We start from the raw sequence: 57,671 nt of genomic DNA on the forward strand, positions 1-57,671 counted from the left end.
GGGACCGGCGGGCGGGAACCCCGATCGGCCGCCGGCGCCTGCCGGCACACCACCCCACGAGGAGCCGCAGCGGGCATCGGATCAGTTGCCGCCGGAGCGGCCTGCCGACCGGGCGCGGGAGATGCTGGCCAGCGGCGCGGACCTCGACGGCGTTCTCCGCGGCGGTCTGACTCCTGCGGAGATCTGCGCACACGTCGACGCCTCGACGATCCGACGGCTCGTCCCGCAGTTGGACGCCTCCGGTGCGGCGGACGTCGCGAGGCTGCTCGGCGACCCGAGAGTCGTGCGGATGCTCGACGAGACCTGGCGTGACCCGCCCGATGGGCACCGGGCCCTTGCCGGCACTCTCTTAGGACAGTTGACGCAGCGCCCGGACCTCGCCCGGATGATCCTGGCGACGCCCGAACTGGCCGACTCGCTGACGGCCCGACCCCTGACGCTGCACCACCTCGCCGCCCATCCGCAGGCTCTAGAGGTGTTGGCGGCGGCGGCCGAGGACGCTGCTGCTCAAGACGTCGAGTTGCTGGCCTCCGACGGACCAAGACCGGCACCCACCAGGTTGACCAAAGCTCAGATCGCGTTGTCGCATCGGATGTCAGCCTCTCGGCAGCCCGCCTACCAGCCGGGATTTGAGCTGTCGCGGCGGGACGACGAGGGGTATCGCGCCAGCTTCCTGTCGCATCTGTACGCCGATGCTGAGGAAGCTCAACAGGAACTCAACAGGCTTGCCTGCGATCTGGCGGGAGGCCGTGGCCGAGCCGACTGGCGAAAGGCGCCGAAGGGCTACCAGCGGGTCTTGGACAAGCTTGTCGAGTACGAGAACGACGCCTCCAAGCTGAAGGATCTCGCGGCTGCGAAGGTCGAGTTTCGCCATCTCGATGACGTCTACCAAGCTCTGGAAGACCTGGCCAGCAGGAGCAGCATCGTGGTGCTCAACATCAAGGACCGATTCCTGCGGCCTCAGTTCAGCGGCTACCGAGACATTCTGTTGAGCTTGCGGATGTCCAACGGGCACATCGCTGAGTTGCGCTTCCACTTGGCCGCAGTAGATGGTGTGGCTGAGTGGGAGCACTCCCTATATGAGGTCAGACGTGACATCGAGGCGATGGCGGAGGCTGTCGGGCGTCCGCTGACCCCGAGGGAGAGAGCGATCCGTAACGGCCTACTGCTTCGCGCACAGGAGGCGTTCCGGGCTGCGTCAGATCCTGGAAGGGAAGGTTGAAGTAGTGGGAAAGCCGCCTGGCCTCAAGCTCCCAATGTTCGTCAGCTACTACGACTCTCCGGTCAAACTCGTGGAGACTGCGGAGGGAGGCGTCGCCGCGTGGCGGCTCGCCGCTGACAGCGGGAGTTGGTCGTCAGCGAACAGCCTCATTGACAAGATCCTGTTCGGTACTGACGACAACATCGACGTTCTGTCGCGCGACGAGTTCATCCAACTGACTGAGCAGGAGCGCGCCCGCCACCTGAGGGGCTCAGGGCCGGTTTACGCGCTCTACGAGACGGTTGACGCGATCACTGACATGCAAGCACGTGAGGGTCGGTATCCCACCCCGCGCGAGATCGCCTTGGTGCAGGGCATCCGTCGTAGGACGTTTGTCATGTTCGAGGAGCAACTCGAGCGCGTCGGTGCGGCGGGTGCGGACCCTCACCTGACGACAGCAGACCTTGCTGAGGGCTAGGTGATCATCCATGTATCACCGAGAAGTGGGGCAAAAAGGGTGCTTTGCGGTGCCTGAATAGGATGGCGCGATGAACCCCGTCGCCAAGAAGCGTCAGCTCACCGCCTGGGTGTCGGGCCTGCTCGTCGGCATCGCTGTCGGGTGGATCATGTTTCAGGACGCCGTCGGCGTGGTGTTCGGGATCTCCATCGGCACCGCCTTCGCGATCGCCTTCGGTGCCTTCGACAAGGAGAAGAAGGAGAAGGAAGAGGGCGGGCGTGACGATGAGCCGCGCTGAGCCGGCCCGGCAACCGGAGCAGCATCGCGGCACCGGGCCGGAGGAGTTGACGGTCGCCGAGGCGATGGCCGTACAGGACCGGTTGCGGCCCCGCGCGGACCTGGTCGGGCCGGGTCCCCGTCGGCCCGCGACGGTGGCCGGCCTCGACGTGGCGTACGCGGCGGATGGTGACCTGCTCGCCGCGGCCGTGACCGTGCTCGACGCCGCGACCCTGGAGGTGGTGGACCAGGCGGTCAGCGTCGGCCGGCCCGCCTTCGGATACGTGCCGGGGCTGTTCGCCTTCCGGGAGTTGCCGGCGTTGTTGGCCGCCCTGGACCGGCTGACCACCCGCCCCGAGTTGCTGCTCTGTGACGGGCACGGGCTGGCCCACCCGCGCCGCTTCGGGTTGGCCTGCCATCTGGGCGTGGTGACCGGGCTCCCGGCGATCGGGGTGGGCAAGACGCCGCTGGTCGGCGAATGGACCGGGCCGGGTCCACGCCGGGGCGACGCCGCCCCGCTGGTCGACGCCGGTGAGGTCGTCGGACGGGTGCTGCGTACCCGGGACGGGGTGAAGCCGGTCTTCGTCAGCGTCGGGCACCGGATGGATCTGGACAACGCGGTCGACCAGGTGCTCGCGTTGACTCCCCGGTACCGGCTGCCGGAGACCACCCGCACCGCCGACCGGCTCTGCCGCGACACGCTCGCCGCCGCCGCACCGGCCGCCGCCGAATTGGTCGGCACCGCACCGGCCGGCACCGGTGGAGCGTCGCCGAACGGTCATCCTGCACCGGCGGAGCGGGCGCGTCACCGGCCCGGCCACCCCGGGCCGCGCCGCTGACGGCCCCGGCGTCGCCGTTCTCGGGAAGGGTAATCCGGCACACATGTGGGGCGCTCGGTCACCGGGCGGGTTGCTGACCAGGTTGTAACCTGACCGGCGGCCCCCGCCGGGGCGGGAGTGGAGGTGGGAGATGTCCGTGCGTCGGCAGGCGATGCGGGTGGTGACCGTCGGTGCGCTGCTCGGTGGCCTGGTGGCGGTCGGCGCGCTCCCCGCGTATGCGGCCTCGGACCGGGTGCGGGTCCGGGCCTCGGGTGGCTTCTCCGCCGGCGGTTCGCCCGGCACGGTCTCGATCGAGGTGCGTAAGCGTACCGACGGGTGTGTGTTGCTGCGCACCGCGCTGGGGCTGAGCCTTGCCGGGGTTACCGCAGATCAGGTGCGGGTAGAGGTGAATGCCGGGGGACGCTGGTCGAGCGTGCCCGTCTCCGGTGACGGTGGCGTGGTGCGGATCTCCCGTACCTCGCCGGCGGATCCGCCGTTGTGCAAGGGGAAGAGCAGCACCGTCCGCTACCGGGTGGCGTTCCTGGCCGGGGCGCCGGCGGGTCGGCTGGACGTGGTCGGTGAGGTGACGACTGCGGTCGGCCGGCTGATCGGCCGGGGCGCCGACACGTCCAGGGTCGGCGGAAGGGCTGCCGGCACCCCGATCCCGAGTCCCACCCCGACCAGGAAGCCCACGCCCACCCCCGCGCTCGTGGCGGAGCCGGTGGCCACCCAGGCCGTGCTCGCCGCTCCGCCCGCCGGCCGGGCCGCCGCCGCAGAGACCTCCGGAGGATCCATGATCATGTATGCCGGTATCGCCCTGGTGATCCTGGGTGCCGGGCTCATCGCCCTGCTGATCTTCCGGTCCCGCGCCGACCGGGCCCGCGCCAGAATGGCCGGTGCCGACCTGGACCGGGTCGTCGACCCGGGTGGCTTCCCGGCCGTGCCGCAGCCCCGCAACCCGGGTCCGACCACCTACCGCTCCGGGGGTGCGGTGCCGGGCCCGCCTCCGACGCCCGCCGGTTCGGTGTACGGGGAACAGCAGCTTCCCACTCCGGCCGGCCAGGTGTACGGAGGGCGGCAGCTCCCGACGCCCGCCGGCCAGGTGTACGGGCAGCAGCCGTCCGCACCGGCCCGCCCCGGTGGCCTGTACGGGGCACCCGGCACCTACCCGGCAGTGACACCCACCCCGCGCCCTGCCGGCGGGGTGTACGGCGCCCGCCCGGCCGCCGCCCCGGATCACCCGGTCTCCGCGCCGCCGGTCTCCGCTCCGTCCGTCCCGCCTCCGCCGGTCTCCGCTCCGCCCGCCCCGGAGCGGCCCGCGTCCGCTCCGCCGGCTGCTGCTGTACCCGTCCCACAGCGGCCCGTCTCCGTCCCGCCGGCCGCTGCACCCGCTCTGCCGGCCGCTGCTGCACCCGCTCCGCCGGCTGCTGCACCCGTCCCGGAGCGGCCCGTCTCCGTCCCGCCCGCCCAGGGACGACCCGCCTCGACGCCCACCACGGGCGGTGGGTCGACAACGATCATGCCCCAGCTCCCCGGCTAGCACGGGGCGGACGCCACCGCTCCGATACGCTCAGGGTCGTTGACGACCCCTGTCGAGGAGCTGAAACCGGTGTCTGACCTGTCCCAGATCGTGAAGGCGTACGACGTCCGTGGGACGGTGCCCGACCAGTGGGACGAGCGGGCCGCCGAGGCGCTGGGGGCCGCCCTCACCCAGGTGCTCAACGCCGCCGACGAGCCCGGCGACGCCGTGCTGATCGCGCACGACATGCGGGACACCGGCCCAGGGCTGGCCGCCGCCTTCGCCGCCGGCGTCCGGGCCGAGGGACGGGCCGTGATCGAGCTGGGGCTGGCCTCCACCGACATGCTCTACTACGCCTCGGGCGCGCTGGGCCTGCCCGGGGCCATGTTCACCGCCAGTCACAACCCGGCGCAGTACAACGGCATCAAGATGTGCCGCTCCGGCGCCCGCCCGATCGGCCAGGACAGCGGCCTTTCCGACATCCGGGTCCGGGCCCAGGCGCTGCTCGACGGCGGCACCCGGCCCACGAACGCGCCGACGGCCCCCGTGGACCGGCGTGACCTGCTCCCTGACTACGCGGCCCACCTGCGCAAGCTGGTCGACCTGTCGACCATCCGCCCGCTCAAGGTGGTGGTGGACGCGGGCAACGGGATGGGCGGTTACACGGTGCCGAGTGTGCTCGGTGACGCGGCGCTGCCGGCCCTGCCGCTGGAGATCGTTCCCCTCTACTTCGCGCTGGACGGCACCTTCCCGAACCACGAGGCGAACCCGCTCGACCCGAAGAACCTGGTGGACCTCCAGCGCGCGGTGGTGGCGAACTCCGCCGACCTCGGCCTCGCCTTCGACGGCGACGCCGACCGCTGCTTCGTGATCGACGAGCGGGGCGAGCCGGTCTCCCCGTCCGCGATCACCGCCCTGGTCGCCGCCCGCGAGCTGGCCAAGCACCCCGGCTCCACGGTGATCCACAATCTGATCACCTCCCGCGCGGTGCCGGAGATCATCAAGGAGCACGGGGGCGTGCCGGTGGTGGCCCGGGTCGGCCACTCCTTCATCAAGGCCGAGATGGCGCGCACCAACGCGATCTTCGGCGGTGAGCACTCCGCGCACTACTACTTCCGGGACTTCTGGTTCGCCGACACCGGCATGCTCGCCGCCATGCACACCCTGGCCGCACTGGGGGAGCAGTCCCAGCCGCTGTCCCTGCTGGCCAGCGTCTACGAGCGGTACGTCGCCTCCGGTGAGATCAACTCCACGGTGACCGACCAGGCCGCCCGGGTGGCCGAGGTGCGGGCCGCGTACCCGCAGGCGGAGGTGGACGAGCTGGACGGGCTCACCCTGCGTTTCCCCGACGGTGCCTGGTTCAACCTGCGCGCGTCCAACACCGAGCCGCTGCTGCGACTCAACGTGGAGGGCCCGACCGAGGAGCGGATGACCTCGCTGCGCGACGAGGTGCTGGAGCAGGTTCGCCGATAAGATCCCCTGCGCCGGTCGGCACCGCCGACCGGCACAGACCACACACGTGGAAGGAGCCGCGCCGTGGCCCTGGACCCGCAGTTGCTCGAGATCCTCGCCTGCCCGGACACACACCACGCACCGCTGGACTACGACGCTCAGGCCCAGACCCTCACCTGCACGCAGTGCGGTCGCATCTTCGAGGTGCGTGACGACGTGCCGGTGCTGCTGCTGGACGAGGCACGTGGCGGGCCGGAGGCGCAGCGGTGATGGAGGGAACGGCCGGCGTCAGCGGCCGGCGGGTGGCCGACGAATCGATGCTGGACGACCCGGAGGCGGTCGCCAACCACGACCCGGGCGGGATGCTGCGCTTCACCGCCTCCGCCGGGGCCCAGGTGCGGGAGTCCGCCGCGCTGGCCGCCGAGGCCAACCTGGCACTGCTGGAGGACGAGGGTCGCCCCCGGGCGGTCGTCATCGCCGGCATCGGCACCGCCGGGCGTACCGGGGACGTGCTGGCCACGGTCGCCGGGCCGCGCTGCCCGGTGCCGGTCATCCCGCACCGCAGCGCCGGGGTGCCCGGCTGGGTCGGTGCGGCCGACGTGGTGATCGCGGTCAGCGCGTCCGGTCGCAGCCCGGAGGCGTTGGGCGCCGCCGAGGCCGCGCACCGCCGGGGGGCCCGACTGGTCGCGGTCGGCGCGCCCGACTCGCAGTTGCAGTCGGTGGCCGAGCGGGCCCGTGCCCCGTTCATCCCGGTGCCCCGCCGCGCCCCGGCCCGCGCCAGCCTCTGGGCGCTCACCGTGCCGGTTCTGCTCGCCGCCCGTACGCTCGGCCTGGTGAAGGTCAACGAGGCGGATCTGGCCGAGACGGCGGCCCGGCTCGACGCCGACGCCGACCGGTGCCGGTCGACCGCCGAGTCCTTCGTCAACCCGGCGAAGTCGCTGGCCCTCGGGCTGGCCGGGTCGATTCCGATCGTCTGGGGCTCGTCCCCGCTGGCCACCGTGGCGGCCCGCCGGTTCGGCGACACGCTGTCGGCCAACGCCCGCTACCCGGTGGTCACCGGGGCGCTGGGTGAGGCCGGCCGGGGCCGGGTCGGCCTGCTCGACGGCGTCTTCGGCGGCCTGGTGGAGTCGACGCGGGACATCTTCGCCGACGGGGACGAGGTCGAGCCCGACCCGACCCGGCTGCGGCTGGTGCTGCTGCGTGACGGCGGCCTCAACGCCGACGACGACACCGACGAGCCGCTCGCCGTCGAGGAACGCCGCGCCGACGCGGTGCAGACCCTCGCCGAGCGGCGCGGCGTGCGCTGTGACGTGGTCACCGCCGAGGGCGGTTCCGCGCTGGAACGGCTCGCCTCCCTCATCGCGGTGCCCGACTTCGCGTCGATCTATCTGGCCCTGGCCCATGGGCTGGACCCGATGGCCGTTCCGGCCGTCACCGAGATGAAGGAGCTGTCGAACCCGTGAACGTATGCAGGGACCGCGCTGTGGGCGGGCGAGCCATCGGCCTCGGTGGCGCGGCGTCTCGCGTCGTCGCGTCGGGTAGCGGGGTGGTGGCGTGAGCGCGAACGGTGGGACCAAGGCGATCATCGCCGCCCTGCTGGCGAACGTCGGCATCGCGATCACCAAGTTCATCGCGTTCCTGCTGACCAGTTCGTCGTCGATGCTGGCGGAGTCGATCCACTCGGTGGCCGACTCGGGCAACCAGGCGCTGCTGCTGCTCGGCGGTAAGCGGGCCAAGCGGGCGGCGACCCCGGAACACCCCTTCGGGTACGGCCGGGAGCGCTACATCTACGCGTTCATCGTGTCGATCGTGCTGTTCAGCCTCGGTGGTCTCTTCGCGCTCTACGAGGCGTGGCACAAGGCGGCCGATCCGCACCCGATCACCGCGTGGCAGTGGGTGCCGGTGACGGTGCTGCTGGCCGCCATCGTGATGGAGAGCTTCTCCTTCCACACCGCGATCAAGGAGTCGAACCACACCCGGGGCAGCCAGTCCTGGGTGAACTTCATCCGCCGGGCGAAGGCGCCGGAGCTGCCGGTGGTGCTGCTGGAGGACTTCGGCGCACTGGTCGGGCTGGTGCTGGCCCTGTTCGGCGTGGGGCTGACGCTGATCACCGGCAACGGCATGTGGGACGCCGCCGGCACCGCGATGATCGGCGTGCTGCTGGTGATCATCGCGATCGTGCTGGCGATCGAGACCAAGAGCCTGCTGCTCGGTGAGGGTGCCGACCCGGCCGATCTGGCGACCATCGAGCGGGCGGTCACCGCCGGCCCAGAGGTCGAGCGGATCATCCACATGAAGACGCTCTACCTCGGCCCGGAGGAGCTGATGGTGGCCGCGAAGATCGGCGTCCCGGCGTGGGAGAGCGCCGAGGAACTGGCCAGGGGGATCAACACTGTCGAGGCGCGGATCCGGGCGGCCGTGCCGATCGCCCGGGTCATCTACCTGGAGCCGGACATCTACAGCGTCGCCGCCGAGCGGGCCGGCACCGGCACGGCCGCGCCGACCGCCGCCGCGCCGTCGCCGAGCGAGTCGGGTGAGGTGGCCGGGCGGGCCGGGGGCTGAGCGTGGAGCTGCTGTACGGGTCGATCCGCGACTACGCCTGGGGGTCCCGCTCGGCGATCGCCGAGTTGCAGGGGCGACCGGTGCCCAGCGCCGGCCCGGAGGCGGAGTTGTGGCTGGGCGCCCACCCGGGCGGCCCGGCCACGGTCGACCGGGCCGGCGAGCGGATGAGCCTGACCGACCTGCTGGTCGCCGAGCCGGACCACTGGCTCGGCGACCAGGTGGTCGACCGGTTCGGCACCCGACTGCCGTTCCTGCTGAAGGTGCTCGCCGCGGACGCCCCGCTGAGTCTCCAGGCCCACCCGGACGCCGAGCAGGCCCAGGCCGGATACGCGGCCGAGCAGGCCCTGGTCGATCTGCCGGCCGCACAGGTCCCGGTCGATCTGCCGGCCGCACAGGCCCGGGTCGGGTCGCCGGCCGAGGCTGCGGCGGCGAGTGTCGTCGGGGCGGCCCAGGCCGCTGTGGGGACGGGTCGGGTGCAGGGGCCGCGTAACTATGTCGATCCGTACCACAAGCCGGAGTTGCTGGTCGCGTTGACGCCGTTCGACGCGCTCTGCGGGTTCCGTGATCCGGGGGTGTCGGCGACGGCGGTGGCCGGTTTCGGCGTACCGGAGTTGTCGCCGGTGGTGGCGGCGCTGCGGGCCGGTCCGGCGGGGTTGCGGGAGGCCGTACGGACGCTGCTGACCTGGCCGGACGGGGACCGCGCCGGGCTGATCGAGGCGGTGCGCACCGCGGACGTGGCCGGGCCGGACGCGGAGTTGGCCCGGGAGTTGGCCGTCCGCTACCCGGCCGACCCGGGGGTGCTGGTGGCGCTGCTGCTGCATCACGTCCGGTTGACTCCGGGGGAGGCGATCTGGATGCCGGCCGGCAACCTGCACGCCTACCTGCGGGGCTGCGGCGTGGAGATCATGGCGGCCAGTGACAACGTGCTGCGCGGCGGACTGACCCCGAAGCACGTGGACGTCGACGAGTTGCTGCGGGTGTTGTGCTTCGAGGTGCTGGGCGATCCGGTGATCGTCGCTCGTCCGGTGGCACCCGGGGTGGTCCGTTGGCCGGTGCCGGTGGACGACTTCGCGCTGCACCGGGTGACGGTGGAGGCGGCCGGGCCGGAGGTCCGGCTGCCGCTGCCCGGGCCCCGGGTGGTGTTCTGCCACAGCGGCAAGGTCGCGGTCGACGACGGGATCGGCGCGGTGATGCTCGGTCCGGGGCAGGCCGCCGTGGGCACGGCCGCCGCGGCGGCACTGGTCGTTTCCGGTACGGGTGCGGCATTCGTCGCCAGCTGCGGCATCTGAAGACCCGGACGGGCGGACTTCCCACCGCCCGCAGCTCTGTTGGCGGGGATCACGGCACGCCACAAGTCGGACTTTCCCGATTTGCTTGACTATGTCGTGGCGCAATGTAACCCTATGTGTACGCAGCGTTGTCGCGACGAAAGGTCCGGCGGCGCGCGGGGGAAACCAAACCGGGGGGATGCACGGGGCGGCCGGCAGGTGGGCGGAGGTTTCGTCCAGCGCCGACCGCCCCGTGTGCTGTTCCAGACGGCCCCCAGCGCGACGCGAGGGGGCGCGCGTAAGGTGGATGGCTGCGCAGCCATCGTTCGACAGGAGCCTTCATGACCAGCACCCTCCCGGCGTCATCCAGCGACGCCCGGCCGAGCGCCCTCGCCGAGGGCGACTACAAGGTGGCGGATCTGTCGCTCGCCGAGTTCGGGCGCAAGGAGATCCGCCTCGCCGAGCACGAGATGCCCGGCCTGATGGCGATCCGCCGTGAATTCGCCGACGCCCAGCCGCTCGCCGGCGCCCGGATCACCGGTTCGCTGCACATGACCATCCAGACCGCCGTCCTGATCGAGACGCTGGTCGCCCTCGGCGCACAGGTCCGGTGGGCGTCCTGCAACATCTTCTCCACCCAGGACCACGCCGCCGCGGCGATCGTGGTCGGGGCCGAGGGCACCCCCGAGGCGCCGGCCGGCGTCCCGGTCTACGCCTGGAAGGGCGAGAGCCTGGAGGAGTACTGGTGGTGCACCGAGCAGGTGCTCGCCTGGCCGGACGGGCAGGGCCCGAACATGATCCTCGACGACGGCGGTGACGCCACCCTGCTGGTCCACAAAGGCGTCGAGTTCGAGAAGGCCGGGGTCGTTCCGGCGGTCGAGTCCGCCGACTCCGAGGAGTTCGCGGTCATCCTCCAGGTGCTGCACCGCAGCCTCGCCGAGGACAACCAGCGCTGGACCCGGATCGCCGCCGGCATCAAGGGCGTCACCGAGGAGACCACCACCGGGGTGCACCGGCTCTACGAGATGCACCGGGCCGGCACCCTGCTCTTCCCGGCCATCAACGTCAACGACTCGGTGACCAAGAGCAAGTTCGACAACAAGTACGGCTGCCGGCACTCGCTGATCGACGGCATCAACCGGGCGACCGACGTGCTGATCGGCGGCAAGATGGCCGTCGTGCTCGGCTACGGCGACGTGGGCAAGGGCTGCGCCGAGTCGCTGCGCGGCCAGGGCGCCCGGGTCGTGGTGACCGAGGTCGACCCGATCTGCGCCCTCCAGGCGGCGATGGACGGCTACCAGGTCGCCACCCTGGAGGACGTGGTCGAGCAGGCCGACATCTTCATCACCGCGACCGGCTGCTTCGACGTCATCACCAACGAGCACATGGCCCGGATGAAGCACCAGGCCATCGTGGGCAACATCGGCCACTTCGACAACGAGATCGACATGGCCGGCCTGATGAAGCGCTCGGACGTCACCCGGGAGAACATCAAGCCGCAGGTCGACGTGTGGCGCTTCGACGACGGCCACGCCATCATCGTGCTCTCCGAGGGCCGCCTGCTGAACCTGGGCAACGCCACCGGTCACCCGAGCTTCGTGATGTCGAACTCGTTCGCCAACCAGACGATCGCGCAGATCGAGCTGTTCACCAAGACCGACGAGTACCCGACCGGCGTCTACGTGCTGCCCAAGCACCTGGACGAGAAGGTCGCCCGGCTGCACCTGGGTGCGCTCGGCGTCCGGCTGACCGAGCTGACCAAGGAGCAGGCCGCCTACCTCGGCGTCTCCACGGAGGGCCCGTTCAAGCCGGAGCACTACCGCTACTGAGCACCGCGCCTGACGAGGGAGGGGGTCGACCGCGACATGGTCGGCCCCCTCCCTCGTGCCGGGTCAGGTGCGTCGGGGTCAGGGTGCGTCGGGTCTGCGGCGGGTCGGACGGACCCAGGTCCACACGCACCAGGCGAGCCAGACGAGGGAGACCACCACGGCCAGTGGGCGCAGCCGGAGCGCGTTGAGGATGATCACCAGCGCGAGTACGCCCAGCCACGGGCCGAAGCCCCTCACCGGTGCCGCCCCGGCCGACGGGGGCGGGGCGCACGGGGGTCGGAAGCCCCTGGTGGTGGGCGGCGCGCGGGGCGGAGGGTGGGGGTGCGGGGCGTGTCGGGCACGGGCCGTCCTGTCCTGGGGTACGTCGGATTTTGCCACGTCGGACGGCTGGTGGGCACCCCCCGGCCAGCGGGTCCGCCCGACCCTTCCGACCAGGGTGAACCCGGTCATGAACGACTTGACGGGACCCTGGATCAGGAGGAAGGTATGGCTGCCCTAAGTAAACTGAGGCAGGCCTGACCACGACACGGAGCACCGATGTTCGCCACGTACCTGATCGGCCTGCGGGAGGGCCTGGAGGCGACGCTCGTCGTCAGCATCCTGGTCGCCTTCCTGGTCAAGTCGCAGCGCCACGACCGGCTGCCCCAGGTGTGGGCCGGGGTCGGGCTCGCCGTGGCGCTCTCGGTCCTGTTCGGTTGGCTCATCGAGTACACCTCGACCTCGCTGCTGGCCCGCTCCGAGGACCGGGAGCTGTTCGAGGCGGTCACCTCGGTCGCCGCCGTGGTCTTCGTGACCTGGATGATCTTCTGGATGCGCCGGGCCGCCCGGACGATCGCCGGTGAGTTGCGCGGCAAACTCGGCGAGGCGCTCGCCGTCGGCTCGCTCGCGGTGGCCGGGATGGCCTTCCTCGCGGTGATCCGGGAGGGTCTGGAGACCGCCCTGATCTTCTACTCGGCGGCGCAGAGCGCGACCGGTGGCACCGGCTCCGGGCCGCTGTTGGCCCTGATCGGCGGCATCGTCACCGCCGTCGGGATCGGTTTCCTGCTCTACCGCAGCGCCCTGCGGATCAACCTGTCGACGTTCTTCACCTGGACCGGCGCGCTGCTGATCCTGGTCGCCGCCGGCATCCTCAAGTACGGCGTGCACGACTTCCAGGAGGCCGGGGTGTTGCCCGGCCTCAACGACCTGGCCTTCGACATCACCGGCGTGCTCGACCCCAACACCTGGTACGCCGCCCTGCTCGCCGGCATGTTCAACATCACCGCCGCGCCGAGCGTGCTGGAGATGGTCGCCTGGGTCGCGTACGCCGTACCGGTGCTGGTGCTGTTCCTGCGCCGGCCGTCGGCCCCCGCGAAGTCCGCGCCGACCCCCACCGCCGACGTTCCCGTCCCGGCACCCACCGCCGACGGCCACGCCACCGCCGCACCGCCGGCCGTGTCGCGGCGCGTCTGATCACCGCCCTTCCGAGGAGACAAGCAAAGATGCGTACCACCCGTTTCCTGGCGCTTGCCGCCGTCGGCGCGCTGGCCGTCACCGGTGTCACCGCCTGCGGTGGCAAGGCCGAGCGGCAGGACGCCGGCTCCGGCCACACGGTCAAGGTGAAGGCCACGGACAGCGTGTGCGAGGTCGACGTCGCCGACCTCGACGCCGGCCAGGCGACGTTCACGGTGACCAACTCCGGCAGCAAGGTCACCGAGTTCTACGTCTACGCCGCGGGTGACCGGGTGATGGGCGAGGTGGAGAACATCGCCCCGGGTCTCAGCCGGGAGCTGCGGGTGGAGTTGCCCGCGGGGACGTACGAGACGGCCTGCAAGCCGGGGATGAGCGGCCGGGGCATCCGGGGCGCGCTGAAGGTCAGCGGCACCGCCGCGACCGTCGCCCCGGACGCCGCGCTGACCGAGGCCACCGCCAGCTACCAGCGGTACGTGACCAGCCAGACCGCCGCCCTGCTCACCAAGACCGAGGAGTTCGTCACCGCGGTCAAGGCCGGCGACGTGCCCAAGGCCAAGGCGCTGTACCCGGTGGCCCGCACCTACTGGGAGCGGATCGAGCCGGTCGCGGAGAGCTTCGGCGACCTCGACCCCAAGATCGACGGTCGGGAGGAGGTCATCGAGGAGGGCATGGAGTTCACCGGCTTCCACCGGATCGAGAAGGACCTCTGGACCACCGGGGACATCAGCAAGGACGGCCCGATCGCCGACCGGCTGCTGGTCGACGTCAAGGAGATCGTGGCGCGGGCCAACGCCGAGAAGCTCACCCCGCTCCAGCTCGCCAACGGGGCCAAGGCCCTGCTCGACGAGGTGGCCAGCGGCAAGATCACTGGCGAGGAGGAGCGGTACTCGCACACCGACCTCTGGGACTTCAACGCCAATCTGGAGGGCTCCAAGGCCGCCGTCGCCGCGCTGCGGCCCGCGCTGGAGCAGCGCGCCCCCGAGCTGGTCGCCCAGCTCGACAAGGAGTTCGCCGCCGTGGAGGCGGCCCTCGGCAAGCACCGGGCCGGCGACGGCTGGAAGCTGCACACGCAGCTGAGCAAGGCCGAGCTCAAGGAACTGTCGGACAGCATCAACGCCCTCGCCGAGCCGGTCAGCAAGGTCGCCGCCGCCGTCGCCCGGTGACGGCGGCTCAGTACGGTCGCCGCCCCGGGGCGGTCGGTCCCTCCCAGGAGAGTCGATGAGCGAGCAGAACAGCACCGCCGGCCGGGGTCGACGCCGGCTGTCCCGACGGCGGGCGATCACCCTCGCCGGGGTCGGGGTCGCCGGGGTCGCCGGGGTGGCCGCCGGAGCGGGCGCGCTGACCCGCGACGGCGACCGCGCCGCCGCGTACGACGGGGCCGCCGGGGCGGTGCCGTTCCACGGTGAACACCAGGCCGGGATCACCACCCCGGCCCAGGACCGGCTGCACTTCGTCGCCTTCGACGTGATCACCAAGGATCGGGACCGGCTGGTCGCGATGCTCCAGGAGTGGACGGCCGCCGCCGCCCGGATGACCGGCGGGAAGGACGCCGGGGTGATCGGCGCCGTCGGCGGCATGCCGGAGGCCCCGCCGGACGACACCGGCGAGGCGTTGGGCCTGCCCCCGTCGCAGCTCACCCTGACCGTCGGCTTCGGCGCGACGCTGTTCCGCGACGCGCAGGGCCGGGACCGGTTCGGCATTGCCGGCCGCCGGCCCGCCGCGCTGGCCGACCTGCCGCACTTCGCCGGGGACGCGTTGCGCCCGGAGATCTCCGGTGGTGACCTGTGCGTGCAGGCGTGCGCCAACGACCCGCAGGTGGCGGTGCACGCCATCCGCAACCTGGCCCGCATCGGGATGGGAGTGGTGAGCGTCCGCTGGTCGCAGCTCGGCTTCGGGCGTACCTCGTCGACGTCCCGGGACCAGGCGACCCCGCGTAACCTCTTCGGTTTCAAGGACGGCACCGCCAATCTCAAGGCCGAGGACGCCGGGCTGCTGCGCGAGCAGCTCTGGGCCCAGCCGGACGACGGTACGGACTGGCTGACCGGCGGGTCCTACCTGGTCACCCGCAAGATCCGGATGCAGATCGAGACCTGGGACCGCAGTTCGCTGGTCGAGCAGGAACAGATCGTCGGCCGGACCAAGGGCAGCGGTGCGCCGCTGGGCCGCCGGGAGGAGTTCGACGAGCCGGACTTCGCCGCCAAAGGCGACGACGGACAGCCCGTGATCGCCGGGGACTCGCACGTGCGGCTCGCCCACCCCGACCAGAACAACGGCGCCCGGCTGCTGCGTCGCGGCTACAACTACGTCGACGGGTCGGACGGGCTGGGCCGGCTCGACGCCGGACTGTTCTTCATGGCCTACCAGCGGGACCCGCGCCGGCAGTTCGTGCCGATCCAGACCCAGTTGGCCCGCAACGACGCGATGAACGAATACCTGCGGCACGTCTCCAGCGGCCTCTTCGCCTGCCCGCCCGGGGTCCGCGACGCCGCCGACTGGTGGGGTCGCGCCCTGTTCAGCTGAGCGACGAGCCGGCGCCCTCCGGCGACGCGGACCGGAGCGCCGGCCCGGCCGGGGCCGGCGGGGTGGCGGGGCTCGGCGGTGCGACGGCGGCGGGGCCGACCGGAGCCGGGTCGGGCCAGAGGGCGGCGGTGAACGCCCGGTTGCGGCGCAGCCGCAGCGTGCCGCGCCGGTTCCGTTCCGCCAGCACCGCCGCCAGCAGCAACGGCTCCGGTACGCCGGGCGGCGGCGTCGGGGCGGTCACCGTCGCCACCTCGCGCCACAACTCCCGGGCCAACCTCGTCCGGTACGGCTCGATGATCTGCTGGGCCCGGGTCAGGTACTGCCGGACCGCCAGGGCCAGCGCGTCGTCGAGCCTGGTCAGGTCCAGGGTGACCGCCCAGCCGGCCAACGGCGGAATGATCCGTGGGGCCGGTCGCCAGGTCTGCGTCGTCCGGGTGTGCACCACCATGGTGCCGGCCACCAGGTCGCCCAGCCGTCGGCCGCGCGGGTCGGTGAGCATCACGGTGGCCCCGGCCACCCAGCTCAGCAGCGGCAGCACCAGTCCCGGCCACTCCACGGCCACCCCCACCAGCGCCCGGGTCAGCGACTGGCGCAGCTCCACCGGGCCGCCGTCGGCGCTGACCACCCGCAGGCCCACCGCGAGCTTGCCGGGCGTCCGGCCGTGGTTGAGGCGTTCCCAGGCCACCGGATAGCCGACCAGCACCAGCACCAGGCCGAGCGTCTCCAACGCCCCGGTGAAGGCCCGGTCCACCACCGGATCGGGCAGCAGGATCAGCACCACCGGGGTCAGCGTCAGCGCCAACAGCGCCGCGCAGAGCAGTTGACCGACGATGTCGATCAGGAGCGCCAGCACCCGGGAGCCGAGCCGTGCCGCCCGTACGTCCAGCTCGACGGCCTCGCCGCTGACCAGCCCGGCGTCCGCCCAGCGGCCGCCGGCTGCGGTGTCCGCCGGGCCGGCCGGTCCGCCGCTGGCCGGCACCGGTGGTTGCGCTCTCACCCGGACAGTGAACACTATGGGCGCGCCGACGGGGGAGGACCAGTGGATCTCGACGCGTACGTCGCCGAGCACAGCCACGAGTGGCGGCGGCTGGAGCTGTTCTGCGACCGCCGCCGGCTCGACGCCGACGAGATCGACGAGATGATCGTCCTTTACCAGCGCACCGCCACCCACCTGTCGGCGCTGCGCAGCCGGGCGCCCGATCCGGCCCTGGTCAGCCGGCTCTCCCAACTGGTGCTGCGGGCCCGCGCCCGGATCACCGGCCGCCGTCGGCCGTCCTGGGCAGCCCTCGGGCGGTTCGTCGTCGTCGGGTTCCCCGGCGCGGTCTACCGGGCCTGGCCGTGGTGGTGTGCGGTGGCCACCGGGTTCAGCATGCTCAGCGGCTTCCTCATCTGGTACGTCGCGGGCAACCCGGGCACCGCTGCCGCGTTCATCGGCCCGGACGCCGCCGCCGACCTGGTCGACTCCGGCTTCGCCGGCTACTACACCGAGTTCTCCGCCCCGACGTTCGCCTTCCACCTGTGGACCCACAACGCCTGGATCGCCGCCCAGTGCCTGGCGTCCGGGGTGCTCGTCGTGCCGGTGTTCTATCTGCTGTGGCAGAACGCGCTGAACGTCGGTGTGGTGGGCGGGGTGATGGTCTCCTACGACCGGGCCGACGTCTTCTTCGGACTGATCACCCCGCACGGGCTGCTGGAGCTGACCGGGGTCTTCGTCGCGGCCGGGGTGGGGCTGCGGACCGCCTGGGCGTGGATCTCACCGCCCGAGCACCTGGGCCGGGGCCGGTCGGTCGCCGAGGCGGGCCGGTCGGCGATCCTGGTCGCCGTGGGCCTGGTCGGGCTCTTCGCGGTCTCCGCGCTGCTGGAGGCGTTCGTCACCCCGTCACCGGTGCCGGTGGCGCTGCGGGTCGGCCTCGGCGCGACGGTGTGGCTGGGTTTCCTGGCGTACGTGGTGCTGCTCGGTCGCCGGGCGGTCGCCGTCGAGCGCGCACCGGCCGAGCGCGCCGACCCCTGGCTGGCCGAACTCTGGCCCTCCACCGACCCGGCCCGCGCCTGGCACCCCACCCACCGCCCGCACTGATCGCCCCCGGCTCAGAGTTGGCCGAGGGCCTTGAGGCGTAGGTAGGCGTCGGCCAGGGCCGGGGCGAGGCGGTCCGCCGGGGCGTCCACCACGGTCACCCCGTACCGGCCGAGGGCGGCGCGGACCCGGTCCCGCTCGGCGAGCGCCCGCCAGCCGGCCGCGGCGGCGTAGGCGTCCTCGTGGCGTACCGGCGGGGCGGTGGTCAGCGCGGTGAGCACCGGGTCGTGCACGGCCGCCACGATCACCCGGTGCCGGGCGGCCAGCCGGGGCAGCACCGGCAGCAGGCCCTCGGCGAGCGCGCCCGCCTCCAGGGCGGTGAGGAGCACCACCAGGCTGCGTCGCCGGTGCCGCCGCAGGATCTCCGCGACGATCAGCGCGAAGTCGGTCTCCACCAGCGCCGGATGCAGGGGTGCGAGCGCGTTCACCAGCCGGTGGAGCAGGGCGGGCTGGCCGCTGCCGGTGACCGTGGCCCGGATCTCGGCGTCGGCGGCGAGCAGGTCGACCCGGTCGCCGGCCCGGGAGGCCAGCGCGGTCAGCAGCAGCGCGGCGTCGATGGCGGTGTCCAGCCGGGGCTCGTTGCCGACGCGTACCGCCGAGGTGCGGCCGGTGTCCAGCACACAGACCAGCCGACGGTCGCGCTCCGGCCGCCAGGTGCGGACCAGCACGTCCGAGCGGCGGGCGCTGGCCCGCCAGTCGATCGACCGGACGTCGTCGCCGACCACGTACTCGCGCAGGGTGTCGAACTCGGTGCCCTGGCCCCGCCCCCGGGTGACCTGGGTGCCGTCGATGACCCGCAGCCGGGACAGCTTCTCCGGCAGGTGTCGCCGGGAGTCGAACCGGGGCAGCACGCGCAGCGTCCAGCCGGGGGTGGCCGGCCGGCCGGCCCGCTGCCGGAACGCCAACCCGAGCGGCCCGAGCGAGCGGACCGTCACCGTCACCGCCGGCCGGTCGCCGCGCCGGGTGGGGGTGAGCCGGTTGGGCAGCACCAGCACCCCGCCGGGTCCGACCCGGGACACCCGGTCCGGCGGTACGTCCGGACGGGCCCCGGCGGACGGCACCCACCCGTCGCGCACCTGGGCGTGCAGCGTACGGCCGGAGGTGTTGGTCAGGCGCAACGCGACGGTCGCGCGGTGGCCCAGCCGGACGGCCCGGTCACCTTCGCGGTCGATGGTGATCCCGTGCAGCGGGGCGGCGAGCGCCCAGTCCACGGCGGTCAGCAGCAGCACCGCGCCGGTCATCACGGCCACCCCGCCCAACGGGTCCGGCCAGAACGCCAGGGTGGGCACGCCCACCAGCAGCAGAACGGCCGCCCGCCAGGTCATCGCGGGGTCGGCACGGTGGCCAGCACCGTGTCGAGCACCATGTCGACCCCCACCCCCTCCAACTCCACCTCGGGGCGCAGCCGCAGCCGGTGCCGCAACGTCGGGCGGGCGGTGGCCTTCACGTCGTCGGGGGTGACATGGTCCCGGCCGGCCAGCCAGGCCCACGCCTTCGCCGTGCTGAGCAGCCCGGTCGCGCCCCGGGGTGACGCGCCCAGCTCCAGCGCCGGGGCGGTCCGGGTGGCCCGGCACAGGTCCACGATGTAGCCGAGGACCGGCTCGGCCACGTGCACCCGGCCGACCGCCTCCCGGGCGGCGGCCAGGTCGGCGGCACCGGCCACCGGTCGTACGCCGGCCGCGCCGAGGTCACGCGGGTCGAAGCCGGCGTGGTGGGCGCGCAGCACGCCCAGTTCCTCGTCCCGGTTGGGCAGCGGCACGGTCAGCTTGAGCAGGAACCGGTCCAGTTGTGCCTCGGGCAGCGGGTAGGTGCCCTCGTACTCGACGGGGTTCTGGGTGGCGGCCACGATGAACGGGTCCGGCAGCGGCCGGCGGGCCCCCTCGACCGACACCTGACGTTCCTCCATCACCTCCAGCAGCGCCGACTGGGTCTTCGGCGGCGTCCGGTTGATTTCGTCGGCGAGCAGCAGGTTGGTGAAGACCGGCCCCTCCCGGAAGGTGAACGCGGCGGTGCGCGGGTCGAAGATCAGCGAACCGGTGACGTCACCGGGCATCAGGTCGGGGGTGAACTGGACCCGCTTGGAGTCCAGGTCGAGGGCGGTGGCGAGGGTACGGACCAGCAGCGTCTTGGCCACCCCGGGCACGCCTTCCAACAGGACGTGGCCCCGGCAGAGCAGCGCGATCACCAGGCCGGTGACCACGGCGTCCTGGCCGACGACCGCCTTGGCCACCTCGGTGCGCAGCCGGTGCAGGGCGGCCCGGGCGTCGTCCGGGCCGGCCGTGGGCTCGACGGTGGTGGCGGGTCGGGTCACCGGGGGTCTCCTTCGGTCGGACGGCCGGGGGCTGCCGCCACGGTACGGGTCAGCCGGTCCAGCGACCGGGCCAGCTCCAGCAGTGCGGCGTCGGTCTCGGGTGCCGCGCCGTACAGCAGCTCGCGGATCTGCTCCGGGTCGTCACCGGTCCGCCCGGCCACCCGGACGGCCAACTCCGCCGGCGCGAGGGTCGCGGGCAGGTCGAGCCGGCCGCGCAACCGGCCCAACGCGGCGGTACGCAGGGTCGCGGCGGTCGGGCCCCGGGCGCGGGCCCGCCGGTAGAGCCGGGCCCGGCCGAGGACGGTCTCGGCGGCGCGGACCTCGACCGGCAGCGGTTCGGTGACCGGGGGGCCGAGCCGGCGGGCCCGCCAGAGCACGATCAGCAGGGCGACCAGGGCGAGCTGGATCAGCAGCGCCCAGAACCAGGGTGGGAAGGCGTCCAGCAGCGGATGGTCGTCCGGCGGTGGTGGACCGGCCGAGTCGGGGGAGTCGTCCGACCCGTCACCGGTGGAGGTGCCGGGACCACCCGGCCGCCCCTCGCCCTCGCCGGTGCCGGTGCCGCCGCCGTCGTACTCCGTGGCACCGCCGGGGGTGGGCGACCAGGCGGGCTCTCCGCTGCCACCGGTACGGCCGAAGGTGGGGGCGGGCGCCGGGCCGTCCAGGTCCAGCCACACCACCCGGCCGTGGACGCCGAGCAGGCCGGTGCCGAGCGCCTCGTTACCCTGTTCGGCGATCCGGTCGTTGCGGAACGGGTCACTGGCCCCGATCACCATCAGCTCGGCCCGGCCGGGCAGCCGGACCAGGCCGGCGGAGTAGCAGCGGTCGAGGGCGACCGGTGCGCCGGGTGCGGCGGCGTACCGCTGGAGCTGGGCGGCGGCGACCCCGGCCCGGGTGGCCTCGGGCAGCGGGCAGGGCCGGCCGTCGGTGTCCGGTCCGACCGCCCGGGTGGCCCACCGGCGTTCGGTCGGCACCAGCGGCAGGCCGGCGGACTCCAGCACCCGGCGGGACGGGTCGACGAGGAGCAGCCGACGTCCGGCCGGCAGCTCGCCCAGCGCGCCGAGGGTGTCCGGGTGCAGCAGTTGCGGCGCCGGGACGAAGAGGGTGGCCGGGCCGTTGTCGAGGTCGAGCAGCGCGGGCAGCAGGCCGGTCTCCCGTTGGACGGTGACGCCCCGGGCGCGCAGCGCGTCGGCGAGACGGCTGCCACCGTCGTCGTCGGTGGCGACCGGGGAGAGGAAACCGGGATCGGTCGGGTCCGGCTGGTCCAGCGCGTGGGCACCGACCGTGCCGGCGATCAGGGCGGCGGCCAGCGCCAACGGGACGATCACCCGGTGCCGCCGCCGTCGGGCGGTGTGGGGCCGGGTCACCGGGTGCCGCCGTCCGGCGGTGGGGCGGCGAGCGCCCGGTCCAGCTCGTCGGCGAGTTCCCGCATCCGTCGGTCGTGGCCGGCGGCGGCCGGGCGTTGGGCGTACCACAGCTCGGTGAAGATGGCCCCGGCGGCGCGCAGCGGCGGGTCGACCGGGGGTCGGGCGTGGGCTGCCGCGTCGGTCAACTCGGTGACGGTCATCCCCGGGCGGGGGGCGACCGCACCGACGGCGACCAGCCGGCGGACCATGTCGCGCAGCCGTTCCCGGACGGCTTCGGCGTACCGGCCCTCGGCGGCCAGCCGGTCGGCCAGCGAGCGCCCGGGGCCGGCGGGAAGGGCGTCGTCGCCGGTGCGCGGGCGGGGCAGGGTGGCAGCGGTCGGGCCGCCGGCCGGCCGGTCCGCCCGGCGTCGCCGCCAGCGGGGCAGCCTCAGCCGGGGCAGTCGCCAGCGGGGCAGTCGCCAGCGGGGCAGCCGGCGGGGCACCCAGGCCGGGAAGTGGTACCAGGCGAGCGCGGTCAGCCCGGCGACCAGCACCAGCAGCAGCGCCGCCAGCGGCAGCGGCAGGACGTCGCCGAGCGCGGCGACGGCCTCCGTCCACCACCGGCTCACCGGTCGACCGCCGGCAGGCCGGCCGCCACGAGCCCGGCGGGGGTACGCGCGAGCTGGATGTCCAGCCCCTCGGTGCGCATCCGGGTGTCCAGGTGGTTCACCGCGTCCAGGCAGGCCAGGGCGGGGTAGGCGACGCTGTTCACCGCGCCCCAGGCGATCATCGCGGCGGTGGTGCGTACGGCGGGGTCGGTCAGGTCGACCAGGTGCAGCGACTCGACGCCGAAGAAGAGCCCGAGGGCGAGACCGACCCGCAGCACCCACCAGCCGAGGTAGCCGAGCAGCCGGACGGCGGCGGCCCGACCGCGCACCGCGAGGCGGACCGCCCGGGGCACCGCCGACAGTCCGGGCACCCGGTCCAGCGCCACCGCCGCGGCGACCGAGCCGAGCAGGCCCCAGCCGACCAGCCAGGCCGGGCCGAGCAGCGCCGTGACCAGCATCAGCAGGCCGACCGCCGGGGCGAGCAGCAGGGTGACGCCCCAGCGGGCCCCCGCCGGCCGGAGGAGTTCCCCCACGCCGGCCCGGCGGCCGAGCAGCGCCGCGCCGGCCGCCCGCGCGGCCGGGTTGCCCAGCAGCAGGACGCTCACCGCCTCACCGGCGGCACCCACCGCGAGTAGTTGCCACCACAGCGGAAACGACCCGCTTTCGCTCCACCACACCGGGGGTACGGCCTCGGCGAGCCGACGCAGCGGGTACAGCAGCAGTTGCTCACCGGCGGCGAGCAGGACGCCCAGCGGGATCAGCACCCGCCCCTGGGCCCGCAACAGCAGTACGGCGGAGTCGAGCAGTTCACCGACGGTGAGCGGACGTCGGGGGAGCACGGCGGTCGGGCCGACGTCGGGCACGCGTACTCCTGCGGATGGTGGCTGGCGGGCGGCGACCTGCCCGGGGATCATGGTGACACGGCCTGACCGGACGGGTGGACCCGCCGTGCGGGCCCACCGATGCGGCCATCGGGGGAGATATCGCGCGTGGGACGTGCGGTGAGCCCTCTTCCGGCAGTACCGTGCCATCCAGACGCGATCCCACCAACTGAACGGGGATGGAAACATAAACCCCATGAGAGCCCGGGTACTGGTGGTCGACGACGACCCCGCGCTCGCCGAGATGCTCGGCATCGTCCTGCGCAGCGAGGGTTTCCTGCCCTCCTTCGTCGCCGACGGGGAACGGGCGTTGGCCGCGTTCCGGGACAGTCGACCCGATATCGTGTTGCTCGACCTGATGTTGCCCGGAATGAGCGGTATCGACGTGGCGCGGGCGATCCGTGGCGAGTCGGGGGTGCCGATCGTCATGCTGACCGCCAAGAGCGACACCGTCGACGTGGTGCTCGGCTTGGAGTCCGGCGCCGACGACTACGTGGTCAAGCCGTTCAAGCCCAAGGAACTGGTGGCCCGGATGCGGGCCCGGCTGCGCCGGGGCGAGGACGTGGCCCCGGAGATGCTGACCATCGGCCCGCCCGGCAACCAGATCACCATCGACGTGCCGGCGCACACCGTCAGCCGGGACGGCGAGGAGGTGAAACTGACGCCGCTGGAGTTCGATCTGCTGGTCGCGCTGGCCCGCAAGCCACGTCAGGTGTTCACCCGGGAGGTGCTGCTGGAGCAGGTCTGGGGCTACCGGCACGCGGCGGACACCCGGCTGGTCAACGTGCACGTGCAGCGGCTGCGCGCCAAGATCGAGCCGGACCCGGAACGGCCGGAAATCATCCTGACCGTGCGGGGCGTGGGCTACAAGGCGGGTACCGGATAGCCTGGTCTGCACCGTGACCAGCACACCGAACCCCACCCCCGAGCACACCGCCGGCTGGCGTCCCGCCGCGCGGGCGTTGGGCCGTGCGCTGGTGGGCCGCTGCCTGCGGGTGACCGCCGGCCTGCGGCAGACCTGGCGGCGGTCGTTGCAGGTCCGGGTGGTGACCATCACGTTGGTGGTGTCCAGCCTGCTGGTCGGCGGCTTCGCCTACCTGATCGCCGACAAGATCACCAGCATCCTGCTCGACAACGCCGAGACCGACGTGCTGCTGCGGCTGCGCAACGGCAGCGACTACTCGGCCAAGCAGTTCAACCTCTACAGCCAGCCGCAGGAGGCGCAGCTCCAGGACACCATCGAGGGCACGGTGAACTACCTGGCCGGAGGCGACCCGCAGCAGACCAGCGGGGTCGTGGTGGCGATCACCGCCGACAACTACGCCGGCATCATCGAGACCCGCACCTCCCCGGCGATGGACGTCCGGCCACTGGTCAGCCGGGAGCTGCGGGCCGCCGTCGCCGACGGCAAGGTGGCCCACCAGATCCGCACCGGCCGGCTCACCGGCGAGCAGACGAAATACCTGGTCTACGGTTCCCCGGTGCCGACCCGCTTCGGCCAGCTGGAGCTGTACTACCTCGTACCGCTCCACCGGCAGGACGCCACCGCCGCCGACGCCCGGGCCACCGTACTGGCCACCGGGGTGGCCCTGGTGCTGCTGCTCGGCCTGCTCGCCGCCCTGGTCACCCGGCTGGTGGTGACCCCGGTCCGGGTGGCCGCGCGGACCGCCCAGCGGCTCTCCGCCGGCCTGCTCGACCAGCGGATGGTGGTCAACGGCGAGGACGACCTCGCCCTGCTCGCCGCCTCCTTCAACCAGATGGCGACCAACCTGCAACGGCAGATCCTGCGGCTGGAGGAGATGTCCCGCCTCCAGCGCCGGTTCACCTCCGACGTCTCGCACGAGCTGCGTACCCCACTGACCACCGTCCGGATGGCCGCCGACCTGATCTTCGCCGAGCGCGACGAGTTCGACCCGGCGGTGGCCCGCAGCGCCGAGCTGCTCCAGGCGGAGCTGGACCGGTTCGAGGAGCTGCTCACCGACCTGCTGGAGATCAGCCGCTTCGACGCCGGCTTCGCCATGCTCGACTCCGAGCCGACCGACCTGGTGCCGGTGGTGCACCGGGTCGCCGACCGCCTCGCCGGGCTGGCCGAACGCGTCGGCGTCACCATCGAGCTGGCCGTGCCGACGACCCCGGTGATCGCCGAGGTGGACCCGCGCCGGGTCGAGCGGGTGCTGCGCAACCTGGTCGGCAACGCCGTCGAGCACGGCGAGGCCAAACCGGTGGTGATCACCCTGGGCGTCGACCAGACCGCCGTCGCGGTCACCGTGCGCGACCACGGCGTCGGGCTCAAGCCGGGCGAGGAGAAGCTGGTCTTCAACCGCTTCTGGCGGGCCGACCCGTCCCGGGCCCGGCAGACCGGCGGGACCGGCCTGGGCCTGTCGATCAGCCTGGAGGACGCCCGGCTGCACGGCGGCTGGCTGGAGGCGTGGGGCGCACCCGGACAGGGCGCCCAGTTCCGACTGACCCTGCCGGTCCGCTCCGGCGACCGGCTCACCACCTCACCGCTGCGGCTGGTGCCGGCCGACGCCACCCTGCCCTTCGGTGGCCCCCGCGACGGCGACCTGTTGGCCATCGGGCCCGGTGGCGGTGGCGCCCTGGCCATCGGCCCGGGGCCGACCGCCACGCCCGACGAGCGGGCGGAGGCCCGGTCGTGAGCCGCCGCCGGACGCTGGCCGGGCTGCTCTGCGCCGCGCTGCTGGCGCTCGCCGCCGGCTGCGGCATCCCCGACCGCAGCGACGTGCAGGTGGACGGCTCCGGGCCGGCCGTCTCGGCGGGCGCGTCCAGCTTCGGCCGGGGCGAACCACCCACCCGGACGGCCAGCGGTGCCGACCGGGAGATCTTCGTCCGCAACTTCCTGGCCGCCGCAGCCGGCGAGCCCGAGCGGGCGTACGCCCGGGTCAAGCAGTTCATCGCCCGGGAGGACCGCAACCGGCTCGCCGAGAAGCAGGGCAGCGAGGTCGCGATCAACGTGGTCCGGCTGACCGAGAAGCCGGTGATCACCGAGAACGCCAGCGGGCTGCTCACCGTCCGGGTGCCGGTGCAGCAGGTCGGGTTGCTGCGGGCCAACGGGGTGCTCGGCCCACCGGTGGTGACCGACACGGAATACCAGTTCTCGTTGCGCGGCTCCGCCGAGGCGGGCCAGGAGAGCACGACGGACGGCGGCTACTACGTCACCGATCCGCCCAGCGTGCTGCTGCTGGACACGTTGGCGCTGCGGCAGTACTACCAGACCCGCACGGTCTACTTCTGGAACTCCGACGCCACCCGACTCGTCGCCGACCAGCGTTACCTGCCGCTCGCCGTGCCGGCCGAGCGGCTGGTCAGCGAGGCGGTCAAGTGGCTGATCGCCGGCCCGTCGGACTGGCTCCGACAGGGGGTGAGCGGCCTGCCGGACCGGACCGCCCTGATCAACAACGCGGTCAAGACCGACGGCCGCTGGGAGGTCAATCTCGACCTGCCCGGGGACGACCGCCGCAAGCTGGAGAAGCTCGGCATCCAGCTGTCCTGGTCACTGTCCGACCTGGACGGGCCGCTCCAGCTCACCACCCGCAACCAGTCCCGGGTGACCATCGACGACCTGGCCGCCCACCGCCTCAACAATCCGGTCTACCCGCTCACCGAGGGACCGCAGCGGTTCACCGTCTATGACGGGGCGATCCATCCGCTCGTCTTCGAGACCGAGTCCATCGGCACCGTGCCGATCCGCGCGGAGGACAACCACACCATCGTCTCGGCCGCCCTGCGGCGGGCCGCCGAGGAGAAGACCCTCGCCGCCCTGGTGAGCACCGCCCCCGGTGGCCGGCAGCGGCTGGTCGCCGGTTCGGGCGTCGCACCGGTGCAGGTGATGACCCCGGCGATGCAGACGTTCACCGCGATCGGCCGGCCGGTCTGGCTGCGCCCGCTCGGGGCGGCCCAGCCGTACGGGCTGGTGGTGGCCGACGGGCGGCTCTACCGGTTCGACGACCGGGCCCGGATGGTGCAGGTGGCGGTGGGCGCCACGGGTCAGGTCAGCGCGGTGGCCACCTCGCTGGACGGGCACCGGATCGCGCTGATCGTCGGCGGTCGGCTCTATCTCAGTGCGGCGAGCCTCGACGGCGGAGTGGTGTCGCTCGGCCCGGTGCGACCGGTCGCCACCACGCTGACCGACCTGTCCGCGGTGGACTGGGCGCAGGAGAACACCCTGGCCGTCGCCGGCTCCACCAACCGCTCGGCGGTCTACGAGGTGAGCGTGGACGGGGCGCAGCAGGCCGCGCTGGTCACCGACGTCGGCGCCCGGGTGACCCATCTCGCGGTCTACCCGGCCAACCCGACGTACGTGCTGCCCGCCGTCATGATGATGTACGAGGCCAACGGGGTCGCCTACCGCTACCGTTCGCCGTCGGCGGAGACGATCCGGAGCGAACAGGTGCTGGACGTGCCACCTCCGCCCGCCGGTGGCCGGGTGGGCAGCCCGACCGCACCGTTCTTCCTGTTCTGAGCTGCTCGTGCGGGACGTCGGCGGACTCTGGGCGGACCTGACCGATCTGGTCTTCCCGACCGGGTGCGCGGGCTGCGGGCGGCGGGACGCGACCCTGCGCCAGGGCTGCTGCCCGCAGTGCGTACGCCAACTCGCCGCGCTGCGGCCGGCGCCGGCCCGACCCACCCCGCCCCCACCCGACCTGCCGCCCTGTCACGCTCTCGGCCCGTACGCGGGTCCGCTGCGGGAGGCGCTGCTGTCGTACAAGGAGCGGGGCCGGCACGGGCTGGCCCGGCCGTTGGGCGGGTTGCTGGCGGAGGTGGTGGCGGCGTCGGTGGGGTCGGCCCGACCGGTGCTGCTGGTGCCGGTGCCGGACCGGGCGGCGGCGGCCCGGGCCCGCTACGGCGACCACCTGACCCGGTTGGCCCGGCACGCGGCGGTCCGGTTGCGGCGGGCCGGCTGGGACGTGCGGACGGCGGTGCCGGTGCGGGCGCTGCCCCGGCCGGATTCGGTGGAGCTGGATCATTCGGGACGGGCCGAGGCGGCGGCGTCGGCGTTCCGGCTGCGGCCCGGGTGGGCCGGCCGGGGCGCGGGTGGCCGGACGGTGGTGGTGTTGGACGACATCCTGACCACCGGGGCCACCCTGGCGGCGATGAGTCGGACCTTGCGCGCGGCGGGAATGACGCCATACGGCGCGGCCGTGTTGGGTGCAACGCAAAAGCGGCGGCATTGGTGACGCTTCGTGTTTCCGTTTCACCCCATGGTGTTGGTTGCTGTTAATTCTCTGAGCGTTTCCCACAACCGGGGGTGACTGTCGGGCGAACAGGAGTTAGCGTTTTCGTGTCGGGGTAGGAAGGGTTTCCCACCCGCCCCCGACGGTGGAAGGAGGCGTAGCCGTACCTGACCGGTCGACGCTCCCAGGGGTCCTCCCGAGGTCGCTCGACCGGATTCGAAGATCAGCCGACCATCCGGAAAAGGGAGGTCACGTGGACATCGTGGTCAAGGGTCGAAACGTCGAAGTGCCGGACCATTACCGGGTACACGTAGCGGAGAAACTCGCAAAGATCGAACGCTACGATCACAAGCTCATCCGGGTCGATGTGGAGCTGTTCCACGAACGCAATCCCCGCCAGTCCGACACCTGCCAGCGTGTGGAGATCACCTGTGTCTCCCGTGGGCCGGTGATCAGGGCCGAGGCCTGCACGAACGACTTCTACAGCGCGCTGGACGCGGCCATCGCCAAGCTGGACACCCGACTGCGCCGGGCGGCCGACCGCCGCCGCGTACACCGGGGCCGGCATGCGCCGATCTCCGTCGCCGCCGCCACCGCCGGTCTACCGGTGGCCGGTCTGGACGACGTCGCCGTCGCCGTCACCGGCACGGCCACCGCGACCGCCGTCGAGGAACGCCCGGAGGAGCACGACGACCAGCCCTGGCACATCGCCCGGGCCAAGGTGCACCCCGCCGATCCGATGACCGTCGACGACGCCCTGTTCCAGATGGAACTCGTCGGCCACGACTTCTACCTGTTCCACGACAAGGAGTCCGGCCGCCCCAGCGTCGTCTACCGCCGCCACGCCTACGACTACGGCATCATCTCCCTAGACACCTAACCCCCGCCCTCCCCTTCCCTTCCCTCCCCTCTCCCCGTCCCCCCGTCCCTTCCGCCGGCGGTGATCAAGAGGGTTGCGTCAGTTTCGAAGATCGAATTGACGCAACCCTCTTGATCACCCGGGGAGTGGGTGGGGGGTCGGGGTGGGGTCGGTGGGGAGGCGGGACCAGAGGAGGGTGTCGGGGCGGGGGGTGTCGGGGTCCGGGGCGGGGAGGCGGGCGCGCATGAGGCCCTCCCGGTGGAAGCCGGCCCGGGTCAGGACCCGCTGGGAGGCGGTGTTCCAGGGGGCGGTGCCGGCCCAGAGGCGGGCCAGGCCCACCGGGTCGAACGCCCAGCCCGCCAGCAGCCGGACCGCACGGGTGGCCAGGCCCCGGCCGCGCGCCTCGGGCAGCAGGCTGTAGCCGATCATCGCCTGACCGGTGGCCGGCTCGTCGTAGATCAGGGCGCAGCCGCCGACCATCGTGCCGGTCACCGCGTCGCACAGCGCGAAGTCGGCTGACCGGCCGGTCAGCCAGTCGCTCTCGGCGACGGCGCAGCGCCGGTCGATGTCCGCCCGGGTCGGTGGGACCGGCCGGACCCGGGTCGCCACCACCTCGGGGCGGGTGTGCAGCCGGTGCAACGCCTCGGCGTCCGCAGGGGCGAGCCGGCGCAGGGTCACCACCGTGTCGGTGAGCCGACCGTCGGGCAGGTCCGGCAGCGGACGCGGGAGCGGGCCCGGCGGGTCGTCGGCGAGGCGTACCCAGGCGAGCAGGTCGTACCGGCTGCCGTCGCGGCCCAGGCCGGCGGACCGGCGTACCCCCTCGGGGTGGAAGCCGGCGGCCAGCGCGACCCGCTGGCTGGCCGGGTTCTCGGCCTGGATCAGCAGTTCCAGCCGGGCCAGGCCGGCCCGGAACGCGGCGGTCGCCAGCGCCCGGGTGGCGGCGGTGGCGATCCCGCGCCGCCGGGCCTGCGGTGCCACCCAGTAGCCCAGCTCCGCCTGGCCCCGGCCCGGCACCACCTGGCTGAGCCCGGCCCCGCCGACCGGTCGGTCGGTGTCGGCGTCGACGATCGCGTACGCGGCCCCGCCGCCGCGCCACGCCGCCGGGGCGCCCTCGGTGATCCACCAGCGGGCGTCGGCCAGGGTGTACGGCTGCGGCAGCACCGGATTGAACCGCAGGTTCACCGGATCGGCGCAGCCGGCGACGAGGTCCCCGGCGTCGTCGGGGCGGTACGGCCGCAGCCGCACCGGACCGGCCTCGACGACGTCCGGGGTCACGTCAGATCCTCGGCGAGCAGCGCGCCGACCCAGGCGTCGACCCGGTCCCCCCGCTGCGAGACCCCGCCCCGCAGGGTGCCCTCGACGGTGAAGCCGGCCTTCTCGGCGACCCGGCGGGAGGCGGTGTTGCCGACGTGGGCCTTCCACTCGACCCGGGCCAGGCCGAGGCCGGTGATGCCCCAGGCGGTGAGCGCGCCGAGCGCGGCCGGCATCCAGCCCCGCCCCCGGGCGTGCGGCGCGGTCATGAAGCCGACTTCGGCCAGCAGTGGGTCGGTGGGGTTCAACCGCAGGTCGACGGTGCCGGCGAAGGCGTCGTCCGGGTCGGCCAGCACGAAGCACGCGCTGCTGCCCCGCGCCCAGGCCAGCCCGCCGTAGCCCAGGTAGCCCTCGGCGTCGGTGCGCTGGTAGGGGTGCGGCACGCTGGTCCACCGGACGGTGTCGGGGTCCCGGCAGGTGGCCACGACCCCGTCCAGGTCGCGCTCCTCCATCGGTCGTAGCCGCAGCTCGGTGTCCCCGGCGGCGGCGAAGAGGACGGGTGGGGGCCGGCTGAACACGGCGGCCCGCCGGGCGTCCAGGGTGCCCGACCCGGCGGGGCCGGTCGCGCCGACGGCGGGCACCTCCCCGGGCAGCAGCGAGCCGACCCACCCCTCGGCCCGGCCGTCCCCGGCGGGGTGGGCGAGCCGTAGTTCGCCGGAGACCTGGATGCCGGCCCGCAGCGCGACCAGCCGGGAGAAGTGGTTGCCGACCTCGGCCTGCCAGATCAGCCGGCGCAGGGACAGCGCCTCGAAGGCCCACCGGGCGACCGCCCGGACGGCCCGCACGGTGACCCCCCGGCCGCGGGCCCACGGGGCGGTCCAGTAGCCGATCTCGCCGGAGTCGAGGGTCCGGTCGATCGAGACCAGGCCGCAGGAGCCCAGCAGTTGGCCGGTGGTCGCGTCGCAGACAGCGAACGGCGCGCCGGTGCCGTCAGCCCAGGCGCGGGTGGCGATCTCGGTGACGAAACCATGGGCGTGTTCAGGCCGGTACGGACGCGGTACGGTGGTCCAGCGCTGGATGTCCGGGTCCTGGCAAGCCCGGTGCACGTCTTCCGCGTCCGAGGCGAGCCACGGACGCAGCAGCAGGCTGTCCTCGACGATCTCCACAGGCTCCATCCGGGTCATCGTGCCGGATCGTTCGCGGTGGGCGTAACCGGATAATCGTGGGTAGCGGGCCGAGCCGAGCGTTATGTCGGTTTAGTCGGGCCGGACCGCCGCCACCAGTGACCATCGCGCCGTCGGAGCGCCTACGATGGTGCGAGACTGTCTAGGGGAGCGTTGATCCGTGTCGATTCTGGAAAGGGTCCTCCGCGCGGGCGAGGGCCGTATGGTGCGCCGGCTGAAGGCCATCGCCGCCGCCGTCAACTCGATCGAGGACGACTACGTCAACCTCACCGACGACGAGCTGAGGTCACTGACTGATCAGTACCGGGAGCGGCTCGCCGATGGTGAGACCCTCGACGACCTGCTGCCCGAGGCGTTCGCCACCGTGCGCGAGGCGTCCGCCCGGGTGCTCGGCCAGCGGCCGTACGACGTCCAGGTGATGGGCGGCGCGGCGCTGCACTTCGGCAACATCGCCGAGATGAAGACCGGTGAGGGCAAGACGCTGACCTCGGTCATGGCGGTCTACCTCAACGCGCTCTCCGGCAAGGGCGTGCACGTGGTCACCGTCAACGACTACCTGGCCCAGCGCGACGCCGCGTGGATGGGCCAGGTGCACGAGTTCCTCGGCCTGACCGTCGGCGTGGTGCTGCCCAACCGGCCGGCCGTCGAACACAAGGCCGCCTACGAGTGCGACATCACCTACGGCACCAACAACGAGTTCGGCTTCGACTACCTGCGCGACAACATGGCCTGGTCCCACGAGGAACTGGTCCAGCGGGGGCACAACTTCGCCGTGGTCGACGAGGTCGACTCGATCCTGATCGACGAGGCCCGGACCCCGCTGATCATCTCCGGCCCGGCCGAGCACTCCGCCCGCTGGTACGGCGAGTTCGCCGGGGTGGTGGCCCGCCTCCAGTCCGGCAAGGACGGCGAGGGCGACTACGAGGTCGACTACGCCAAGCGCACCATCGCGGTCACCGAGCGCGGCGTGGCCAAGGTCGAGGACCGGCTCGGCATCGACAACCTCTACGAGTCGGTGAACACCCCGCTGGTCGGTTACCTCAACAACGCGATCAAGGCCAAGGAGCTCTACAAGCGCGACAAGGACTACATCGTCAGCGACGGCGAGGTCCTGATCGTCGACGAGTTCACCGGGCGCATCCTGCACGGCCGCCGCTACAACGAGGGCATGCACCAGGCGATCGAGGCCAAGGAGGGGGTGGAGATCAAGCAGGAGAACCAGACCCTGGCCACCATCACCCTCCAGAACTACTTCCGCCTCTACGAGAAGCTCTCCGGCATGACCGGTACCGCCCAGACCGAGGCGGGTGAGTTCAACAAGGTCTACAAGGTCGGCGTGGTGTCCATCCCCACGCACCGGCCGATGGTCCGGATGGACAAGGCCGACGTCATCTACAAGACCGAGAAGGCCAAGTTCAACGCGGTCATCGAGGACATCGCCGAGCGGCACCAGGCCGGCCAGCCGGTGCTGGTCGGCACCGTCTCGGTGGAAAACTCCGAGATCCTCTCCACGCTGCTGCGCCGCCGGGGCATCCCGCACTCGGTGCTGAACGCGAAGTTCCACGCCCGAGAGGCCGAGATCGTCGCGCAGGCCGGCCGCAAGGGCGCGGTCACCGTCGCCACCAACATGGCCGGCCGCGGCACCGACATCCTGCTCGGCGGCAACGCCGAGTTCCTCGCCGCCAGCGAGCTGCGCCAGCGCGGCCTCGACCCGGTCGAGCAGGAGGACGAGTACGGCAAGGCGATGGAGGAGGTCCTGCCCACCTGGAAGCAGGCGTGCGCGACCGAGGCCGAGGAGGTGGCCGCCGCCGGTGGCCTCTACGTCCTCGGCACCGAGCGGCACGAGTCCCGTCGGATCGACAACCAGCTGCGCGGTCGGGCCGGCCGGCAGGGTGACCCGGGCGAGTCCCGGTTCTACCTGTCGCTCCAGGACGAGCTGATGAAGCGGTTCCGGGCCGGCGCGGTCGAGGCCGTGATGGAGCGGTTCAACATCCCGGAGGACGTGCCCATCGAGTCGAAGATGGTCACCCGGCAGATCAAGAACGCCCAGGCCCAGATCGAGGGCCAGAACGCCGAGATCCGCAAGAACGTCCTGAAGTACGACGAGGTGCTCAACAAGCAGCGCCAGGTGATCTACGCCGAGCGGTTGCGCGTACTCAACGGCGAGGACCTCTCCGACCAGGTCCGCAACATGATCGACGACACCATCGGCGCGTACGTGGTGGGGGCCACCAGCGACGGCTACGCCGAGGACTGGGACCTCGACCAGCTCTGGACGAGCCTCAAGCAGCTCTACCCGGTGGGCATCACCGTCGAGGAGCTGGAGGAGGAGGTCGGCTCCCGGTCCGGCCTGGACCAGGACTTCCTGCTGGCCCGCCTCAAGGAGGACGCGAACGCCGCGTACGACCGGCGCGAGGAGAGCCTCGGTGAGGAGGCCACCCGCCAGCTTGAGCGAATGGTGCTGCTCCAGGTCATCGACCGTAAGTGGCGCGAGCACCTCTACGAGATGGACTACCTCCAGGAGGGCATCAGCCTCCGGGCGTACGCCCAGCGCGACCCGGTCATCGAGTACCAGCGCGAGGGCTTCGACATGTTCGCCACCATGATGGACGGCATCAAGGAGGAGACGGTCGGGTTCCTCTACAACCTGGAGGTGCAGGTCCAGGAGCCGGAGCCGGAGGCCGAGGAAGTCCAGCTGCTGGAGAAGCCGGTCGAGATCCGGGCCAAGGGCCTCAACCGTGCGCCGCAGCAGCAGGGGCTGCAATACTCCGCCCCCACCATCGACGGTGAGGCCGGCGCGGGCGCGGTGACCGTGGAGCGGCCCGAGCCTGCGCCGTCCGCCCCGGCACTCGGCATCGGGAGCGGGCAGCCGCAGCCCCCGTCGCAGACCCGGCCCGCCGCCGGCCCGCCGCGTCGTCCGGCCGCCGCAGGGGCGGGCGGTCAGGCCGCCGCGGCCAGCACCGCCCGGCGTGCCACCGGCCCGGTCGACCGGGCCGAGGGTGGCCCGTCCCGCAACGCGCCCTGCCCGTGCGGCTCCGGCCGCAAGTACAAGCGCTGCCACGGCGCACCCAACGGCGGCGTCTGATCCGAACCGCGAGGACGCCCGCCCGCTCAACTGAGCGGGCGGGCGTCCTCGCGTTCCTGAGCGGCCAGCGGGCAACCTACCGCCCGAACTGGCCGACTACCCGGCGTGGGCGCTTCGGGGTCAGATGACCTGGAGGGTGGTGCAGAGCCAGCTGCCTCGGCGCTGTTCCAGGCGGAGTGCCATGGCCCAGGTACGGCCGCTGGCGGTGACCACCGCGGCCACCTCGACCGCCGCCGGGCGCGGCTCGTACACCCGCATCCGGCGCAGGTGGACGGCGGGCCGGGTGGAGCGCCGCCTCACCGGCGGGGTACGGGACGCGGCGCGGGCGAGTTGCTCGGTCACCTCGACGGTGCGCCCCGGCTCGACCAGTGCCCGGATCTGGCCGGGCGGCCGGTAGCCGTTGAGGATCTCCAGGCAGGTGCCGACGAACCGGTGCGCCGCACGGGTCGCCTCGGGAGTGACCGTGGCGGGCGGGGGCAGTGGTGGGGCGGCCGGGTGCCCGGGGCGGGGTCGGGGGTCGGGTCGCCGGCCGGCCGGACGGCCGATGGGTTGCTGTCCCGTGCCGAACAGATCGAGGGCGAGTTGACCGGGTGGCCGGGGCCAGAGATCCGGCACCTCGTCGACGTAGGGCGGGTCGGCGATGGGGGCGGGGCGCAACCGGATCGGCGGTCGGGTCGGCCCCGGACGGCGGGAGTCGGCCATCGTCGCACCCTCAATCCTACGTTTGCCTTCGTTTGCTTCCGACAGCTTCGATTGTCGGACATGGCAACGCCCAGGGTCAATGGCTCAGCGGGATGGTCCGGTCACTCCGGGTCGCGGTCGGTGAGCGGGTTGCCGCGTACCCACTCGGCGGTCTCGGCGTACTTGAACTGGATGTACTCCTCCAGCCGGGCGCGCTCGACCCGCCACTGCCCCCGTCCACCGATCTTGATGGCCGGGAGTTCACCGCTGCGTACCATGTGATAGACCTGCGAATCCGACACGTTCAGCTCGGTGGCCACGTCGGAGAGCAGGAGAAACCTCGGCTCCACGGAAACCCCTCAGCTTGGCGTCGTTGGGGTCAGTTTGCCACCGACAGCCTTCCCCGCCCAGCATCGGACCGTCCGGTCGATCCTGGCTGTCCGGTGACCGACCGTCTCCTGCCGGCCGCCCTGGGGGAGGCCGGCGGTGTCGCGGCCCGATCGCCGGCCGACGGGGTGTGCCGGGCTGATCCGCCCGAAGAGGGGTCGTCGGGCCGGTGCGGCGGCTTCCACCGGTGCGGTGCACGGTGTATGACGGTCTCGGCGTCGGGTCCGCGCCGGCACCGCCGGTACGGCATGATCGGCTTTCGGGACGGCGGGGGGTCGTCACGAGCCGGGCGAACGGTGGGCCCCCGGGCCCCCGGTGAACGCGGCTGACCAGGCGGCAGGGCAACGAGCGGGAGAGACGATGGTGGGCGACGAGGTGGTCCGGGTGTACGTGCCGGCGACCGTGCCGATGCTGGCCCTGCTGCGTGAGCAGGGACTGCCGGCCAACGGTGGGCACGCGGTCACCCCGGCTCTGCGCGAGTGGTACGCCGAGGGCGACGAGGAGGAGTTGGAGTACGTCGCCTTCACCCGGGCCGCGCAGGACGCGCTGCAACTGCTGCGGGAGGACCCGGCCGCAGCTCGTCGTCGGGTGGTGGTCTCGGTGGACCTGCCCGCCGCAGCCGTCGGCCGGGGCGACGGCGAGTTGGGCTCCAGCATGGTGGAGCTGGATGGGCCGGTGCCGGCGTCGGCGGTGGCCGCGCTGCACGTGGACGGGGCCGAGGCGGTCGACGACGTGACCGCGGCCGTCGACGTGGTGCGCGAAGCGCTCGCCGGTGATCCGGACGCTCAGTTCACCGTCGACGGGGCCGAGGACCACGAGTTGGAGTGGTACGCCCCGTCCGAGTGGGAACTGCTGCTGCGCACCGCCTCCTGACCCGTCCGGACCGGGGACGGCGGAGCGTTGGCCGCCGGCCCGGTCGGCTCGGGCAGTGGACGCCGGGACGGCCGGGCGTGGGACGCCGGGACGGCCGGGCGTGGGACGCCGGGACGGCCGGGCGTGGGACGCCGGGACGGCCGGGGGAGAGCAGGGACGGGCGGGTGGTGGCCGGTCAGTCCTGGACGGTCTCGGGGTCGTCGTCGCGGGGGGTCGGGCCGAGGGTGCGGCCGAAGAGGACGACCGAGGTCAACGCGCCCACGAAGAGCACCCAGATGCCGTTGTCGACCCGCGAGGTGCCCATGCTGGTCTGGGCCACCGCGTCCGCCTCGCTGAGCGCGCCGGCCAGGTCCAGTAGGGTTCGGCCGCCGATCCGGATGATCACCTCGGCGAGCAGCAGGAGCAGGCCCGGCCCGGCCCCGGCCAGCAGGTAGGCGGGCCAGCGGGGCGCCGGTGCGTCAGGAGCGCGCCGGACGGCCCGGCGGCGGGCCCAGGTGAGGTAGCCGAAGGCGAGCAGGCCGGCCAGCAGCCCGCCGAGCAGCGACTCGGTGCGGGAGACCCACTTCGCGGCACCGACCAGCGACGCCTGGGAGTCGTCCGCGCCGAACAGGTCGAACAGCGGGTCGCGGGCCTGGCTGAACACCACCACGAAGAACAGGGTCCCGAGGGCGGCGGCGACCACCGCGCCGACCGGTGCCGGGGTACGCGCTCCGGCGATCGCCCCGCCGATGACGGCCGCCGCCGCGCTGGTGCCGGCGATGGTGTTGGTGGTGGCGTTGTCGGCGTACGTCAGGTTGATGGCCAGGGCGGTGCCCAGTCCGACCAGCATGCCGGCCCCGATCGCCGCCGCGAAGCGCAGCGTGGCACGGTCGCCGAGCCGGCGGGCGGCCAGCTCACTCGCGGCCAGCGCGACCGCCGCACCGGCGACCAACGCGGCGGAGATCACTCCGGGCAGGGCGAAGGCGGAGAGGGTGATCGCGGTGAGCCCGACCGCTGCCGAGTGGATCGCCTCCCGGGTGGACCACAGCATCGCGGCCAGCCAACCGAGCGCGAGCACCGCCAACAGGGGCGTGACCGGGGCGTACCCCGTCCGCTCCGCCGGTGCGGTGTGGATCTCCTCGCCGACCTGCCCGGTGGCGGCCGACCGCTCCGCCTCCGCGTCGCGGTCCGTCTGTGCTTCGCGGTCGCCCTGCGCGGTGGGGTCCGTCTCCGTGTCGGGACCGTGTTCCGCCTCCGCCCCGGGACCCGCCTGCGCCTCGGGAGCGCGGTCCGCCTCGGTGCCGGGATCGGGATCGCGGGGTGTGCCGGGATCGCGACCGGGGTGGCGGTGAGGCCGGCCGACGGAGGCCGCCGTCGAATTGCCGGGCTGGTTGCTCATCGTCTCCCCTTCGACACCGCGCCGCCCCGGCACCGGGAGGGCCTCTCCATCGCTCGAACCAGCGTACGCGGGCGACCGGATGGCTCTGGCAGGCGACCGTCCGCGTCGCCCTCCCTTGGCATTGCCATGATCGTCGGGGGTTCTCTGGTATGAATCGTCGCTGTTTCGGCGTTCTGGCCTCCTGATCAACGGTGCGTGGCGGGCGGGGCGTAATGACGTCGGGCCAGGCGTGGGAGAATTCCCGGAGGTCCCGCCGCCGCGCCAGGCACACCGCGCGGTGTCCGGCGTCCGGCCGTCCGGGTCGGTGCCCGCGGGTCCGATTTCGCCGCCGCTGTCGAGATCGCCCAGGAGCTGTGATGGACGCCGTGTTCTCCGTACCCGACCCGCACAACGAGCCGGTACGCACCTACGAGCCGGGCAGCGCCGACCGGGAGCGGCTGCAACGGAGGCTGGCCGAGCTGGCCGCCGAGCGGATCGACCTGCCGATGACCATCGCCGGCGCGCAGCGGATGGCCGGCGGCGACCCGATCGACGTGGTCCAGCCGCACCGGCACGCGCACGTGCTCGGGGTCACCGGCCACGCCACCCACGACGACGCCCGCGCCGCCGTGCACGCCGCCAAGGACGCCGCGCCGATGTGGCGGGCGTTGCCGTTCGAGGAGCGGGCCGCGATCTTCCTGCGCGCCGCCGAGCTGCTGGCCGGCCCGTGGCGGGACACCCTCAACGCGGCCACCATGCTCGGCCAGTCCAAGACCGCCGTCCAAGCGGAGATCGACGCGGCCTGCGAGTTCATCGACTTCCTCCGGTTCAACGTGCACTTCGCCCGCGAGCTGCTGGCGGCCCAGCCGAACTCGTCGCCCGGGGTCTGGAACCGGTTCGACCACCGCCCGCTCGAAGGCTTCGTCTACGCGGTGACCCCGTTCAACTTCACCGCGATCGCCGGCAACCTGCCGTCCGCGCCGGCCCTGCTCGGCAACACCGTGGTCTGGAAGCCGGGCCCCACCCAGCAGTTCGCGGCGCACTTCACCATGCGGCTGTTCGAGGCGGCCGGCCTGCCCCCCGGTGTGATCAACATGGTCACCGGGCGGGGCGAGGAGGTCTCCGACGTGGTGCTCGCCGACCCGGATCTGGCCGGCATCCACTTCACCGGCTCGACCAAGGTGTTCCAGTCGCTGTGGCGCATCGTCGGCGAGAACATCGCCTCCTACCGCGGCTACCCCCGGCTGGTCGGTGAGACCGGCGGCAAGGACTTCGTGGTCGCGCACACCAGCGCCGACGTCGACGCCCTGCACACCGCGCTGATCCGGGGCGCCTACGAGTACCAGGGCCAGAAGTGCTCGGCCGCCTCGCGGGCGTACGTCCCGCGGTCGCTCTGGGAGGGTGGGCTGCGGGACCGGCTGGCCGCCACCGCCGACTCGCTGACCTACGGCGACGTCACCGACTTCGCCAACTTCGGTGGCGCGGTGATCGACGGCCGGGCGTTCGCCCGGCACACCGCCGCGCTGGACCTGATCGCCGGGGACGACAGCTGCCGGGTGCTGGCCGGGGGCACCGCCGACGACTCGGTCGGGTGGTTCGTCCGGCCGACGCTGTTCGAGTGCGCCGACCTGGCGCACGAGACGTTCACCACCGAGTACTTCGGGCCGATCCTCGGCGTGCACGTCTTCGACGACGCCCGCTTCGACGACGTGGTCACCCAGGCCGAGTCGATCGCCCCGTACGCGCTGACCGGGTCGATCTTCGCCACCGACCGCCGGGTGGTCGACGCGGTGGCCGAGAAGATGCGGTACGCGGCCGGCAACTTCTACATCAACGACAAGCCGACCGGTGCGGTGGTCGGGCAGCAGCCCTTCGGCGGCGCCCGGGCCAGCGGCACCAACGACAAGGCCGGGTCGTGGCACAACCTGGTGCGTTGGATGTCGCCCCGGACCATCAAGGAGACGTTCGTCGCGCCGACCGACCACACGTACCCGCACATGGGGTGAAGCGGTGACGACCGACGGTGGCGGAGTCCCGCCGCCGTCGGTGCCACCACCATCCCGCGGTGGTGCCCGACGCGGCCCGGCCGGCGTGTCAGCCACCATCGGCCGGCGTGGCCCAGGTCACCGCAGGCGGGGCCGGTCGGGGCGGTCCTGGGAGCACTGTCGTCGGCCGACAGTGCACATTGGAAATCCTCCCGGGTGGCAAATCCGGAAATCCTGGACGCCGGGACGGCAAAGTGGCAGCTTAGAGGGCATGGCGGATTCCGGAGTCAACCCCACTGCGGCGGCCCTGTTGGGGTTGTTGCATGAGGGCCCGATGACAGGCGGTCAGCTGATGGCCGCCGCTGAGCGCCGACTGGCGCCGTACTGGTCAATGACACGCAGTCAGGTCTACCGTGAGTTGCCGGTGCTGGCGGAGCGTGGTTTCGTGCGGCTGGGCAAGCCCGGGCCGCGGATGAGTCAACCCTACGCGATCACGGCGTCAGGGAAGCGGACCTTCTCCCGCTGGCTGGCGGAGAATCCCGGTCGGGACACCATCCGCAACCCGATCGCCCTGCGGATCGCGTTCGGCAACCTGCACTCGGCCAGCCAGCTCAAGAACCTCTACACCTCAGCCAACGAATACCACACCGAGGCCCTCGCGTACGTCCGGGAGCAGGTCAAGACCGCCAAGAAGGAGGGCGACGAGTACGACGCCAGCGCGTTGGAGTTCGCCGTCGCCTACCACAAGGCCGCGCTGTCCTGGCTCAAGACCGCCCCGGTCGGCTGATCATCGGCCCTGGTAGGTGGTGTGACGTGAGCGGACCGCCGCACGCACAGTACCCTTGTCTGTCGTGACCGCTGCCGATTACGCCGAACAACTGAAGGAACTCGACGCGACCCTACGCAACATCGAGTCGGTGCTCGACCTCGACCGCCTGCGGGGGGAGAAGGCCCGGCTGGAGGAGCAGGCGTCCGCGCCGGATCTCTGGGACGACCAGGCCAAGGCGCAGCAGGTGACCTCGCAGTTGTCGTACGTCAACGGCGAGATCAGCAAGCTGGGCAGCCTGCGGTCGGGGCTGGACGACGCCCGGGTGCTGCTGGAGTTGGCCGAGGACGAGGCCGACTCCGGGGTGCTGGGCGAGGTCGAGTCGGAGATCGCCGGGCTGACCAAGGCCATCCAGGAGATGGAGGTCCGCACCCTGCTCTCCGGCGAGTACGACTCCCGGGAGGCGCTGGTCGCCATCCGGGCGGGCGCCGGTGGGGTGGACGCGGCCGACTTCGCCGAGATGCTGCTGCGGATGTACCTGCGCTGGGCCGAGCGGCACGGCTACCCGACGGAGGTCTACGAGACCTCGTACGCCGAGGAGGCCGGCCTCAAGTCCGCCACCTTCACCGTCAAGGTCCCGTACGCCTACGGCACGCTCAGCGTCGAGTCGGGCACCCACCGGCTGGTCCGGATCAGCCCGTTCGACAACCAGGGCCGCCGGCAGACCAGCTTCGCCGGGGTCGAGGTGCTGCCGGTCACCGAGCAGACCGACCACATCGACATCCCGGAGAACGACATCCGGGTGGACGTCTACCGGTCGTCCGGCCCGGGTGGGCAGAGCGTCAACACCACCGACTCGGCGGTGCGGTTGACCCACATCCCCACCAACATCGTGGTGACCTGCCAGAACGAGAAGTCCCAGCTGCAGAACAAGGCCTCCGCGATGCGGGTGCTCCAGTCCCGGCTGCTGGAGCGCAAGCGGCAGGAGGAGGAGGCGAAGCTCGCCGGTCTGAAGTCCGGCAGCACCAGCTCCTGGGGCGACCAGATGCGTTCGTACGTGCTGCACCCGTATCAGATGGTGAAGGATCTCCGAACCGAGCAGGAGACCGGCAATCCGTCGTCGGTCTTCGACGGGGAGTTGGACAGCTTCATCGAGGCGGGTATCCGTTGGCGCAAGCAGCAGCAGCTCGCCAACGACGCTGCGTGATCGATCGTGAACGGGGCGCGTCGTCGATCCCGGGTTGACCGGGCAAATCGATGACGCGCCCCGCATCGGCGGGGCGTGCCACTTGGCTCTGCGGTTACACCGCGTAGACTCACGACCCGTGATTCAGCTTGAGCAAGTGACGAAGACGTACCCGAAGGCGTCCCGGCCTTCGCTCGACAACGTGTCCGTCTCGATCGAGAAGGGCGAGTTCGTCTTCTTCATCGGGCCATCCGGCTCCGGCAAGTCCACGATCATCAAGATGCTGTTGCACGAGGTCGCCCCCAACAAGGGTCGGGTCGTCGTCAACGGCAAGGACGTCACCTCGATGCGTTCCTGGAAGCGACCCCACTTCCGGCGTTCCATCGGCTGCGTCTTCCAGGACTTCCGGCTGCTGCCGAACCGCACCGCCTACGAGAACGTGGCGTTCGCCCTGGAGGTGATCGGCAAGACCAAGGCGGTGGCCCGCCGGGTCGTGCCCGAGGTGCTGGAGTTGGTCGGGCTCGGTGGCAAGGAGCACCGGTACCCACACGAACTCTCCGGTGGTGAGCAGCAGCGGGTCGCGGTCGCGCGGGCGTTCGTGAACCGTCCGCTGATCCTGCTGGCGGACGAGCCGACCGGAAACCTGGACCCGGACACCTCGATCGAGATCATGCGTTTGCTGGACCGGATCAACCGCACCGGCACGACCGTCGTGATGGTCACCCACGACTCCAACATCGTGAACCAGATGCGCCGTCGTGTCGTCGAGATCGAAAGCGGCCGCATCGTGCGCGACCAGGCCCGCGGCGTCTACGGGTGAGCCGGCGCTCCACCCCTGCCGTACGACCTGACGACGAACACCTCACGCCGGAGAGCCGGAGGAACACCCGATGCGGATAAAGTACGTCCTGTCCGAGGTACTGGTCGGACTGTGGCGCAACGTCACGATGACGGTCGCGATGATCATTACGATGGCGGTCTCGCTGACCATGCTCGGCGCCAGTGGCCTGATGTACAAACAGGTCGGCGACATGAAGGACCTCTACTACAAGAACGTCGAAGTCTCGATCTTCCTGAAGACCGACGTCACCGAGCAGCAGCGCACCGACCTCGACGCCAAGTTGAAGGGCGACCCCCTGGTCAAGGAGGTCCTCTATGTCAACAAGGACGAGGCGTACAAGACGTTCAAGGAGATGTACCAGGACGCGCCCGACCTGGTGAACGTCGTGAAGCCCGACCTGCTCCCCGAGTCCTTCCGGCTGAAGTTGGTCAACCCGGAGCAGTACAAGAACATCTACGACCAGTACCAGGGCACCGAAGGGGTCGACGTGATCGTCGACCAGAGCCGGCTGCTGGACAAGATCTTCAACGTGCTCACCGCGATCCAGAACATCGCGCTGGCCGCCGCCGTGGTGATGGCCATCGCCGCGCTGCTGCTGGTGGCGAACACCATCCAGGTGGCCGCGTACAGCAAGCGGCGTGAGGTCGCGGTCATGAAGCTGGTCGGCGCGTCGAACTGGTTCATCCAGGCGCCGTTCGTGCTGGAGGCGGTGGTCGCCGGCCTGATCGGCTCGTTGCTGGGCCTGATCGCGCTGATCGGCGCCAAACAGCTGCTGTTCAGCGGCTCGTTGAAGGCGCTGGAGGGGCTGCTCTCCCCGATCCAGTGGTCGGACATCTTCCTGATGTTCCCGCTGATGGCCGGCGTGGGTGGCCTGATCAGCGCCGCCACCGCCTGGGTCACGCTCCGCTTCTACCTGCGGGTCTAGTCGCCGCAGGGGGTCGACGTGCGGGCCCTCCCGCGCCGGGAAGAAACGGCGCGGGAGGGCCCTTGTCATTCGGGTAGCATGATCCCCGCTCACCGGCCGGACGGTCGGTGCGCGGACCCGGAAGGGGGTGCGCCGGATGCCACGGGAAAAGGGCCGCAAGGTGGTCGCCTCCAACAGGAAGGCCCGCCACGACTACGCCATCCTCGACACGTACGAGGCGGGCATGGCGTTGACCGGCACCGAGGTCAAGTCGCTGCGCGCCGGGCGGGCCTCACTGGTCGACGCCTTCGCCCAGGAGCGCGACGGCGAGTTGTTCCTACACGGCATGCACATCCCGGAGTACACCCAGGGCACCTGGACCAACCACGAGCCCCGGCGTACCCGCAAGCTGCTGCTGAAGCGGTTGGAGATCGACCGGCTGGTCGGCAAGACCCGCGAGGGCGGCCTGACCATGGTCCCGTTGCAGGTCTACTTCTCCGACGGCTGGGCCAAGGTGGAGATCGCCCTGGCCAAGGGCAAGAAGTCGTACGACAAGCGGCAGGACCTCGCCAAGCGGGACGCCGACCGGGAGATCGCCCGGGTGTCGGGCCGGCGCGGCAAGGGAATGGACGACTGAGTCGTCCTGTTTGTCCGGCTCGACGCGCCGGCCCGGGGCTCGGGATGAAACCCGTTGCGGTAGGCGTTAGTCTGGACAGTGCCGCCACATCGGCGGCCCGTCGAGGGGGTGACTGGTTTCGACTTCGTACGCAGCGACAGGGGAAGCGAGCCGAGGAAGCCGACGTCGTCTCGAGAATCGGTCGTCGGAAACTTATAAGCGCCAAGCAAAATCGCGCTGACTTCGCTCTCGCCGCCTGAGGCGAGTAGCTGAGTCTGTCGGCCTGGGAACGCCTTCGTCCCAATAGCCGGCATCAGTTAGAGGGCTGGCCAATCGGACCCGGTCGCGGGGTCCGTGCGGCGAGATTAATCAGCGACTGGGCCCGTCACACCAACTCGCTCGCGTGAGCGGTGGGGCCGAGTAGAGGCATAGCGAGCTGCGCTCGGAGAAGCCCTGACAAACCGGCGAAGGACCCGGGTTCGATTCCCGGCACCTCCACCCCACGATGCGCCCCGGTCCCCAAGGACCGGGGCGCATCGCCGTTTCTCCCTCTGACACCCGCCCCGCGTGCTCCACCCCGCCCCGCGTGCCCTGCCCCCGCCCCCGCCCCCGCCCGCGCGCCGTCCCGCCTCCGCGCGTCTCGCCCCGTTGATCAAGAGGTTTGCGTCATCTGGGGCGATCGACTTGACCTAAACCTCTTGATCAACGAGGTGGGGCGGGGCAGGGCTGGACGCGGCGTGCGGGGCGGGACGGGGCGTGCGGGGTGGGGGTGGGACGTGGCGGGGTGGGGGTGGGGGTGGGACGTGGCCGGGTGGGTTTGAGGGAACCGGGGGAGGGGGTGGGGCGTCTCAGGGGTATGCGGCGACTTGTTGTGGTGGGGTTGGGACTTCTGGTGGTGGGGGTGGGTGGGTGTGCGCCGGCCGGGTCTGCGCCCGGTGGGTCGGCCGGTGGTGATCCGGGGCGGCATCGGGAGGCGTTCGACGAGCGGGCCGCCGAGGTGGCGGGGGCGTGGCGGCCCGGGTCCGACTGGTCGGGCGGGTACCTGCCGTTGCAGGACGCCACGGTGCTCCCCGGGCAACCCGGCTTCACCGCCGACACCGAGGCGGCCTTCCGTTCCGGCTGGTACCGGGACCAGATCCCGCTGCCGACCAAGGTGCCCGCCGACGCGGCGATCCGCTTCCCGGACGGCGCTCTGACCGTCCCGCTGATCAGCGCGGCGGAGGCGTACCGGCAACTGGACCAGGGGGACCCACCGCCGTGCGAGGGGCGGCCCCGGGTGCCGCAGGCGCCCAGCCCGACCGACGCCACCAGGCCGGACGATTCGGTCGCCACCCAGGCTGCCACCGCCTGTATCCCGCTCACCGTCACGGGCGTGACCCTCGGCACGGCCGAGGTGCGCACCAGCCGGGGAGTCGCCGCCGTGCCGGCCTGGTTGTTCACCGTGGCCGAGTTGACCACTCCGGTGGCCCGGCTGGCGGTGGCACCCCGGGCGGTCACCGCCGTGCCCGAGCCGACCGCCCCGCCCCGCACCCTTCCGGCAGGCGTGGCCGGTGCCGATCGGCTCCGCCGGGTCGAGGGCACCCGGTTGACGTACACGGTCAGCCTGGGGGCCTGCGACAGCGGCCCCACCGCACTCGTGCGGGAGAGCGACGACGTGGTGGTGGTCGGCGGCGGGGTGGTCCAGGGCACCGGCGAGTGCATCGCGCTCGCGGTGCTCAAGCCGGTCACGGTGACGTTGACGGCCCCACTCGGCGCCCGCCCGGTCCTCGACGTCGGCACCGGCCGGGTCCTCACCCTCGCCACCCCCTGACGCGCCCACCCCCGCATCCCCTCCCCGGGGGCTCCCGGAAGGACGGTGCTGCTGGCCGTTGATCAAGAGGTTTGCGTCATCTCGCGCGATCAACTTGACGCAAACCTCTTGATCAACGGGGCTGGGCGAGGGGTGGGAGGGGGCGGGGGACGGGAGGGGGTAAGAGGGGTGGGAGGGGTGGGGGTGGGGGTTAGAGGAGGGTGGGGATGGCGGTGCTGATGGGGGCGGCCAGCACGGTCGGTCTGTCGGCACGCAACGCCTCGGCCAGCGCGTCGGCCAGGTCGGGCAGGGTGTCGATGACCCGGGTGGCGCAGCCGTAGCCGTGGGCGACGGCGGTGAGGTCCAGGCCCGGCAGGTCCAGGCCGGGTACGCCGGGGGTGGACTTCAGCTCGGCGAACGCCTTGAGGATGGCGTACTGCTGGTTCACCGGGACCAGCACGACCACCGGCAGCCGCAGCCGCGCGGCGGTCCACAGTGCCTGCACCGAGTAGTGGAAGGAGCCGTCCCCGATCACCGCGACCACCGGCCGGCCCCGCCCGGTGTCCCGTTCGGCGAGGGCGATGCCGACGGCGGCCGGCAGCCCGTAGCCGAGCCCGCCGCTGGCCATGGTGAAGTACGACGCCGGGCGGGTCACCGGGAGCCGGCGACGCAGCGCCGCCAGGTTGGACGGCGATTCCTGCACCAGCACCCCGTCGGTGGGCCAGCAGGCGGCCAGGGCGGCGAAGAGCGCGTCCGCGTCGGGCGGGTCACCGGGCTCCGGGGGCGGCGGTGTCGGGCGGGGCGCGGGCGGGGGCCGGTCGGCCGCCGGCAGCAGGTCCAGCAGCGCGGCCAGGGTCAGCCCGGCGTCACCGAGCAGGCTGTCGCCCACCGGGGCGCGGGCCGCCTCGTCCGCGTCGTCGGTGACGTGCAGCAGCCGTGCCCCGGGTGGCAGGTGGTCGCCGGGCACGTGGGGGTAGTAGCGGAACACCGGCGCGCCGACCACCAGCACCACGTCGTGCCCGGTGAGCTTCTCGGCCAGCGGGGCGATCGCGTACGGCAGCACCCCCCGGTAGTGCGGGTGGTGCTCCGGGAAGGCGGCCCGCTCCGGTGCCGGCGCGGACCAGACCGGTGCGGCGAGCCGCTCCGCCACCGCGGCCGCCAGCGGCCAGGCCGTGGCCCGGTCCACCGCCGCGCCGAGCACCAGCACCGGGTTCCGGCTGGCGGTCAGCAACGCGGCGAACTCCCGCAGCCGACGGGGGTCGGGGGCGAACCGGGTGGACACCGTCCGCACCTGCGGCGGTGGGTCCGCCGGTTGCTGCCAGTCGTCCAGCGGCAGGGAGAGATAGACCGGCCCGCTCGGTGGTTGCGCCGCCGTGGCGTACGCCCGCATGAACGCCGCCGGTACGTCCTGAGCCCGCGCCGGCTCGTGGCTCCACTTCACGTACGGCTGGGGCAGCTCCGTCGGTTGGCGGCTGGCCAGCCGGGGCTCCATCAGCAGCATCTCCCGGCTCTGCTGCCCGGCGGAGACGATCAGCGGGGTCCGGTTGTGCCAGGCGGTGACGAGGTTGCCCATGCCGTTGCCGGTGCCCGGGGCGGTGTGCAGGTTGACGTGCGCCGGTCGGCCGGTGGCCTGGGCGTACCCGTCGGCCATCGCCACCGCCGACGCCTCGTGCAGGGCGTGCACGTAGTGGAAGTCGGCCGGGAAGTCCTGGAGGAACGGCTCCTCGGTCGAACCGGGGTTGCCGAAGATCGTCGTCAGGCCGAGGGCGCGGAGCAGGTCGTAGGTGGTCTCCCGGACGGTCGCCATCGCCCCCGCCTCCGTGTCCCCGGCCCGTGCCGCTGCCCGCCGGGACCCGGTGATCCGGCCCCTGACCTGCCGAATCTATCGGGCAGGAGGGGACGGTTCGGTCACTTTGCCGCCGATCTCCTCCAGGGCCGTGCCCGGCGGTAGCGGTGCGGCCACTGTGACCGGTGGGAGCGGGGGTGGCGCTGCCCGGTGCCGTGGCGATGGGATGGGGGCAGTGGCGGTGGGTCGACGGCGGTGGTGCGGTCGCGGTGCGCTGGGTGGTGCGGGCCGGCTCAGGGGAGCGGGAACGGGGTCCTGATGCCGTCCAGCGCGTGCCCACAGGGGCAGTCGCGGTCGGCGGGCAGGGCGGCCACCGCGTCCAGCAGTACGCCGCGCAGCCGGTCGGTGTTCTCCCCGAAGACCCGGAAGACCTCCTCCTGGGTGACCGAGTCACCCGCCTCCACCCCGGCGTCCAGGTCGGTGACCAGGGCGATGGAGGTGTAGCAGAGGGCCAGTTCGCGGGCGAGCACAGCCTCCGGGTGGCCGGTCATGTTTACCACCGTGCCGCCCATCGAGGCGTACCAGCGAGATTCCGCACGGGTGGAGAAGCGGGGGCCCTCGACCACCACCACCGTGCCGCCGTCGACCGCCGGCACGTCCCGCCCGGCCGCCGCGCCGAGCAGCGTACGCCGCCCCACCGGGCAGTACGGGTCACCGAACGCGACGTGCACCGCGCCCTGGTCGTAGTAGGTCTGCACCCGGCCACTGGTGCGGTCGATCAGCTGGTCAGGCACCACGAACGTGCCGGGACCCAGCTCGGGGCGGAGCCCGCCGACGGCACACGGGGCGAGCACCTGGCGGACCCCCAGGGACCGCAGCGCCCACAGGTTCGCCCGGTACGGGATCAGGTGCGGCGGGTGGCGGTGATCACGCCCGTGCCGGGGCAGGAACGCCACCGGCCGACCGCCCACCGAGGCGATCGTGAGCACGTCCGAAGGGTCGCCGTACGGGGTCTCCACCTGGTGTTCTGTCGCGTCGTCGAGCAGCGCGTACAGCCCCGAACCGCCGATCACCGCGATGTCCGCCGTCGGACCCATGGACCCTCCCTCGACCGCCCTCGATCACCTGTCGGTCAGACCTTAGCCACCGCACCGGGTGCAGGCTATGGTGCCAGACATGGCGGTGACAGCACGGTTGGTCGGTGGTGCCCGGTTGTCGGACCCGGTGCGCGGCTGACGATGTCCGAGACGCAGGGGGAGGGACCGGCGATCAGCGGTCGTGCCGTGGAGTCGATGACCGGGCGGCTGCTGGTCGCGACACCGGCGCTCAAGGACCCGAATTTCGATCGTACGGTGGTGCTGCTGGTCGCCCACGAGGCCAACGGGGCGCTCGGGGTGGTGCTCAACCGGGCCACCGAGGTCGCCGTCGCGGACGTCCTCGGTGAGTGGAGCGGCCTCGCCCGCCATCCGGCGGTGCTCTTCGAGGGCGGCCCGGTGCAGCCGGAGTCGGCGATCTGCCTGGCCCGGATGCGCCACCCGATGCGCCGGCTGAAGGGTTTCCAGCCGATCTCCGGCGCGGTCGGCACCGTCGACCTGTCGGCAGACCCGGAGCGGATGCGGGACAGCATCGGCGGCATCCGGGTCTTCGCCGGCTACTCCGGCTGGGGCTCCGGGCAGTTGGAGCAGGAGATCGAGGACGGGTCCTGGTTCGTGCTCGACGCGCTGCCCGGAGACGCGTTCGTCGACCGTCCGGACGACCTCTGGCCGATGGTGCTGCGCCGGCAGGGCGGCATGATGGCCGCGGTCGCGCACTTCCCGCCGGACGTGGCGTTGAACTGATTCCCCGGGCCCTCCCGGAGCCGGTCCGGGGGTACCCCCGTGAGATGACCATGACGGGCGTCGTGTGTATAGTTCTCTCCGTGCCCGGGCGACCGGGACACACCGCAAGGGGCCGTGGCGCAGCTGGTAGCGCACCACACTGGCAGTGTGGGGGTCAGGGGTTCGAGTCCCCTCGGCTCCACTTGCGTTTTTGCAGGTCAAGCGGCATTTCTCATTGAGAGATGCCGCTTTTCTTGATTTTTTGGTCACAGATTCGGTCACAGTTGCGCCCCACACTCCCACCCGGGCGACAAGATCGGCAACCGGGTCCGGACCGCGCACTACCTGGTGTTTTATGTGGCTGGTGGTGCCAAAAAGCTTGCAGAGGTGAGAATGTGGGGCGCGGTCACGCCGTGAAGGTACTCGCTGAGTTGCCCGCCGTGCGCAGCATCGAGTTCGCCGTCCACGCCGGTCAGTTCGTGTCGGTGGCGGGCCCTTCCGGCTGTGGCAAGACCACCCTCATGTGTGCATCGCCGGGCTCCTGCCTATATCCGGCGGCCAGGTGATGTTCCGTGGGGAGAGCATGTCCGGCCCCCGCGACGGGTGGCGGTCGTCTTCCAGGACTACAGCCGGTCGCTGTTCCCCTGGTTGACAGTCGAGAAGAACGTCGCCCTTCCCCTGCGGGACCGGGGTCTGCCCCGTGCCGAGATCCGGCACCGGGTGCAGGAGTCGCTGGAGATGGTGGGCCTGGCCCACGCGGCCGGGTTGCATCCGTGGCAGCTCTCCGGTGGGATGCAGCAGCGGGTGGCCATCGCACGGGGTCTCGCCGTACGGCCGGAAGTGCTGATCATGGACGAACCGTTCGTCTCGGTGGACGCCCAGACCCGGGCCAGCCTGGAGGATCTGTTGCTCAAGGTCTGGGCGGAGACGGGTACGACGGTGTTGTTCGTGACCCACGACATCGATGAGGCGGTGTATCTCTCCGACCGGGTGGTCGTGCTGTCGCAGGGCCCCTCAGTCGTCGTGGCGGACCTGCCGGTCACCCTCGACCGACCCCGCGACCAGATCGCGACCAAGCAGACCCCGCTCTTCGGCGAACTCCGCGAGTACGTCTACTCCCTGGTCATGGCCTCGCAGCGGCGGACCTCCCTGTCGGGGGAGCCGAGCTGACCGGGTGATCGGGCCGCGCCGACGCGGCTTAAGGCGGGACGGGCCCCTCGGGGGATGCCCGTCCCGCCCTTCTGTAGTGCTCTGCTGATCAGGATGCGCCAGGACTCGCCATGCGAGAACGACCGGCTCAGGCCAGGGGCGCTGGGGCTGAGCTGAGGACGAATTGCTCGTCTGACGATTCCCCGACGCGCTGAGGCGACAGCTGACGGCTGTAGACCTTGATCAGATCGTCGGCGTTCCGGAAGATGATGATGTAGGACGTTCCTTCGGGTCCGGTCACCAGTGTCATGGTCGGATCGGTCGCTGCGTTCTCGGCTCTATCGGGGTCAGGGTTCAACTGCTGCCACTGCCCCCAGATCGACGATCCCGGCGCCGTTTCGAAGATGTGTTGCAGGGTGTTGTCAGCTCCGCGAACGGCGATGGCGGTGCGGCCGGAAGGGGGGTCCAGAATGGTGTCGGGTGATCCGATGGCGGTGAGGCTTCCCACCTGCTCCCAGTTCGTAGGCCAGGTGCCGTCCAGGTTCTGGAACTTGGTCGAGATATGACCGCTGCTATTGCGGATCACAATGCGCAGGCGATGCGCGGTCGAAAGCAACGCTGCGGGTGCTCCCTCTGCGGTGCCCCCCAGATCGGTCCATCCCGACAACGAACCATCGGCGAAATAGGTAGCCGTCTTCGCCGCGCCGGTGGCGTTGACCGCTACCAGCCGGGCATCCTCGCCGTCCTTGACTACGGATACCGTGCCGGTAAGGCCGGCTTCACCGAGGCTCTTCCACAGGGGAGCTGCTCCTTCCTGGCGGTAGTGCCACAGGCGTCCGTCGACGTCCACAGCGAAGAGTACATTCGTTCCACCTCCCACGGTCAGGCCGCTTGGCGGACCAGCCATCGAACCACCGAGGTTCCGCGCACTCTCCCAAGTAGGCAATCCACTGTCGATCCGGATGCTCTTCCAGATGCTGCCGTCGATGCTCTGCACCGCTGCCTGAATCTTCTTGTCGGAGAGTTCGCTCAGCGTGGGTCGGCCTCTGAAAGCCTCGCTGCTCTCCGGGGTGTCCCACGTGATGTCGGCAGGCGTCTCAGGGGAGGCCGTACCGCGACGCATTCGCCCTAGATTATCGCTGTACGCGTAGTAGAGCATCCCGAGAGTGGTGCCGTTGGGTGACTGCTGAAGGGCTGACGTCCGGGTGAATGGTGTCATCGGCAGGATTGGCATTGGGTCGGCGAACCAGCCCTGCAGGTCGACAAGAATGTGCAGCGTCCCTGAACTGTTGTTCTTGACTCTGATCTTACCTTCGGTGCCGAGCTTGCTGACGGCGAAGCTCGACCGGGCGAGTTGACCGGTAGTGAAGTTGGTCGTTGACGCCGCACTCGTAGTTCCATCGACCGGCCATACCGTCAAGAAACCGCTGCTTGCAGGGCTCACAGCAGTCAAGTTCAGGGCTGCTGCGGCGATCTCCCTCGTTGGCAAGCCGAACGCGCCACCGACGGCCACGTCCACCGTGCCGTTTGCTGGCACCGGCAGACCACCACCGACCGTCCGGGTATCCAGCAATCGGCTCGCTGCGACCGTACGTAACCCTGCGCCCGTCGCCGGTGTGGCAGTGAAGTATGCCTGTACGGTAACGACAGCGTGTACCGTCCCACTGCCCTTGTTTGCCAGCACAACTTTTCCATTGGCGGGCAACTTCACGATCATTCCCATTGACGTGGTGCCCGCCGGATAGTCGATCGCGTTGGCCGCTGCGGCGTCGTTCTCGGGTGCCACCGAAAGCCAACCAAGTGCTGCGGCACCAGTCACGATCACATCGATGACTGCCGCCGAAGCACCGGCAGGAACGACGCTCCCAGTCAATGTCACGGTCCGGCTGCTGTTACCCGCGATCGTGCCGGTGGTCGTTCCGAGGCCATTGCGGGTATCTATCAACTTGGTGTGCGGCAGGGAAACCAGGCCCCCACCCGTAGTACCCGTACTGCTTGTGAAGTAGCCTTGGACGTCGAGCTTGATATGGGTATTTCCTGAATGGTTGTAGACCACGACCTTGCCGTTGGCGCCGACGGTGACCACAATCGCGGAATTCGACAGCACCTGACCTGCAGAAGCATTGATCGTGGAAGCGGTCGGCCGGTCGGATCCATCCGGGTAAACCGTCAGGTAGGTGTTCGCCGTTGGATTGATGGCCGTGACGTCTACCAGCAATGCGCGGACGCCGTTAGCAGGGATGCCGCCGACTCCGAGTGCGGTCACCTCCGTCTCGGAACCAGCTGCTCGCGTACCGGCCGTGCCACCCACGCCCGTGCGGGTATCCAAAAGTACGCCGTTTGCCGCTACGAAATCACCGCCCTTGCCCGCTGCGTCCGCCAATGCCGGGGGTGGCCCTTGAATTATGGCGGCGGCAATGATCAAGATCGGAGCTAATAGGTAGCATAGCAGCAATCGAGCTTTGGTGCTTAGTGTCCCTGAATCAGTCATTCCATCCTCGCATGTGGGCATTGCGGATGCCGGGTGGCATTGATGAGAATTCCCAAGTAGGTAAAATTGCAGGAGGTTGTTCTGCTTGTGTCGGGTCCGATCCGCAGGCCGTCTGTTGATGGTTTTCCACTGGGACGTCGATGTACTGACCACTGATACCGCCATACTTGCTCTGGCGGTTGTCAGTTGCCGAATCCGACGGTAGGAATCTGATTGGCCCGATATCTCGAAGGGGCGGGCACCCTATTCAGTCCTGTTGCCTGCGCGCGTGGGATCTTGCGCACCATCGAGCGGACGACTCCAGACAGCAATCCATAACAGCCCCCATGCTAGCTCCGAAAGATCACGGGGAACTTACAGATACCGGGGTGTGACTGGGAAGCGTCGTTACAAGTTGATGCCACAAAACAGGGCATAGGCGTTCCGAATGTCACCGAGTGATTACTCACAGTTACTCGGGTGGTCACGTCGGCACTTTCGCGCTGCTTTCAGCGATGGCTTAGTTGCTCACAGTGATCTACCATGGCGTTCTGTGCAGTTTTGCCATGCTTTATGGCATCAACTTGTAACGACACTTCCCAGTCGCACCCCGGGATCTGTAAGTTCCCCGTGATCTCTCAGATCGATCACGGGGGCTGTTGTGGATTGCTGGCTGAGGTCTCGGGTCCGTTGGCGCGCCGAATCGGCCGGCAGCGGCACCCTGCCTGTCCGGGTTCATGCTGGGACCTCTTCAGGTGCTGTCCGAACGGAAGCGCGGCAGGGTCGCTGGTCGAACCCTCGGTTCCGGCATTCATCCTCTGCTTGTCGTCCGCCTAAATGATTGGCGATGTTCATGCTTTTTGAACCGGTGGTCCATTCAAGGCGGCGCGGGTTGTTTATGCAGTCGGCTTCTGTGCGGTCAGCAGTTTCGGCGTCTTTAGCCGGTCTACTAGTCCTGAATCTGGGGGGCAGCGGTGCCAACGGGTTGACCACCGCAGCATCCGAGCGAGCGGAATCACAGCGCGCGCGGACTGCCACCGCTGCTCCCTCGCAGCGATGGGGTTCGGCGACGGATACGTCCTCGCCGGTGGCCCGTGGGCGGGGTAACCGGGAACTGCCGAAGTCCCTGCGGGGGCAGTACCCGTTGCACAGGTTGAAGCAGCAGCCGGCTCCAGGCCGGAACAAGGCATCGGTGGGGGTAGCGCCGGTGGCGGATGCCAAGGGATACGACAGGGCGACCAGCCGTGAGCGCCTCGGCGAGCGGTCGGAGACGAAGCGGGTCTACGACAACGCCGACGGTACACAGACCACCGAGCTGTCGACAGACGCGTTGAACTACCGCAAGTCGGACGGCAGTTGGGCACCCATCGACACTCGGCTCACGCCCGACGAGGGTGGAAGCGGATGGCGCAACGTTGCCGACGCGGTCGCCCTCAAGCTGGCGGGACGGGCTGACGACAGCGAGCTGGTAAAGCTGACCTTCTCGGCGGAGGAGGAGCTCTCCTACGGCCTGGCTGATGGGGCACGTAGCGTCGGGCGCGCGGAGGCTGACTCGGTCACCTACTCCCAGGTGCAGCCAGGCGTTGATGTTCGCCTCGCACCGAGGGCAGGGGGCGTCAAGGAAACCATCGTTCTGCATTCGGTCGAGGCGCCGACGTCGTTTGTCTTCCCCCTGGGGCTCCGCGGGTTGACGGCGAAGCTCATTGACGGACAGGTGGAGCTGAGCGACCGGGCTGGTAGTCGACGTGCGATTATCCCCCCTGGCTACATGCTGGATGCGGGCAGTGAGTCGCGTGGGCCGGCAACGTCCGCAGGCGTTGCCTACGAGCTGGTCACCTCGAATGGGCGGCCCGCGTTGAAGGTCACGCTCGACAGCGACTGGTTGCAGAGCCCGGACCGGAGATTCCCGGTTGAGGTGGATCCCACGGTGGGTCCGCCGGTCAGCGGCGTGGGTGCCGACAGCAGCATGTACGTGCACGGGGGATCGTCGACCGTCGGCGGGCAGGACCTGCTGGTGGGCCGCTCGGGCGGCTCCAACGCCGCCGCTTATCTGAAGTTCGGTGGCCTGGTTGGCCAACTGCAGAACCACACGATCCACGGCGTGGCCCTGTCTGCGGTCAACTTTGACGCCGCATCATGCAAATCGCGTCAGGTGACCGTGCACCCGGTGACCGAGTCGTGGTCGGCCGGTACGGGCTACTCGTATCCGGGCCCGTCTGTAGGCGGTGCGCTGGCGAGCCGGTCGTTCGCCCACGGGTACATCGGGCTGGGGCAGTCGCAGTCGGCATGTCCGGCCGCTGGTGAGATGTTCGACCTGGGGAAGGCCGGCAGGGACCTGGTGCAACGGTGGGTGAGTGGCCAGCAGACCAACTACGGGCTTTCACTTCGCGCTTCGACGACCGATGCCTCGGCCTGGAAAAAGTTTGCGGGAACCAGCACCGCTAACGCGCCGAAGCTCTATGTGACGCATTCGCCCTACAATGCGGCATACGCGATCCCGAAGCCGACTCCCGAGCCGCCGGTGTTGCGGAACCGGGACGGCAACGTCAAGATCACCGCCACCAACCTCAGCGCCGAATCATGGTCGCCGAGCAATTACTATCTGGCCTACCGTGCGTACAACGCGGAGACCGGAGCTGCGGTCGTCCAGCAGCGGGCCGCGAACCTGTCAACGACCATCGCCCGCGGGGCGAAGGTGACGCTGGATGCGACCATCAAAGCCCTGCCGCCCGGCACGTACTTCCTGGATTTCACGATGGTGCGTACCGGCGGTGCGGTCTTCACCGACCACCAGGTGCCACCGGGTCGGATCGTGCTTCAGGTGTTCGACGTTCCACCGGTGGTGCAGGAACTCTATCCGGGCAACGGCTATCAGGCACCGACGCTGACTCCACTGCTGTGGGCACGGGCCGTGGATTCCGACCCCGCCCCCGGAGCCACGCTGTCGTTCAAGTTCGAGATCTGCGACCGTACCGATGCGGGGACGGCGACGAACTGCACGAACTCGGGCTACGGCGCGAATCCCTCGTGGGTGGTGCCGGCCGGACGGCTGTCATGGAGCAAGAGCTACCTGTGGCGTACGTTCGTCAAGGATGGTGCCAACGAGGTCATGTCGGCGGACTCCGTGCTGCTGGCCTCGGTGCCGCAACCTGACCTGATCTCCCGTATCGCAGGGTCTCCCGATGCGGAGCAGGGCCGCGAGTTCGATGCGCAGTACGGCAACTTCACCACCTCGGCGATCGACGCGACGGTGGTGACGGTAGGCCCCGAACTGAACCTGCTGCGTACCTACAACAGCTTGGATCCGCGACCCTCGGCGGTGTTCGGTGCGGGATGGTCCAGCCGGTACGACATGAAGCTGGCGTCGGACAACGACGGTTCGGGCAATGTGGTGGTCCGCTATCCCGATGGGCAGGAGGTGCGCTTCGGAAAGAACCCGGACGGCACCTTTGCCGCACCGTCCGGCCGGGTCGCGCAGCTCACCGTTGACAGCACCAGTTGGACACTTCTGGACCGCTCAGGTTCCACCTACCAATTCTCCCTGGGCGGGAGACTGACGAAGATAACCGACATCTCGGCCCGGTCGGTCGTGCTCAGCTATGACCTGGCCGGCAAGCTGACCAAGGTGCAGGTGTCGAACAGCACGAGCAACACCACAGGACGGGCGCTGTATTTCACCTGGAGCGGTGAGCACATCACCACGGTCAAGACCGATGTGGTGAACGGCGCTGCGCTTGTCTGGTCCTACGAGTACACCGGTGACCTTCTCACCAAGGTGTGCTCTCCGACCTCGGCGTGCACGACCTACGACTACGCCGCAGGGTCGCACTACCGCTCCGCAGTGCTCGATGCCCGTCCCGACTCCTACTACCGCCTCGGTGAGGAGCAGGGCACCGGCGCGGGTAGCGACATCGCGATCAACCTTGGTAAGGACGCCGGGACCTACAAGAACGCGACTCTGGCTCAGCCCGGGGTCATAGAGGGGACCAGCAATACCGCAGCGGCGTTTAACGGTTCGTCCTCGTATGTCGAGCTTCCGAAGGGGTCGCTCAAGAAGAGCCGTGACGCTGCAGTGGAGCTGTGGTTCAAGGTCGGTCTTACCCAGACTGGCGGGCCGCTCCTGGGATATCAGGATGCGACGGTCGGTGTGACCGCAACCACCGGTGTGCCGGTGCTCTACACGGGTACCGACGGACGACTACGCGGACAGTTCGCTGGCGGCAGCGTCGCTCCTGTCACGTCGGTGTACCCCGTCAACGACGGCAAGTGGCACCACGTCGTGCTGTCGGCGATGGGGACTACGCAGACCATGTACCTCGACGGTGTCAAGGTCGGCGACCGCACCGGGCAGACCATCGAACACTCGTCACTGACGTTCAATCAGATCGGTGCGGCGACGGCGACGGCTCCGGCCTCGTGGCCGAGCTGGGGTAGCACGGCTCAGCGATACTTCGCTGGCGTGATCGACGAGGTGGCGATCTACTCCCACCCGATCGGCTCGGAAACCGTGTCGGCGCACTTCCGCTATGCCAAGCCCGCTGCCCAGCAACTGACGAAGGTGACGCTGCCCAGCGGCCGGGTCGCCAGTCAGGTCGAGTACGACACCGCCACCGACCGGGTCAAGGAGTACACCGACGACAACGGCGGCACCTGGAAGGTCGGCCAACCTGCCATCTACGGCGGCGACACCGATCTGCGGCGCAGCATCCAGGTTCTCGACCCAGCCAATCGACCGTACCTGTACGAGTACGACGCCCTCGCCGGTCGGCTGTTGCGCTCCGGCACGCCGCTGGGCCGGGACACGCGCGCCGAGGACCTGCCAGGGGAGCCCACCACCCCACCCACCTCGCCCCCCACCCAGGTCTGTACGCAACCCGACCCGAACGACCCGGCATTCTGCACGATCATCCCGGACTCCTCGG

Annotated in this window: 46 protein-coding genes, 1 tRNA gene, 1 other RNA gene and 1 pseudogene (2 of these 49 cut by a window edge); 34 read left to right on the forward strand and 15 right to left on the reverse strand. The window is 71.2% G+C overall.

All coding sequences use genetic code 11. The features are described from left to right. The 11 genes and pseudogenes from GA0070216_RS20530 to ahcY form a co-directional block, all read left to right on the forward strand. Nucleotides 1–1,222, forward strand: partial view of a toxin glutamine deamidase domain-containing protein gene (locus GA0070216_RS20530; RefSeq protein ID WP_245722615.1) — the final stretch only. Its footprint begins 3,143 nt before the window's first position; the window shows 1,222 of its 4,365 coding nt (coding positions 3,144–4,365); its start codon lies beyond the left edge, outside the window; it ends in the stop codon at nt 1,220–1,222. Between the two features lie 4 nt (nt 1,223–1,226). Continuing rightward, nucleotides 1,227–1,679, forward strand: coding sequence for a hypothetical protein (locus tag GA0070216_RS20535; RefSeq protein WP_091248408.1), 453 nt, complete (start codon nt 1,227–1,229; stop codon nt 1,677–1,679). A 70-nt stretch (nt 1,680–1,749) separates the two neighbouring features. Then, on the forward strand, nt 1,750–1,956 hold the full coding sequence (locus GA0070216_RS20540) for a hypothetical protein (protein WP_091248410.1): 207 nt from the start codon (nt 1,750–1,752) through the stop codon (nt 1,954–1,956). A gap of 64 nt (nt 1,957–2,020) precedes the next feature. Beyond that, nucleotides 2,021–2,644, forward strand: a pseudogene (gene nfi, locus GA0070216_RS20545) (deoxyribonuclease V); the annotation flags it as partial. A gap of 259 nt (nt 2,645–2,903) precedes the next feature. After that, nucleotides 2,904–4,292 (forward strand): hypothetical protein, encoded by a 1,389-nt coding sequence (locus tag GA0070216_RS34630; RefSeq protein ID WP_176739062.1) that lies wholly within the window; start codon nt 2,904–2,906, stop codon nt 4,290–4,292. Between the two features lie 69 nt (nt 4,293–4,361). Continuing rightward, entirely contained in the window at nt 4,362–5,744 is a 1,383-nt protein-coding gene (locus tag GA0070216_RS20555) for a phosphomannomutase/phosphoglucomutase (RefSeq protein WP_091248414.1), read from the forward strand. Nucleotides 5,745–5,807: 63 nt separating this feature from the next. Further along, nucleotides 5,808–5,993 (forward strand): Trm112 family protein, encoded by a 186-nt coding sequence (locus tag GA0070216_RS20560; protein ID WP_088642951.1) that lies wholly within the window; start codon nt 5,808–5,810, stop codon nt 5,991–5,993. Next, the gene (locus GA0070216_RS20565) at nt 5,990–7,186 is read left to right on the forward strand and encodes an SIS domain-containing protein (protein ID WP_091248418.1); all 1,197 of its coding nucleotides are present in this window, start codon (nt 5,990–5,992) and stop codon (nt 7,184–7,186) included. Before GA0070216_RS20560 ends, GA0070216_RS20565 begins: the two co-directional genes overlap by 4 nt. A 91-nt stretch (nt 7,187–7,277) precedes the next feature. Next, nucleotides 7,278–8,285 carry a cation diffusion facilitator family transporter gene (locus tag GA0070216_RS20570; protein WP_091248421.1) on the forward strand — a complete coding sequence of 336 codons (1,008 nt, stop codon included), beginning with the start codon at nt 7,278–7,280 and terminating at the stop codon, nt 8,283–8,285. Between the two features lie 2 nt (nt 8,286–8,287). Then, a complete protein-coding gene (manA, locus tag GA0070216_RS20575; RefSeq protein WP_091248425.1) occupies nt 8,288–9,574 on the forward strand; it encodes a mannose-6-phosphate isomerase, class I in 1,287 nt (428 codons plus the stop codon). Between the two features lie 320 nt (nt 9,575–9,894). Continuing rightward, nucleotides 9,895–11,382, forward strand: coding sequence for an adenosylhomocysteinase (gene ahcY, locus GA0070216_RS20580; protein ID WP_091248428.1), 1,488 nt, complete (start codon nt 9,895–9,897; stop codon nt 11,380–11,382). 78 nt (nt 11,383–11,460) lie between these two features. On the opposite strand, the gene GA0070216_RS34635 is transcribed toward ahcY, so the two are convergent. Further along, nucleotides 11,461–11,619 carry a hypothetical protein gene (locus GA0070216_RS34635; protein WP_176739063.1) on the reverse strand — a complete coding sequence of 53 codons (159 nt, stop codon included), beginning with the start codon at nt 11,617–11,619 and terminating at the stop codon, nt 11,461–11,463. Nucleotides 11,620–11,919: 300 nt separating this feature from the next. Here GA0070216_RS34635 and efeU point away from each other — a divergent pair, with 300 nt between their 5' ends. The 3 genes from efeU to efeB are packed head-to-tail and all read left to right on the forward strand — an operon-like array spanning nt 11,920 to nt 15,354. Beyond that, nucleotides 11,920–12,834: an iron uptake transporter permease EfeU gene (gene efeU, locus GA0070216_RS20585; protein WP_091248435.1), complete on the forward strand. Its 915-nt coding sequence runs from the start codon at nt 11,920–11,922 to the stop codon at nt 12,832–12,834. A gap of 29 nt (nt 12,835–12,863) precedes the next feature. After that, a complete protein-coding gene (efeO, locus tag GA0070216_RS20590) occupies nt 12,864–13,997 on the forward strand; it encodes an iron uptake system protein EfeO (RefSeq protein WP_091248438.1) in 1,134 nt (377 codons plus the stop codon). Between the two features lie 55 nt (nt 13,998–14,052). Then, entirely contained in the window at nt 14,053–15,354 is a 1,302-nt protein-coding gene (efeB, locus tag GA0070216_RS20595) for an iron uptake transporter deferrochelatase/peroxidase subunit (protein ID WP_091248442.1), read from the forward strand. On the opposite strand, the gene GA0070216_RS20600 is transcribed toward efeB, so the two are convergent. Beyond that, nucleotides 15,347–16,351 (reverse strand): RDD family protein, encoded by a 1,005-nt coding sequence (locus GA0070216_RS20600; RefSeq protein WP_245722607.1) that lies wholly within the window; start codon nt 16,349–16,351, stop codon nt 15,347–15,349. The two genes, efeB and GA0070216_RS20600, sit on opposite strands and share 8 nt — an antisense overlap. 42 nt (nt 16,352–16,393) lie before the next feature. Between GA0070216_RS20600 and GA0070216_RS20605 the strand changes: the two genes are divergently transcribed. Further along, complete coding sequence (locus GA0070216_RS20605; RefSeq protein ID WP_091248658.1) at nt 16,394–17,431, forward strand: stage II sporulation protein M; 1,038 nt, start codon at nt 16,394–16,396, stop codon at nt 17,429–17,431. 11 nt (nt 17,432–17,442) lie between these two features. Here the strand turns inward: GA0070216_RS20605 and GA0070216_RS20610 are convergent, their stop codons facing one another. From GA0070216_RS20610 to GA0070216_RS20630, 5 genes are read right to left on the reverse strand one after another with little or no spacing between them, the layout of a single operon-like run. Then, nucleotides 17,443–18,753: a DUF58 domain-containing protein gene (locus GA0070216_RS20610; RefSeq protein WP_091248445.1), complete on the reverse strand. Its 1,311-nt coding sequence runs from the start codon at nt 18,751–18,753 to the stop codon at nt 17,443–17,445. Next, on the reverse strand, nt 18,750–19,739 hold the full coding sequence (locus GA0070216_RS20615) for an AAA family ATPase (RefSeq protein ID WP_091248448.1): 990 nt from the start codon (nt 19,737–19,739) through the stop codon (nt 18,750–18,752). Before GA0070216_RS20615 ends, GA0070216_RS20610 begins: the two co-directional genes overlap by 4 nt. Then, the gene (locus GA0070216_RS20620) at nt 19,736–21,103 is read right to left on the reverse strand and encodes a DUF4350 domain-containing protein (protein WP_091248452.1); all 1,368 of its coding nucleotides are present in this window, start codon (nt 21,101–21,103) and stop codon (nt 19,736–19,738) included. Before GA0070216_RS20620 ends, GA0070216_RS20615 begins: the two co-directional genes overlap by 4 nt. Continuing rightward, nucleotides 21,100–21,711 (reverse strand): DUF4129 domain-containing protein, encoded by a 612-nt coding sequence (locus tag GA0070216_RS20625; protein WP_091248456.1) that lies wholly within the window; start codon nt 21,709–21,711, stop codon nt 21,100–21,102. The genes GA0070216_RS20620 and GA0070216_RS20625 overlap by 4 nt, the downstream gene beginning before the upstream one ends. After that, on the reverse strand, nt 21,708–22,553 hold the full coding sequence (locus GA0070216_RS20630) for a hypothetical protein (protein WP_091248460.1): 846 nt from the start codon (nt 22,551–22,553) through the stop codon (nt 21,708–21,710). The genes GA0070216_RS20625 and GA0070216_RS20630 overlap by 4 nt, the downstream gene beginning before the upstream one ends. Before the next feature lie 214 nt (nt 22,554–22,767). Here GA0070216_RS20630 and mtrA point away from each other — a divergent pair, with 214 nt between their 5' ends. The 5 genes from mtrA (at nt 22,768) to hpf (ending at nt 28,643) form a co-directional block, all read left to right on the forward strand. Further along, nucleotides 22,768–23,457 carry an MtrAB system response regulator MtrA gene (gene mtrA, locus GA0070216_RS20635; RefSeq protein WP_067306208.1) on the forward strand — a complete coding sequence of 230 codons (690 nt, stop codon included), beginning with the start codon at nt 22,768–22,770 and terminating at the stop codon, nt 23,455–23,457. A gap of 13 nt (nt 23,458–23,470) precedes the next feature. Next, nucleotides 23,471–25,228 carry an MtrAB system histidine kinase MtrB gene (gene mtrB, locus GA0070216_RS20640; protein WP_091248462.1) on the forward strand — a complete coding sequence of 586 codons (1,758 nt, stop codon included), beginning with the start codon at nt 23,471–23,473 and terminating at the stop codon, nt 25,226–25,228. After that, nucleotides 25,225–27,051 (forward strand): LpqB family beta-propeller domain-containing protein, encoded by a 1,827-nt coding sequence (locus GA0070216_RS20645; protein ID WP_091248464.1) that lies wholly within the window; start codon nt 25,225–25,227, stop codon nt 27,049–27,051. Before mtrB ends, GA0070216_RS20645 begins: the two co-directional genes overlap by 4 nt. A 7-nt stretch (nt 27,052–27,058) precedes the next feature. Next, complete coding sequence (locus GA0070216_RS20650; protein WP_091248467.1) at nt 27,059–27,766, forward strand: ComF family protein; 708 nt, start codon at nt 27,059–27,061, stop codon at nt 27,764–27,766. Between the two features lie 250 nt (nt 27,767–28,016). Beyond that, nucleotides 28,017–28,643 carry a ribosome hibernation-promoting factor, HPF/YfiA family gene (gene hpf, locus GA0070216_RS20655; RefSeq protein WP_091248470.1) on the forward strand — a complete coding sequence of 209 codons (627 nt, stop codon included), beginning with the start codon at nt 28,017–28,019 and terminating at the stop codon, nt 28,641–28,643. Nucleotides 28,644–28,757: 114 nt separating this feature from the next. On the opposite strand, the gene GA0070216_RS20660 is transcribed toward hpf, so the two are convergent. Beyond that, the gene (locus GA0070216_RS20660; protein ID WP_091248473.1) at nt 28,758–29,897 is read right to left on the reverse strand and encodes a GNAT family N-acetyltransferase; all 1,140 of its coding nucleotides are present in this window, start codon (nt 29,895–29,897) and stop codon (nt 28,758–28,760) included. Next, the gene (locus GA0070216_RS20665) at nt 29,894–31,048 is read right to left on the reverse strand and encodes a GNAT family N-acetyltransferase (RefSeq protein ID WP_091248661.1); all 1,155 of its coding nucleotides are present in this window, start codon (nt 31,046–31,048) and stop codon (nt 29,894–29,896) included. Before GA0070216_RS20665 ends, GA0070216_RS20660 begins: the two co-directional genes overlap by 4 nt. A gap of 169 nt (nt 31,049–31,217) precedes the next feature. Here GA0070216_RS20665 and secA point away from each other — a divergent pair, with 169 nt between their 5' ends. Beyond that, complete coding sequence (secA, locus tag GA0070216_RS20670; protein ID WP_091248475.1) at nt 31,218–34,142, forward strand: preprotein translocase subunit SecA; 2,925 nt, start codon at nt 31,218–31,220, stop codon at nt 34,140–34,142. 120 nt (nt 34,143–34,262) lie between these two features. On the opposite strand, the gene GA0070216_RS20675 is transcribed toward secA, so the two are convergent. After that, nucleotides 34,263–34,844, reverse strand: a complete 582-nt coding sequence (locus GA0070216_RS20675; protein WP_091248478.1) for an Rv3235 family protein — start codon at nt 34,842–34,844, stop codon at nt 34,263–34,265. Nucleotides 34,845–34,945: 101 nt separating this feature from the next. Continuing rightward, nucleotides 34,946–35,173 carry a helix-turn-helix domain-containing protein gene (locus GA0070216_RS20680; RefSeq protein WP_091248481.1) on the reverse strand — a complete coding sequence of 76 codons (228 nt, stop codon included), beginning with the start codon at nt 35,171–35,173 and terminating at the stop codon, nt 34,946–34,948. Nucleotides 35,174–35,573: 400 nt separating this feature from the next. Between GA0070216_RS20680 and GA0070216_RS20685 the strand changes: the two genes are divergently transcribed. Continuing rightward, nucleotides 35,574–36,083, forward strand: coding sequence for a DUF6912 family protein (locus tag GA0070216_RS20685; protein ID WP_091248665.1), 510 nt, complete (start codon nt 35,574–35,576; stop codon nt 36,081–36,083). A 175-nt stretch (nt 36,084–36,258) separates the two neighbouring features. On the opposite strand, the gene GA0070216_RS20690 is transcribed toward GA0070216_RS20685, so the two are convergent. Then, a complete protein-coding gene (locus tag GA0070216_RS20690; protein WP_091248484.1) occupies nt 36,259–37,461 on the reverse strand; it encodes a hypothetical protein in 1,203 nt (400 codons plus the stop codon). Nucleotides 37,462–37,817: 356 nt separating this feature from the next. Between GA0070216_RS20690 and pruA the strand changes: the two genes are divergently transcribed. The 8 genes from pruA to GA0070216_RS20730 all read left to right on the forward strand — a co-directional run bounded on the left by pruA (nt 37,818) and on the right by GA0070216_RS20730 (nt 45,548). Next, a complete protein-coding gene (gene pruA, locus GA0070216_RS20695) occupies nt 37,818–39,446 on the forward strand; it encodes an L-glutamate gamma-semialdehyde dehydrogenase (protein WP_091248489.1) in 1,629 nt (542 codons plus the stop codon). 250 nt (nt 39,447–39,696) lie between these two features. Continuing rightward, nucleotides 39,697–40,212 (forward strand): PadR family transcriptional regulator, encoded by a 516-nt coding sequence (locus GA0070216_RS20700; protein ID WP_091248492.1) that lies wholly within the window; start codon nt 39,697–39,699, stop codon nt 40,210–40,212. Nucleotides 40,213–40,276: 64 nt separating this feature from the next. Next, entirely contained in the window at nt 40,277–41,398 is a 1,122-nt protein-coding gene (gene prfB, locus GA0070216_RS20705) for a peptide chain release factor 2 (protein WP_091248494.1), read from the forward strand. Between the two features lie 118 nt (nt 41,399–41,516). After that, entirely contained in the window at nt 41,517–42,197 is a 681-nt protein-coding gene (gene ftsE / locus GA0070216_RS20710; RefSeq protein ID WP_030331491.1) for a cell division ATP-binding protein FtsE, read from the forward strand. Between the two features lie 70 nt (nt 42,198–42,267). Then, a complete protein-coding gene (gene ftsX, locus GA0070216_RS20715) occupies nt 42,268–43,143 on the forward strand; it encodes a permease-like cell division protein FtsX (protein ID WP_091248498.1) in 876 nt (291 codons plus the stop codon). A 136-nt stretch (nt 43,144–43,279) separates the two neighbouring features. After that, complete coding sequence (gene smpB / locus GA0070216_RS20720) at nt 43,280–43,759, forward strand: SsrA-binding protein SmpB (RefSeq protein ID WP_091248501.1); 480 nt, start codon at nt 43,280–43,282, stop codon at nt 43,757–43,759. A gap of 104 nt (nt 43,760–43,863) precedes the next feature. Further along, nucleotides 43,864–44,239, forward strand: a transfer-messenger RNA (tmRNA) gene (gene ssrA, locus GA0070216_RS20725). A gap of 355 nt (nt 44,240–44,594) precedes the next feature. Beyond that, complete coding sequence (locus tag GA0070216_RS20730) at nt 44,595–45,548, forward strand: hypothetical protein (RefSeq protein WP_091248504.1); 954 nt, start codon at nt 44,595–44,597, stop codon at nt 45,546–45,548. Nucleotides 45,549–45,738: 190 nt separating this feature from the next. Here GA0070216_RS20730 and mdlC read toward each other — a convergent pair whose 3' ends face one another. Continuing rightward, nucleotides 45,739–47,334, reverse strand: a complete 1,596-nt coding sequence (mdlC, locus tag GA0070216_RS20735) for a benzoylformate decarboxylase (RefSeq protein ID WP_091248507.1) — start codon at nt 47,332–47,334, stop codon at nt 45,739–45,741. Between the two features lie 272 nt (nt 47,335–47,606). Beyond that, on the reverse strand, nt 47,607–48,410 hold the full coding sequence (locus GA0070216_RS20740; protein WP_091248511.1) for an S-methyl-5'-thioadenosine phosphorylase: 804 nt from the start codon (nt 48,408–48,410) through the stop codon (nt 47,607–47,609). Nucleotides 48,411–48,551: 141 nt separating this feature from the next. Between GA0070216_RS20740 and GA0070216_RS20745 the strand changes: the two genes are divergently transcribed. From GA0070216_RS20745 to GA0070216_RS35615, 3 genes are all read left to right on the forward strand, one after another. Next, nucleotides 48,552–49,151 (forward strand): YqgE/AlgH family protein, encoded by a 600-nt coding sequence (locus GA0070216_RS20745; protein ID WP_091248515.1) that lies wholly within the window; start codon nt 48,552–48,554, stop codon nt 49,149–49,151. Between the two features lie 108 nt (nt 49,152–49,259). After that, nucleotides 49,260–49,332, forward strand: a tRNA-Ala gene (locus tag GA0070216_RS20750). A gap of 401 nt (nt 49,333–49,733) precedes the next feature. After that, nucleotides 49,734–50,300, forward strand: a complete 567-nt coding sequence (locus GA0070216_RS35615; RefSeq protein WP_245722608.1) for an ABC transporter ATP-binding protein — start codon at nt 49,734–49,736, stop codon at nt 50,298–50,300. Nucleotides 50,301–50,427: 127 nt separating this feature from the next. Here GA0070216_RS35615 and GA0070216_RS33900 read toward each other — a convergent pair whose 3' ends face one another. After that, on the reverse strand, nt 50,428–52,704 hold the full coding sequence (locus GA0070216_RS33900; protein WP_141723146.1) for a DUF8189 domain-containing protein: 2,277 nt from the start codon (nt 52,702–52,704) through the stop codon (nt 50,428–50,430). 1,252 nt (nt 52,705–53,956) lie between these two features. Between GA0070216_RS33900 and GA0070216_RS20765 the strand changes: the two genes are divergently transcribed. After that, a protein-coding gene (locus GA0070216_RS20765; RefSeq protein WP_245722609.1) for a LamG-like jellyroll fold domain-containing protein crosses the window boundary here: on the forward strand, nt 53,957–57,671 show its 5' portion. 5,771 nt of this gene lie beyond the right edge of the window; only the first 3,715 of its 9,486 coding nucleotides appear in the window; the start codon lies at nt 53,957–53,959; the stop codon falls past the right edge of the window.

It is taken from the genome of Micromonospora matsumotoense (assembly GCF_900091525.1).
Taxonomy (GTDB): Bacteria; Actinomycetota; Actinomycetes; order Mycobacteriales; family Micromonosporaceae; genus Micromonospora; species Micromonospora matsumotoensis.

Excerpts from the sequence above, each read along its gene's own strand:
- GA0070216_RS20540 (WP_091248410.1), top strand. The coding sequence starts at position 1,750 with ATGAACCCCGTCGCCAAGAAGCGTCAGCTCACCGCCTGGGTGTCGGGC.
- GA0070216_RS34630 (WP_176739062.1), top strand. The coding sequence starts at position 2,904 with ATGTCCGTGCGTCGGCAGGCGATGCGGGTGGTGACCGTCGGTGCGCTG.
- ahcY (WP_091248428.1), top strand. The coding sequence starts at position 9,895 with ATGACCAGCACCCTCCCGGCGTCATCCAGCGACGCCCGGCCGAGCGCC.
- efeU (WP_091248435.1), top strand. The coding sequence starts at position 11,920 with ATGTTCGCCACGTACCTGATCGGCCTGCGGGAGGGCCTGGAGGCGACG.
- efeO (WP_091248438.1), top strand. The coding sequence starts at position 12,864 with ATGCGTACCACCCGTTTCCTGGCGCTTGCCGCCGTCGGCGCGCTGGCC.
- efeB (WP_091248442.1), top strand. The coding sequence starts at position 14,053 with ATGAGCGAGCAGAACAGCACCGCCGGCCGGGGTCGACGCCGGCTGTCC.
- GA0070216_RS20610 (WP_091248445.1), bottom strand. The coding sequence starts at position 18,753 with ATGACCTGGCGGGCGGCCGTTCTGCTGCTGGTGGGCGTGCCCACCCTG.
- mtrA (WP_067306208.1), top strand. The coding sequence starts at position 22,768 with ATGAGAGCCCGGGTACTGGTGGTCGACGACGACCCCGCGCTCGCCGAG.
- GA0070216_RS20665 (WP_091248661.1), bottom strand. The coding sequence starts at position 31,048 with ATGGAGCCTGTGGAGATCGTCGAGGACAGCCTGCTGCTGCGTCCGTGG.
- GA0070216_RS20675 (WP_091248478.1), bottom strand. The coding sequence starts at position 34,844 with ATGGCCGACTCCCGCCGTCCGGGGCCGACCCGACCGCCGATCCGGTTG.
- GA0070216_RS20690 (WP_091248484.1), bottom strand. The coding sequence starts at position 37,461 with ATGAGCAACCAGCCCGGCAATTCGACGGCGGCCTCCGTCGGCCGGCCT.
- pruA (WP_091248489.1), top strand. The coding sequence starts at position 37,818 with ATGGACGCCGTGTTCTCCGTACCCGACCCGCACAACGAGCCGGTACGC.
- GA0070216_RS20700 (WP_091248492.1), top strand. The coding sequence starts at position 39,697 with ATGGCGGATTCCGGAGTCAACCCCACTGCGGCGGCCCTGTTGGGGTTG.
- ftsX (WP_091248498.1), top strand. The coding sequence starts at position 42,268 with ATGCGGATAAAGTACGTCCTGTCCGAGGTACTGGTCGGACTGTGGCGC.
- smpB (WP_091248501.1), top strand. The coding sequence starts at position 43,280 with ATGCCACGGGAAAAGGGCCGCAAGGTGGTCGCCTCCAACAGGAAGGCC.
- GA0070216_RS20730 (WP_091248504.1), top strand. The coding sequence starts at position 44,595 with ATGCGGCGACTTGTTGTGGTGGGGTTGGGACTTCTGGTGGTGGGGGTG.
- mdlC (WP_091248507.1), bottom strand. The coding sequence starts at position 47,334 with ATGGCGACCGTCCGGGAGACCACCTACGACCTGCTCCGCGCCCTCGGC.
- GA0070216_RS20740 (WP_091248511.1), bottom strand. The coding sequence starts at position 48,410 with ATGGGTCCGACGGCGGACATCGCGGTGATCGGCGGTTCGGGGCTGTAC.
- GA0070216_RS20745 (WP_091248515.1), top strand. The coding sequence starts at position 48,552 with ATGTCCGAGACGCAGGGGGAGGGACCGGCGATCAGCGGTCGTGCCGTG.